Genomic DNA, 57,671 nt, shown 5'->3' on the forward strand with positions numbered 1-57,671 from the left:
ACCGGCGCCGTAGGCGGAGTCGGGCGGGTCGAACGTCGCGACGACCTCGGGGTCGGGAGCCAGTGGCCACACCCCCACCGGGTCGGGCCCCTCGAGGGCCGAGGCGAGGGGCGCGATCACCACCAGGGCGACCGCGAGGGCGAGGAACGCAGCGAGTGCCGCGCGGGCTCGTGGTCCGGCAGGGGTGGCCGTGGAGGGCGTCATGAGCCGATGATCAGGCGCGTCGGGCAGCCGGCGCGTCCGCAGGAGTGCGACCTGGGGACGACGACGTCCGCGCGGGCCCTTGTGGATGCGGGGTGGGCAGCTCGGGTGGATTGGCGGCCGGTGGCCACGCTCGACTAGTCTGAGCCCATCAGAGCCAGGTCTCGACCCGGTTCTGAAATTCGCACGCTTGCCGACCACGACGAGGCTCCTGAGTCTCGACCACCCGTGGGCGACGGCCCTCAGTCCCGCGAGATCTCACGGTCGAGCAGGTGGGGTCGCGCGCGAGCGTCAGGCGCGGCCGACATCCGTCAGTCGTGACGAACTGAAAACGACCGGAGCCAGCCCCGGTGCGTCCTGTGTCAAGGACGGACATCACGGTGCTGCCTCCTTACAGGAGAACCATCACCATGGCAGTTGTGACCATGCGCCAGCTCCTCGAGAGCGGCGTCCACTTCGGGCACCAGACCCGTCGCTGGAACCCCAAGATGAAGCGCTTCATCATGACCGAGCGCAACGGCATCTACATCATCGACCTGCAGCAGTCGCTGGCCTACATCGACCGCTCCTACGCCTTCGTCAAGGAGACCGTCGCCCGAGGCGGCACGGTCATGTTCGTCGGCACCAAGAAGCAGGCGCAGGAGGCCATCGCCGAGCAGGCGACGCGCGTCGGCATGCCCTACGTCAACCAGCGTTGGCTCGGCGGCATGCTCACCAACTTCCAGACCGTGCACCAGCGGATCAACCGCCTCAAGGAGCTCGACGAGGTCGACTTCGACGACGTCGCCGGCAGCAGCCGCACGAAGAAGGAGCTGCTGCAGATGCGTCGCGAGCGCGACAAGCTGAACAAGTCGCTCGGCGGCATCCGCGAGATGACCCGCACGCCCAACGCGGTGTGGATCGTCGACACCAACAAGGAGCACCTCGCCGTCGAGGAGGCCCGCAAGCTGAAGATCCCGATCATCGGCATCCTGGACTCCAACTGCGACCCCGACCTCGTCGACTTCCCGATCCCGGGCAACGACGACGCCATCCGCGCGGTCGGCCTGCTGACCCGCGTGGTCGCCGACGCCGTGGCCGAGGGCCTCATCGCCCGCTCCGGCGCCAAGACCGGCACCGCCACCCCGGGTGCCGAGGAGCCGCTGGCCGAGTGGGAGCGCGAGCTCTTGGGCGGCGACGCCGAGAAGGTCGCCGTCGAGGCGACCGGTGGCGACGCCGAGGCCCCCGCGTCCGAGGCCACGGGCGCCTCGACCGAGGCCGCTGCGTCCGCCGACGCTGCTGAGGCCGCGACCGAGGCACCCGCCGAGGCCGCGACCGAGGCACCCGCCGAGGCCGCGACCGAGGCACCCGCCGAGGCCGCGACCGAGGCACCCGCCGAGGCCGCGACCACCGACGAAGCCCCTGTAGCCGAGGCCCCCGCGGCTGAGGCCACCGACGAGGCCAAGGCCTGATCGTCGCCGACTGCGGTGGCGCCCACGACGTGCGCGCCACCGCACCGGGACGACCTCTCGACCCACCAGACCCTGAGGGAGACACACACCCATGGCGAACATCACCGCCGCTGACGTCAAGAAGCTCCGCGAGAGCTCGGGCGCCGGAATGATGGACTGCAAGAAGGCGCTCACCGAGGCCGACGGCGACTTCGACAAGGCCGTCGAGATCCTGCGGATCAAGGGCGGCAAGAAGATGGCCGAGCGCGCCGCCGAGCGCGAGGCCTCCGCCGGCCTGGTCGCCACCTCCGGTGGTGCCCTGGTCGAGCTCAACTGCGAGACCGACTTCGTCGCCAAGGGCAACCAGTTCGTCACGGCGGCCCAGCAGATCGCCGACGCGGCCGACGCCGCCCAGGCAGCCGACGCCGAGGCCCTCAAGGCGGTCGAGCTCGGTGGCAAGACCGTCGGCGAGGTCGTCGAGGACCTCGCCGTCTCTATCGGCGAGAAGATCGAGCTCGGTCGCGTCGCCTACTTCGGGGGCTCCACGGTCGTCTACATGCACAAGCGTGCCGCCGACCTGCCGCCCGCCGTGGGCGTGCTCGTCGAGTACGACGGTGACGCCGACGCCGCGCGCTCTGCCGCGATGCAGGTCGCCGCGATGCGTCCGCAGTTCCTCACCCGCGACGAGGTCCCCGCCGACGTCGTCGCCAAGGAGCGTGAGATCGCCGAGGCGACCTCGCGTGAGGAGGGCAAGCCCGAGCAGGCGATCGCCAAGATCACGGAGGGTCGGCTCAACGGCTTCTTCAAGGATGTCGTCCTGCTCGAGCAGCCGTCGGTCACCGAGAACAAGAAGTCGGTGAAGGCGGTCCTCGACGAGGCCGGCACCACCCTGAAGCGGTTCGTCCGCTTCGAGGTCGGCGCCTGATCCAGACTGCTCCGGGCCCACGCCCGAGCGAGTCGGAGGGATAGGGTGCCGACCAGCACGACCACCCGAGAACGAACGAGGAGGCCGGTTCGATGAGTGAGAGTCAGCTCATCGGACCGGCTTCACTCATGCGAAGGGATACCCCGTGACCGGCTACAAGCGCGTCCTCCTCAAGCTGTCCGGCGAGGTGTTCGGCGGCGGCAAGGTCGGGATCGACCCGGACGTCGTCCAGGCCATCGCCCGCGAGATCGCCTCGGTGTCCCGAGCCGGGGTCCAGATCGCGGTGGTCACCGGCGGTGGCAACTTCTTCCGGGGTGCCGAGCTGCAGCAGCGTGGCATCGACCGGGTCCGGGCCGACTACATGGGCATGCTCGGCATCGTCATGAACTGCCTGGCCCTCCAGGACTTCCTCGAGAAGCTCGGCGTCGACACCCGGGTCCAGACCGCCATCACGATGGGCCAGGTCGCCGAGCCCTACATCCCGCGTCGGGCGATCCGGCACATGGAGAAGGGCCGGGTCGTCATCTTCGGTGCCGGCATGGGCATGCCGTTCTTCTCGACCGACACCGTCGCTGCCCAGCGGGCCCTCGAGACCAAGTGCGAGGTCGTGCTGATGGGCAAGAACGGCGTCGACGGTGTCTACACCGCTGACCCCAAGCTCGATCCGACGGCCACCAAGCTCGAGCACATCACGTTCAACGACGCACTCCAGCAGGGCCTCAAGGTCGCCGACGCCACCGCGTTCGCTCTCTGCATGGAGAACAAGATGCCGATGATCGTCTTCGGCATGGAGCCCGAGGGCAACATCCTCCGCGCCGTGCAGGGTGACAGAATCGGCACGCTGGTCAGCGCGGACTGATCCGCCCCGGCACAGCACACCGGCACCAGACCAAGGCAAAGGAAGCACCGTGATCAACGAGATCCTCAAGGAAGCCGACACCAAGATGGACAAGTCGGTGGAGTCGACGCGCGAGGAGTTCGCCGCGATCCGGGCCGGCCGCGCCGCCCCCAGCATGTTCAGCAAGATCGTGGTCGACTACTACGGCTCGCCGACCCCGCTCCAACAGCTGGCGTCCTTCACCGCCCAGGAGGCCCGCGTCATCCTGATCGCGCCCTACGACCAGGGTGCGATGGGCAACGTCGAGCGCGCCATCCGCGACTCCGACCTGGGTGTCAACCCCTCCAACGACGGCAAGGTGCTGCGCTGCGTCTTCCCCGAGCTGACCGAGGAGCGCCGCAAGGAGTACATCAAGGTCGCCAAGTCCAAGGCCGAGGACGGCCGCGTGGCGGTCCGCAACCTGCGCCGTACGGCGAAGCAGAACCTCGAGAAGCTCGAGAAGGACGGCGAGGTCGGCAAGGACGACGTCACCGGCGCCGAGAAGAAGCTCGACATCGTGACGAAGACCCACACCGACGCCATCGACGAGATGCTCAAGAACAAGGAAGCCGAGCTGATCGAGGTCTGAGGACCCCGACAGCTCACACCCCCATGACGGACACCTCGCCGACGGCGCCGCCGACCAAGGACCACGGCCGCGCCGGACGTGACCTCCCGGCGGCCTTGGCGTCCGCGGCCGCGCTGCTCGGCGCGATCGCGGCGTCGCTGTTCTTCTGGAAGACCGCGTTCATGCTGATCGTGGTCGTCGCCGTCGTCGTGGCGATCTGGGAGCTCCGCAAGGGGATGATCGCCAAGGACATCGACCTGCCCGAACAGCCGCTCATGCTGGGCGGCGTCGCCATGGTCGTCGTCGCCTACTACTGGGGGGCCCCGGCGCTGGTGACGGCCACGGCGGTCGCCGCCCTCGTCACGATGTTGTGGCTCCTGCGCCGCGGCATCGACGGCTACGTCCAGAACGCGACCGCCTCGGTGTTCACGCTCGTCTACGTGCCGTTCCTCGGCTCGTTCGTGGCCCTGCTGCTCGCCGAGGGCGGCACCGGAAACTCCGCAGGCCTGGACGACGACGGCGTCAAGGCGATCATCGTCTTCATCCTGGTCACGATCGCCTCCGACACCGGCGGCTACATCGGTGGCGTCCTCTTCGGCAGGCACCCGATGGCGCCGGTGATCTCGCCGAAGAAGTCCTGGGAGGGCTTCGTCGGTTCGGTCCTGGCCACGATCGCCTCCGGCATCGTGCTCGTGGTCTACCTGCTCGAGGCCGACTGGTGGATCGGCGTCTGCCTAGGCCTCATCGCCGCCGTCATGGCCACCCTCGGCGACCTGTGCGAGTCGGTGATCAAGCGCGACCTCGGCATCAAGGACATGAGCCAGGTCATCCCCGGTCACGGCGGCCTGATGGACCGGCTCGACTCGCTGCTCGCCACGGCCGCCCCGATCTGGTTGCTCCTGCACTACCTCGTCTTCACATGACGCTCTTCCTCGTCCGCCACGGACGCTCGCTGCCCGACCGCGAGCACATCCCGGCCGCCTGGGAGCTCGACCCGGCCGGCTTCGACGACATCTGGGCGTTGCGCGAGTCGGGTCGGCTCCCGCAGGACGCTGCCTGGTTCTGCTCCCCGGAGCCCAAGGCGATCAGCACCGCCCAGCTGCTCACCGAGGGCGAGGTCGGCATCGTCGAGGACCTCGGCGAGCACCGACGCGGGACGACCGACTGGATCGACGACTTCGCAGGTGTCGTACGGCTGGCCTTCGAGCACCCCGACACCCCGGCGTACGACGGGTGGGAGCCGTTGAGCGCCTGTCGTGACCGCGTGGTCCCCGCCGTCCGCCGCATCCTGGACGTCCGCGCGGGCGAGGACGTCGTGCTCGTCGGTCACGGCACTGCGTGGACCGTCACCATCGCCGAGCTGACGGGGTCGGAGCCCGACCTGGGGCGCTGGGCGGCCCTGGCGATGCCGGACGTCCTCGTGGTGGCCCCTGACATGCTGGCCCCATGACCTCCTGGAGCACGCTACGCACCCGCCGAGGCCTGCGCATACTGTCGGCCACCGGCCTCGGGGGCTTCGCCAGCGCCGGGATCGGCGCGGCCGCGACGACGCCGGACACCGACTGGTACCGCCGGCTCGAGAAGCCGCCGTGGGACCCACCAACGATTGCCTACCCGCTGGTGTGGACCCCGCTCTACGCCGACATCGCCCTCACCAGCGCCGCTGCACTGACCCTCCTCGAGCAGGAGGGTCGCCGCGACCAGGCCTCCGCGCTGCGACGCGCTCTCGCGACCAACCTGGTGCTCAACACCGGCTGGAGCGTCCTCTTCTGGCGAGTGCGTCGACCCTGGCTGTCCGCCGCCTGGTGCGCCGTCCTCGCGGTGCAATCGGCCGCGCTGGTCAAGCGGGTGGGAGACGTCGACCCGTCGCTGGGCACCGCGCTGGCGCCGTACCCGCTCTGGTGCGGCTTCGCCGCGGCCCTCAACACCTCGATCGCGCGCCGCAACTCCTGATCCGGTGACATATTGAGGCCATGAGCGACCAGGGGCCTCCGGGCAAGCCGCTGCGGGCGCTGCCGATCATCGGCGGCCTCGTCCTCGGCGCCGGATCGTGCTGGTCTACCTCGCCGCGCTGGTCGCCGCCGGCGTGACGAGGATCGCGCTGGGCTGGTGGGTGTGGTGATCGCCCCATCCCGGCTCCGCGCGTTCTACCCTCTGCTGGTGACGACGAGGCGCGGGAGGTGGTGGCGGTGACCGAGCCTCCGACCCCACCAGGGGGTGAGCGCCTGGCCGACCACGGCCCACCCGGAGGTTTCGGGCCGGGCTACGGGCCGGGTTACGGGCCGGGTTACGGGCAGCCCTACCCGCCACCGCCCTCGCCCTACCACGAGCAGCCGGGGATGCCTGGCTGGTCGAAGGTGCTCATCGGTGCGGTGATCGGCATGGCCGGCGGCGTCGTCGTGCTGGTCGCGGTGCTGCTCGTCATCGGCTCGACGTTCAGCAGCGACTCCAGCATCACCGGCGAGGTGGTCTTCGCGCTCTGCGTGCTCGTCCCGACGCTGCTGCCGGCCCCGATGCTCTTCTTCCGAGCGACGCGGATGTGGGCGGTCGGGCTGATGATCGGCGCCGGACTGAGCTCGATCGTGCTGGCCGGAGCCTGCGACTACATCATCCAAGGACTGACGGAAGGCTCCGCATGAGCACCGAACAGCAGGACGAGCGCACCGAGCAGGACGAGCGCCCACCCGACTGGTGGCACCGCGACCATCCGACGTTCACCGCCCTGACCGGGTTCTTCACCGGTCTGGCGTTCGTGATCCTGGTGCCCGGTGTCTTCGCGGCGGTCCTCAGCGCGCTGTTCGACTACGGCCGCGCGGAGGAGCTGTTCCCCTTCGTGCTGCTGACCCTCGGTGTGCCGATCGGCCTGGTGGCCGCGCCGCGCACCCGACGCTTTGGCCGCTACATGCTGATCGGGATGTCCACCACGCTGCTGGTCGTGGTGGGGGTGGCTGCGCTGGTCGTGTGGTTCCTCGTCGAGGTCGAGGGCTGACGTTTTCGTGCCCCTCGGCGACGGTGGGAGACTGAGGACCTGATGTCAGAGCCGATCAAGACCCTTCCTCTCGTGTTCGACGAGCCGCGCGGCCGCAAGAAGCCCCCGCGGCACCTCGCCGACCTCACCTCGCCCGAGCGCAAGGCGCTGCTCGAGGAGCAGGGCCTGCCCGGCTTCCGGGCCAAGCAGCTCTCGATGCACTACTTCGGTCGCCTCGTCGACGACCCCGAGCAGATGACCGACCTCCCGGCCGCCCAGCGCGCCGAGCTGGTCGAGGCGCTCCTGCCGACCCTGATGACGCCGTTGCGCACGATGGAGGCCGACAAGGGCACGACGCGCAAGACACTGTGGAAGCTCTTCGACGGCGCGCTCGTCGAGTCGGTCCTCATGCGCTACCCCGACCGAGCCACGGTCTGCGTCTCCAGCCAGGCCGGCTGCGGGATGGCGTGTCCCTTCTGCGCCACCGGCCAGGGTGGCCTCCAGCGCAACATGTCGACCGCCGAGATCGTCGAGCAGGTCGTCGCCGGCGCCCGGTCGATGACGCGCGGCGAGGTCCCCGGTGGTCCCGGTCGCGTCTCCAACGTCGTCTTCATGGGGATGGGCGAGCCACTGGCCAACTACAAGGCCGTCATCGGCGCCGTACGACGCCTGGTCGACCCCTCGCCCGACGGCCTCGGCATGTCCGCGCGGGGCATCACCGTCTCGACCGTGGGCCTCGTCAACCGCATCGACCAGCTGACCGAGGAGGGCATCCCGGTCACGCTCGCGCTGAGCCTGCACGCGCCCGACGACGAGCTGCGCAACGAGCTCGTGCCGATCAACACCCGCTGGTCGGTGGCCGAGACGGTCGAGGCCGCGTGGAACTACGCGCGGGTGACCAAGCGTCGTGTCTCCATCGAGTACGCCATGATGCGCGGCATCAACGACCAGGCCCACCGCGCCGACCTGCTCGGTGACCTCCTGCGCTCCTACGGCGACTGGGGCTGGGTCCACGTCAACCTGATCCCGCTCAACGAGGTCCCCGGGTCACAGTTCACGCGGTCCAGCGACGAGGACACCGACGAGTTCGTCCGGCGTCTCGAGGCCAAGGGCGTCCCGACGACGATCCGAGACACGCGCGGCAGTGAGATCGACGCTGCCTGTGGGCAGCTGGCCGCGACCGAGGCCTGAGGGCGGCCGGTCGTGCAACCGTGAGGCGTGGATCTTCGCCTGCATACCTTGATGAAGCGGCGCGTGCCCACCCCGCTCACCAACCCCGCATGACCCCCGAGGACGTCGCTGCGGCCTGCGCCGCCTGGACCTGGGTGCCTGAGTCCGCGACCACGGTGGAGACCGACGAGCTGCTGCTGGTGCGCTACCCGGTGTGGTTCTCCCGGCCGCTGGAGCTCCTGCGCCTCGAGCCGCGCCGCCAGCTCGACGCGGTCGTGGCCGAGGTGATGGAGCGTGCCCGCACCTTCGACGACGTCGACGAGCTTCTCTGGTGGGTCAGGCTCGGCTCACCTGCTGGGCTCGAGTCCGCGGTCGTCGCGCTCGGGGGCGTGGTCGAGGAGACTCTCGACGTGCTCGCCCTGGACCTCTCCGAGCCGGCCGTCGACCTCGACGTCAAGGCTGAGGTGGAGCTCCGGTGGAACACCGACGTCACGACCGAGCGTGACGCCCAGCTCGTGCAGTCGATCGTCTTCGAGGACGAGATGCCGCCGGACGAGGAGCTGGAGTCAGCGGCCCGCACCGCAGCCGCGACCGTGCTCGCGGGACACGGTGGGTGCCTGGTCGCCTACCTCGACGGCCGTCCGGTCGGCGCGGCCGGCCTTGCCGTGGGGGAGCACGTCGCCCGCCTGTGGGGCGGCTCGGTCCTCGAGGAGGTGCGCGGCCGAGGCATCTACCGGGCGCTGCTGTCCGCGCGGCTCACCTACGCGCGCGAGCACGGCCTGACGATGGGCCTGGTCAAGGGGCGCGTCCAGACCTCCGGGCCGATCCTGCGCCGGGCCGGCTTCTCGGTCTTCGGCCAGGAGCGCTCCTACGTCGTGCCGCTGCGTTGACTCGCCGCGGACCGAAGGTCGGCAGTTCACCGCCGGACGTGCCGCCCCCACGCTCAGCTGCGCCGATCGGTTGCTGAACTGCCCGGCAGGATTGGCGGACAAGCGCCAACATCCCCGGTTGGCCGGGGACTCATGCACCGCGAGGACTCCCGGGGGGTAGGGCGCTGGTCCGCACCCCTCCCGCTGCGGTCGCCATCAACCCGTCGGGGGGAGTTCACGCGGCGTCCAGACGGATCTCCTCGCCCGTTGCGGACCGACTCCTAGCCTCCTGGCCATGGCCGACCTGTTCGAGCTCCCCAGCCCGTCCTCCGCAGCCTCCTCGACCTGCACGCCGCCCGACCGCCTCCGCGTCCTCGTCGTCGCCGAGTCGTTCCTCCCGCAGGTCAACGGCGTCACCAACTCCGTGCGCCGGGTGCTCGAGCACCTTGCCGCCACCGGGCACGACGCCGCGCTGGTCGCCCCGACCGGCCCCTCGTCGTACGCCGGGTTCCCGGTGCTGCACGCCCGTGGCGCCAATCTGCCGCTCTACCCCGACTTCCGCATCGGTCTCGAGACGAGGCGTCGGCTGCGCTCGATCATGGAGCGCTTCGCGCCCGACGTCGTCCACATCGCATCGCCCGCCACGCTGGGCTACCAGGCGGCGAAGGCCGCCCAGAGCCTGGGGATCCCGACCATCGCGATCTATCAGACCGACCTCGTGGGCTTTGCCGAGCGCTACGACGTGCCCGGTGGCGGTCGGGCCATGGCGTCGCTGACGCGCCGCATCCACACCAAGGTCGACCGCACCCTGGCGCCGTCCTCGGCCAGCCTCGCGCAGCTGCGCGACCTCGCGATCCCCAGCACCGCGCTGTGGCCCCGCGGTGTCGACCTCCAGGCGTTCCACCCGGTCTGGCGCTCCGCGGACCTGCGTCGCGAGCTCGCCCCCGACGGCCGGCTCCTGGTCGGCTACGTCGGTCGCCTGGCCCCCGAGAAGGAGCTCCACCTGCTGAGCCACCTGGCGGACGACCCCCGCTACGCGCTGGTGGTCGTCGGAGGCGGCCCGGAGGAGCAGCGGCTGCGCAGCCTGCTCCCCGGTGCCACCTTCCTCGGGGTCCTGCACGGCGGCGACCTCAGCCGGGCCTACGCCTCGCTCGACGTCTTCGTGCACACCGGTCGCCACGAGACCTACTGCCAGTCCGCGCAGGAGGCTCTCGCCGCCGGCGTCCCGGTGGTCGCACCGCGCTCCGGCGGTCCGATCGACGTGGTGTCCGACGGCGTCGCGGGGCACCTCTACGAGCCAGGTGACGGCGCCGACCTCGCGTCGTACGTCGACCGCCTGGTCGGCCACAAGCTCACCCGCCGCATGATGGGGCTGGCGGCCCGGCGCAGCGTTCGTGACCGGTCGTGGACGTCGGTCAACGAGGCCCTCGTCGATCACTACCGCGACGTGATCGCCGTCCGGGCCACCCCTGCCCGTCTGGCCGGCTGACCCAGCGGCGCGTCAGGCGCCATCGACCAACGCGACGGCCTCCTCGACGGTGTCGACGAGGTGGACGCGGGGCTCCATGGCCCGACCGCGGGCGAGCGCCTGCAGCAGCGGCCACGCGGGCACCGTGATGGTCCAGTGCTCGCGACCGACCAGCACCATCGGCGCCACGGAAGACTCATCGGCGTAGAAGTTCTCGCAGGCGTCCTGGAACACCTCCTGCACGGTGCCCGCCGCGCCGGGCAGGAAGACGATGCCGGCGCCGCAGACCTCCAGCAGGATGGCCTCGCGGGTGGAGTTGCGGAAGTATTTCGCGATCGCGCTCGCGAACAGGTTGGCCGGCTCGTGGCCGTAGTGCCACGTCGGGATGCTCAGGCTCTCGCGCGCGTCGGGGAAGAGCTCGAGCACCGCTCGCGCCGAGTCGACCCACGCCTCCACCGAGGGGTGGTAGGACGGCACGGCAGCCAGCAGCGCCAGCGCGGCGTCGAGGTCCCCAGCGTCGCGCCCCGCGAGGCGGGCGCCCAGGTTGGCCGCCTCCATCGCCCCCGGGCCGCCGCCGCTCGCCACGACATGATGGACGCCGAGGCCGGCGCCGAGTCGCGCGGCGTCGGTGTAGCCGGGCTGGTCCCGGGTCAGCGCGTGCCCGCCCATGACGCCGACCAGGCGACGAGCGTGGGTCCACGTCTCCAGTGCCCGGTCGATGGCGTGGTCGTGCAGTGCCCGGGCGAGCGTGTCGTCCTCTCCGTCGCCGTGCTGCGACCACGCGTAGGCCCGCGCGTCGAGCGACGCGGCGTAGGACGCCGTGTCGTAGAGCTCGTCCGCCGCATAGAGCCGCGAGCGGTAGACGTCGACCGGCACGTCGCCGATGGTCGGCAGCACCAGCCCGCCCGCGGCCTCGACCCGTGCGAGGTCACCGTCGGCGAAGGTGCAGCCGAGGAAGGTCGCCCCCGACAGCCGGCACGAGGCCAGCTCCGTGGACCGGTCGCTCAGGTCGACGCCGTAGAGCCGCCAGCCCGACAGACGATGCGCGCCCCGGGCGATGCGTCGGTCGAAGTCCTCGAGCGTTTCGATGCGGACGCCACGGCCCCGGGTGCGGTTCACGGAGCCGAATCTAGTCGGCCCCGTGAACGACTCAGAACGCCCGCGCCATCAGCTCCCCGAACAGCTCCTGCTCGTCGACCTCGAGCCCTCGCGAGCGGAACCACGTGGCAACGTTGGTGCAGTCGCGCAGCAGGAAGTCCATCCCCGCCGGGTTGGCGACCAGGTCGACGACCTGGGGCAGGTCGATGACCACGAGCCGCTCACCCGCCGCCAGGATGTTGTACGCCGAGAGGTCGCCGTGGACGATCCCGTGCCGCACCAGGGTGGTCAGGGTGTCGACCAGCTGTGAGTAGTAGGACTCCAGCAGCTCCCGGTCGGGTCGCGTCTGGGCCAGTCGCGGGGCGGTCTCCCGTCGACCTGGACCCACTCCATGAGGATCTCGGTCCCGTCGATCTGGACGGGGTAGGGCACCGGGACGCCGATCGCATGGAGACGCACGAGCGCCTGCCACTCGGCCCAGGCCCACTGGCCCGCGGCGACCGCGCGACCGTGCGCGCTCTTCTTGGCCAGCGCCCGGGCGTCGCGCGTGTTCCGCATCGCGCGCCCCTCGGTGTAGGAGCTGGAGCGGTGGAAGGAGCGGTGCTCCTCGTCGCGGTAGCGCTTGGCTGCCATGACGACCGACCGCTCCGGCTCGAGGGGGTCGGCCCGCTCCAGGAGGAAGACGTCGCCTTCCTTGCCCGTCTTGAGGATGCCGAGGTCAGTGTCGATGGCGCCCTGGGACGTCACCAGCCAGTCGGGCCGTGGCTCGGGGCCGCGGCACAGGGGCTCGACGGAGAGCCAGGTCGACCAGCGACGGCCGGGGTCGTCGAGGTCGTCGTAGGCGGTGAAGTCGAAGACGAAGGTCGGGTCAGGTGCGGCGTCGTGGTGCTGGTCGTGCTGGTCGTGCTGGGAGGTCACAGGTGCTCCAGTGCTGGGAGAGAGATCGGTCCGGGGTCAGGCCGGGGACAGTCGTCGACATGTCACGCCCCTCTCGTCAGGCACCGGCGGTCGCCGATGAATCGCCCCCAGGGTGGCGCCTGCCGCGGGTGTGGTGCAACCGGTTTCTTCGAGCGCGCTCCACTAGGTTGGGCCTCATGACGTGGGCAGCGGGCTTCGCTGCGCTGGCCCTCGTCGCCGGTCTCGGACCGGCGTCCGCCATGGAGCCGCTCGGTCCCGCAGCCGCGCCGCCCGTGGCGCCCGTGGCGCGAGCCGGGGCGTCCGGCATCGGCGACGACTACTTCCCCCTCGACGGCAACGGCGGCATCGACGTCCAGCGCTACGAGATCCACGACACCTACCGCTTCCGGTCGCGCCGGCTCAGCGGGTGGACGCGTCTCACGATCACGGCGACCGAGCCGTTGACGAGCTTCAACCTCGACCTGCTCCTGCCCGTCATGGGCGTCACCGTCGACGGCGACACGGCCGCGCACGAGCGCCCGGACCCGCACGAGCTGACGATCACGCCGGTGCAGCCGCTCGCGACCGGACGCACCGTCGAGGTGGTGGTGCGCTATGTCGGTCGCCCCGGGGACATCGCCTGGGAGGGCGAGTCCAACTGGGTCGCCAGCAGCACCGAGGTGATCGCCGTCAACCAGCCCCACATGGCGACCTGGTGGTTCCCGGCCAACGACCACCCCCGTGACAAGGCCCTGATGGACATCTCGATCAGCGTGCCCCGTGGCAAGGTGGTCGTCGCGGGTGGCCAGCGGGTCGGTCGGGAGGTGACCGGTGCGTTCGCGACGACGAGGTGGCTCTCGGCCGAGCCGATGGCGCCGTACCTCGCCTTCTTCGCCGCCGGACCCTTCGAGGTCGAACATGGCACCCACCGCGGCCTGCCCTGGGTCACCGCGGTCTCCCGCGCAGTCCCGGACCGCGACTTCCGCCGCTCGCAGCGGCTGATGCGGCACTCCGCCCGGCTCACGTCGTGGCTGGAGACCCAGCTCGGCCCCTACCCGTTCGGGTCCACCGGGGGAGTGACCACCAGCCTCACCACCCCCTTCGCCCTGGAGAACCAGACCCGACCGGTCTACCCGGTCCTCGCTCCCGGCTCCGGTCCGGTCGTGGTCCACGAGCTCGCCCACCAGTGGTTCGGCGACTCGGTCTCCGTCGAGAGCTGGCACGACATCTGGCTCAACGAGGGCGCAGCCACCTTCATGGAGGTCCGCTACGGCGAGACCCGCGGCCGGATCGACGGGACCCGCTGGCTCCAGCAGCAGTACGACGAGCACCACGGCGACGCCGACTTCTGGCAGGTCCGTCTCGACGACCCCGGAGCCGAGCGACTCTTCGACCACGCGGTCTACGCGCGCGGTGCGATGCTCTTCCAGGCCCTTCGTCAGATCATGGGGGAAGCCGGCTTCTGGCGGCTGCTGCGCCGGTGGGTCGACGAGCACGCCGGCAGCAACGCCTCGACCGAGGACTTCGAGGCCATGGCCGAGCAGGTCAGCGGTCGCGACCTCGACGACTTCTTCGCCGCGTGGTTGCGCGGCACCACCCGGCCCGCCCGCACGAGCGCCAACGGCCTGGTCTGATGGCGATCACCCACCGGTCAGGCTCTCTCCTCGGCGATCGAGTTCCCGCCGTCGGTGACCACCAGCTGCCCGGTGGTGTAGGCGGCGCCGGGAAGGCACAGGGTGGTGATCGTCGTGGCGACCTCCTCGGCTGTCCCGCCACGGCCGACGGGTGTGCTCAGGGCCTGAGCAGTCTCGTCGTCGGTCTGGCTGTCGGTGGCGATCCAGCCCGGTGCCACGGCGTTGCAGGTGATGCCGTCGCCGGCGTGGTCGAGGGCGACCGCGCGCATCAGGCCGACCATGGCCGCCTTGGACGTGGCATAGGCGGCTTCGGCCCGCATCGCCATCACCGGCCCTGTCACCGAGGCCACCATGACCACGCGACCCCATCGAGCGGAGATCATGTCGGGCAGGACCGCGCGGGTGGTGAGGTAGGCCGTGTCCAGGTTCCTCCCGAGGCTCCGGCGCCAGGCTTCGGGTGGGATGTCGAGGATCGTGCCGGACTCGGCGCTCGGGGTGTCGGAGCCCAGGACCGGCTGGGCCTGGCTGGTCATGCCTGCGTTGTTCACCAGGATCGCGACGGGGCCGAGCGTCGTTCGCGCCTCGTGGAGAGCTGATCGCACGGCGGACTCGTCGGTCAGGTCGACCACCAGACCCAGGGCGTCGATCCCCAGCCGGGACAGCTCCGAGGCCCGCTCGTGCACCCGCTCGGTGGTCGCGGTGACGGCCACGCGTGCACCCAGGGCGCCGAGCAGGCGGGCGGTGGCGAAACCTATGCCACCGGGGGACCCTGCGCCGGTCACGAGGGCCGTGCGACCTCGGAGATCGAGCGCGGCGGGCACTGTCGACAAAGGACCGGTCACCGCCACATCCTAGTCAGCGCTGGGCTCCTGGTGCCCAGGCCCGGCGAGCGTCCGGAGCCGCCGCTCGGTCGCCGGACGAGTCAGGGTGAGCAGGTCGAATCGGGCCAGCCCGACCATGACCTCCGCCTCGTCGACGCCGAGCAGCGCCGCGATGCTGCCTGGTGATGATCCTCGTCGCCACGTCCTCACCATCGGCCGTGGGGGCGGTCACGCGTTGCCCGCACGCCCGGGAAGACGGGTGGGCTTCACCCCAGGAAGGGGGCGACGACTCGCGCCGCGAGGCTGCGACGTCGGGTCAACGACTCCTCGGCGTCGGCGAGGGTCATGGCGCGCAGGCCGGCGTTGATCCCCAGCCAGCGCAGGGGTTCCGGCTCCCAGGGCCGCGACCGGTGGCCGACCCACGGGAGCCTCGTCAGCTCGGTGTCGCGACGCAGGACCAGGTCGCGCAGCGTACGACCGGCGAGGTTGGTCGTGGCCACACCATCGCCGACGTAGCCGCCGGCCCAGCCCAGACCGCTCGCCGGGTCGAGACCGACCGAGGCGCACCAGTCGCGCGGGATGCCCAGTGGTCCGCCCCAGGCGTGCGTGACCCGCGTGCCGGCCAGGACCGGGAAGAGGTCCAGCAGCGTCGACCACAGCCCGGCGTGCACGCGGGCGTCGCGGTCGAAGTCGGGTCGCACCTTCGAGCCCCAGTGGTAGGGCGCGCCGCGCCCGCCGAATGCCAGCCGCCCGTCGGCCGTGCGCTGGCCGTAGATCACCAGGTGCCGGTGGTCGCTGAAGGTCTCGCGCTCCCGCAGTCCGATCTCGTCCCACACGGCGTCGGGGAGCGGCTCGGTCGCGATCATCAGCGAGTAGACCGGCACGACCGCGCGCCGCACACCCGGCAGCCCGGGCGTGAATCCCTCCGTCGCGCGGATCACGTGTGCTGCCCGCACCACCCCGTGCGTCGTCACCGCGCGACCCGGCACGATCGAGGTCACCCTGGTCTGCTCGACGATGCGCACCCCACGTCGCTCGACGGCGTCGGCCAGCCCGCGCACGAGCCTGGCCGGGTGGATCGCCGCGCAGTCAGCGGTGAAGGTCGCGCCCCGTGTGCGGGTCGCTCGCACGAGCGCAGTCGCCTCCCCCCGCCCGAGCAGTCGTACGTCGGTCCCGTCGCGGCCCCAGGTCCGTGCGGCCGCAACCTCCTGCTGCGCGCGCTGCCACTGCGGTCGCGACCGGGCCAGCGTGATGGTGCCGCCCTTGGCGACGTCTGCCTCGATCCCCTCGGCGGCGGTGACCCGCACGACCTCGTCCACGGTGGCGCGCATCGCCCGGTGCTGGGCCAGCGCGGCGTCGCGGTCCGCCAGCGCGGCCAGGCTCGGCAGGGACGCCGGGAAGAGCGCCGAGCACCAGCCACCGTTGCGCCCCGACGCCCCGAAGCCCGCGGTCTCGCTCTCGATCACCACGATGCGCAACGAGGGGTCCGCCTCGGCCAGGTAGTAGGCGGTCCACAGCCCGGTGAACCCGGCGCCGACCACGGCCACGTCGCAGTCGGTGTCGCCGTCCAGCGCCGAGCGCGGTGACCACGAGCCTCCCGAGGTGGCGTGCCACAGCGACAGCTCGTCGTACGGCGTGGAGGACGCGTGCCGGGCGATCAGCGCACGCCCCACGAGTAGGTCTGCTTGCGCAGCTTGAGGTACATGAACGTCTCGGTGGACACGACGCCCTCGACCTCGCGGATCTTGCCGGAGATCAGCTCCAGCAGGTGGTCGTCGGTCTCGGCGACGACCTCGACGAGCAGGTCGTAACGACCGGCGGTGATCACCACGTAGTCGACCTCCTCGAGGTCGGCCAGGGCGTCGCCCACGCTCTCGAGCGGGCCGTCGACGTTGACCCCGATCATCGCCTGACGGGCGAAGCCGAGCTGGAGGGGGTCGGTGACGGCCACGATCTGCATGACGCCGCTCTCGATGAGTCGCTGCACGCGCTGGCGCACGGCCGCCTCGGAGAGGCCGACGACCTTGCCGATCGCGGCATAGGAGCGCCGTCCGTCGGCCTGGAGCTCCTCGATGATGGCCTTGGAGACCTCGTCGAGGGTGATCCCGGGGCGCTCCTGCTTCCTCGTCATGGCCGTCAAACTAGCCGGTCGTCCCGCTGCAGGCACGTTTCGGGGGCGCTTCGTCCGCAATCGATTTCGTTGCAAACGGGTTTCGGATCGACGGGATCCCTTGTCGAGGCCCGATGGTCATGACACGATCCGACGGATCGGACCCGCAACAGAGGGAAGTCGCATGCCGCCTGACGAACTCGCACGTCGCTCGACCCTCTCCCGTCGGGGAGCGCTCAAGGGCGGAGGTGCGGTCGCGTTCGCCGGCGTCAGCCTCGCCGCCCTCAAGCTGCCGTTCTTCTCCGTCGACGGCGCCGCGCAGAACCCGATGACGTGCCGTGCCGCCGACGTGTCGGCGCGCGAGCGTGAGTTCGTCATCTCCAACTGGACCGGCTACATCGACCCGCGCAAGCAGCCCACGTCGACGATGGCGGAGTTCCAGGCGAAGACCGGCATCACGGTCGACTACAACGTCGACGTCAACGACAACGCCGAGTTCTACGCCAAGGTGAAGAACCAGCTCGGCTCGTGCGACCCGATCGACCGCGACATGATCGTGCTGACCGACTGGATGGCGGCGCGGATGATCGGCCTCGGCTGGATCCAGCCGATGGACAAGGCCGCAGTCCCCAACCTGCATGCCAACATCATCGACTCGCTGCGCGACAAGCAGTGGGACCCCGACCTGGAATACCACGCGCCCTGGCAGAGCGGCCTCACCGGCATCGCCTACAACGCCGCCGAGGTGGGCGAGGTGGGCAGCTTCGAGGAGCTCATCAGCCGCTCCGACCTCAACGGCAAGATCACCCTGCTCTCCGAGATGCGCGACACCATGGGCTTCATGCTCAAGGTCGTGGGCGCCGACCCGACCGACTTCACCGAGGACCAGTGGCAGAACGCGCTCGATCGGCTCAAGAAGGCGATCGCCGACGGCCAGCTGCGCAGCTTCGCCGGCAACAACTACCTCCAGGAGCTCTCCGGCGGCAACGTGCTCGCCTGCGAGGCGTGGTCCGGCGACGTCATCCAGGCCCAGTTCGAGAACCCCGACATCAAGTTCGTCGTGCCGGAGGAGGGGTTGTCGCTGTGGAGCGACAACATGATGATTCCCAACCAGGCCACGCACCAGGCCAACGCGCAGCAGTGGATCGACTACTACTACGACCCCGTGGTCGCGGCCAAGCTCGCCGCCTGGGTCAACTACATCTGCCCCGTCGCCGGCGCCCGCGAGGAGATGGAGAAGCTCGATCCCTCGCTGGTCGACAACCCGCTGATCTTCCCGGACGACGATTTCCTGGCCAACACGTTCGACTTCATGCCGCTCGACGACCGGCAGAACGCGCAGTACGAGAAGGAGTGGGCCGATGTCACAGCTGGCTGAGGACGTCGCGGCGCGGGCCGCGAGCGATCCGACGTACGACGGGCTGCGGCTCTCGGGGCTCACCAAGTCCTTCGGCGGGGGATTCACCGCGGTCGACGCGCTGGACCTCGACGTGCCCAAGGGCTCGTTCTTCGCGCTGCTCGGACCCTCCGGCTGCGGCAAGACCACCACGCTGCGGATGGTCGCGGGCCTCGAGACCCCCACATCGGGCTCGATCGTGCTCGGTGGCAACGACATCACCTATGCCAAGCCCTACCGACGGCCGGTCAACACGGTCTTCCAGAGCTATGCGCTCTTCCCGCACCTCGACATCTTCGAGAACGTCGCGTTCGGCCTGCGGCGCCGCAAGTCCGCGCAGGTGAAGGAGAAGGTCGAGCAGATGCTCGAGCTCGTCGAGCTCACCGAGCAGTCACGCAAGAAGCCGGCCCAGCTCTCGGGCGGCCAGCAGCAACGTGTCGCGCTCGCCCGGGCCCTGATCAACGAGCCCGAGGTGCTGCTGCTCGACGAGCCCCTCGGGGCGCTCGACCTCAAGCTGCGCCGGGCGATGCAGATCGAGATCAAGCGCATCCAGACCGAGGTGCAGCAGACCTTCATCCACGTCACCCACGACCAGGAGGAGGCCATGACCATGGCCGACACGGTCGCGGTGATGAACGCCGGCGTCATCGAGCAGATGGGCGCACCAGCTGAGCTCTACGAGAACCCCCGCTCGACGTTCGTGGCTAACTTCCTCGGCCAGTCCAACCTGATCTCGGGGACCGTCGTGTCCCGCGCCGCTGACGTCGTCACCGTCGAGATGCATGGCATCCAGGTGTCGGTGCCGACCGGTCGCACCCACGTCGACGGAGATCAGGGCTGGGTCGGCATCCGACCCGAGAAGGTCCTGCTCGGAGAGCCGGGAGAGCAGCTCGACGCCCCCGGCAACACGATCCCGGGCGGCGTCATCACCGACGTGAGCTTCGTCGGCGTCAGCACCCAGTACCTCGTGCGCATGCCCTGGGGCCAGGAGCTCCAGATCTTCGAGCAGAACACCGGCCGCCGTCGGATGTTCGCCTCGGGGGAGAAGGTCGAGCTGTCCTGGCGACCCGAGTACGCGTTCCTCCTCGACCAGTCCCAGGACGCCACCGCGGGCGCGCAACGAGACGGCCAGTGAGCGAGACGGTCCGGCGCAAGGGCAAGGTCGGCTACCTGCTGCTCGCGCCGGCTGCCCTGTGGCTGGTGCTGTTCTTCGTCATCCCGTTCTACTCGCTGGTCGCGACGAGCCTCTTCGACCAGGGTGGCTCGGACTTCCGCGGCTACCAGATGACCTACGCGTTCGGCAACTACGTCGACGTCGTCCAGGAGTACGCCGGTCCCTTCGGTCGCTCGCTGCTCTACGGCGCGATCGCCACGGCGTTCTGCCTGGTGCTGGGCTACGTGCTGGCCTACGCCATCGCGTTCAAGGCCGGCCGCTGGAAGAACCTGATGCTGGTGCTCGTCATCGCGCCGTTCTTCACCAGCTTCCTGGTCCGGACGCTCTCGTGGAAGCTGATCCTCGCCGACGACGGCTTCATCGTGAACACCCTGCAGACGCTGCAGGTCCTCGGTGACGACGGCCGGCTCCTCGCCACACCGATCGCGGTCGTGGCCGGCCTGACCTACAACTTCCTGCCGTTCATGGTGCTCCCGCTCTACGCGAGCATCGACAAGATCGACCACCGGCTCATCGAGGCCTCCAGCGATCTCTACGCCAACCCGTTCGTCGGGTTCTTCAAGGTCACCTGGCCGCTCTCGCTGCCGGGCGTGGTGTCCGGCACGCTGCTGACGTTCATCCCCGCGGTCGGCGACTACATCAACGCCCAGTTCCTCGGCAGCACCAACGAGCGGGTCATCGGCAACGTGATCCAGGCGCAGTTCACCGACGCCAACAACTATCCGGTCGCCTCGGCCCTGTCGGTGCTGCTGATGGTGCTGATCCTCGCGATGGTGCTCGTCTACGTCCGCCGGGCCGGGACGGAGGACCTGCTGTGAGCGGGCTGTCGCGGTGGGTGCGCGAGCACCTCGTCCTGATGCTGGGCCTGCTCGTCCTCGTCTACACCTTCGTCCCGATCTTCGTCGTCGTCGGCATGAGCTTCAACGACCCCGGGGGTCGCAACGTCTACCAGTTCGGCAGCTTCACCCTGGACAACTGGCGCGACCCGTGCGGCCCCGACGACCTGTGCAGCTCGCTGCTGACCAGCATCCAGATCGGGCTGCTCGCGACCCTCGTGGCCACCGTGCTCGGCACGCTCGCGGCGTTCGCACTGGTGCGCCACGACTTCGCCGGCCGCTCGGCGTCCAACCTGCTGATCTTCCTGCCGATGGCCGCGCCCGAGATCGTCCTGGGCTCCTCGCTCCTGGCGCTCTTCGTGGCCTCGGGCTTCGCCGGCCAGCTGGGCTTCTGGACGATCCTGATCGCCCACGTGATGTTCTGCCTGTCCTTCGTCGTGGTCACCGTGCGTGCGCGCCTGGCGGGCATGGACGACGACCTCGAGCAGGCCGCCATGGACCTCTACGCCACCCCCGGCCAGACGTTCTGGCGCGTCACGTTCCCCCTGGTGCTGCCGGGCATCCTCGGCGCCGCCCTGCTCAGCTTCTCGCTGTCCTTCGACGACTTCATCATCACCAACCTCAACTCCGGCAACACCACGACCTTCCCGATGTACGTCTACGGCCAGGAACGCGTCGGGGTCCCCATGCAGGTCAACGTCGTCGGCACGCTGATGTTCGTCGTCTCGATCCTGCTGGTCCTCGGCTCGGAGGTGCGCAACCGGCGTCGGGCTCCGGCCTGACTGATCGCCGAGTCGGCGCGATGTCGCAGCTCAGGTGAACGTGCGACGCCGGTCGAGCATTGCTCGAGCCGCGGCCGCGCAGCGGTGCAGCCGCTGCTCCGCGTCCTGATGGTGCCCGAAGGTGTGCTCCTTCCGGAACACCTCGATCTGCCAGGCCCGCTCGGTCTCCAGCCACGTGCGCCGCGAATCGTCGTGCTCGGCGTGCTCCTCGCCGTGCCACTCCTCGCCGTCGTACTCCGCCGCGAGGAGCCAGTCCTCGATCCCCATGTCGAGGAAGAACCGGACGACGCCATCGACCTCGATCGGGATCTGGGTCTGCGGGCGCGGCAGTCCCGCATCGCACCACCGGTTCCGAAGGGCGGACTCGGCGAACGACGCTGCCCCGCCGTCAGCTCGCAGCGCGAGCACTCGGAGCACGACGACGCCGCGCTGCTTGTCGAATCGCGACACCTCGGCGAGGAGCTCGTCGTGACTGAAGAGGCCGAGGCGCAGCATCGCGTCCAGGCCCGCCAACCGCAGGTCGACGGTGCGCTGCAGGCGTCCGAGGTCGAGCGCGGTGCGCAACGGTGTCGTGACGCGCAGCCCGTGCAGCTCCATGACGTCCGACGGGCGGATCCGTCGCTCGCCACTGTCGGTGATCGGGTTCCGCACCCGCCCCGCATCGCTGGCCCGGAACATCGAGACCAGTGGCACGCCCTGGTGCTCCCCAGGCGCGAGCGCTCCGGTGGCCCCGTGCAACCAGGCCGCCGTCCGATCGCAGATGAACACATCGGCCGGCACCACCAGCCTCAGCGCCTCGCATCGCAGCCCGACCGAGTCTGCGACGTACGACGGCACGTAGACGCCGTTGAGCATCCGTCGGAGCTCCCCGTCGATCGTCAGGCGCGACAACTGCGAGCGCTCCACCCCAGCGTCCTGCGCGTCAGCGAGCGTGAACGGACGGGTGGGCAGGGTGCTGACGATGTGATGAGGTGCCATGTCGGGCGACCTGCCCGACCCCTGCCGAGCTCAACCCGGGTGTCGTCCCGCCTGTGGATGACAGCCTTCGGCGTGTGCGACATCGCGCCGACTCGGCGTACGGCCGTGCGACATCGCGCCGACTCGGCGTGCTCAGAGCAGCGTGGACGCCTTGTCGAGGACGACGCGCAGGATGTGCTCGATCTCGTCGAACTCCTCCTGGCCGCAGATCAGCGGCGGGGAGAGCTGGATGACGGGGTCACCGCGGTCGTCGGCGCGGCAGTAGAGGCCTTCGTCGTAGAGCGCCTTGGAGAGGAAGCCGCGCAGGAGCTTCTCGGACTCCTCCTCGTTGAAGGTCTCGCGGGTGTCCTTGTCCTTGACGAGCTCGATGCCGTAGAAGTAGCCGTCGCCGCGGACGTCGCCGACGATGGGCAGGTCCTTGAGGCGCTCCAGCGTCGAGCGGAACGCGCCCTCGTTGGACCGCACGTGCTCGAGGATGCCTTCGCGCTCGAAGATGTCGAGGTTGGCCAGCGCGACCGCGGTGGAGACCGGGTGGCCGCCGAAGGTGTAGCCGTGGGCGAAGGACTCGTGGCCGTGGAGGAACGGCTCCATGAGCCGGTCGGAGGTGATCATCGCGCCCAGCGGCGCGTAGCCCGAGGTGATGCCCTTGGCGCAGGTGATGATGTCGGGCTGGTAGCCGTAGCGTTCGGCGCCGAACATGTGCCCGAGGCGGCCGAAGGCGCAGATGACCTCGTCGGAGACCAGGAGCACGTCGTGGCGGTCGCAGATCTCGCGCACCCGCTGGAAGTAGCCCGGCGGGGGCGGGAAGCAGCCGCCGGCGTTCTGCACCGGCTCGAGGAACACCGCGGCGACCGTCTCGGGTCCTTCGTTGATGATCGCGACCTCGATCTGGTCGGCTGCCCAGCGGCCGAAGGCCTCGGGGTCGGAGTGCCCGTCGAGGAATCCGCCGGTGATCTCGTGGGCCCGGTAGGAGTTGGTGTTGGGCGCGCGGAAGGTCGAGGGGACCAGCGGCTCGAACTGTGCCTTCAGCCCCGGAAGCCCCGTGATCGACAGCGCGCCCGCGGTGGTGCCGTGGTATGCGATCGCGCGGCTGACGACCTTGTGCTTCATCGGCTTGCCGGTGAGCTTGAAGTAGTTCTTCGCCAGCTTCCACGCCGACTCCACGGCCTCGCCACCGCCGGAGGTGAAGAACACCCGGTTCAGGTCCCCGGGCGCATAGCCGGCGACCCGCTCGGCGAGCTCGATCGCGGTCGGGTGGGCGTAGGACCACAGCGGGTGGAAGGCCAGCTGCGAGGCCTGCTTGGCGCCGGCCTCGGCGAGCTCGGTGCGGCCGTGCCCGAGCTGGGAGACGAAGAGACCGGCGAGACCGTCGAGGTACTTCTTGCCCTGGGCGTCCCAGATGTAGGCGCCCTCGCCCTTGACGATGATGGGGACGTCGGAGTGGTCATAGGTGGAGTGGCGCGTGAAGTGCATCCACAGGTGGTCCTTGGCGGCGCGCTGCAGGTGGTCGTAGTCCAACGTCATGCGACCATCCTCCCTGTCCAGGCCGACAAGAGCAAGTGAATCCGTTGTGAAGCATCATGAGGGCGACGGAATTCGTTGTGCCGCAGTGTCGTCCTGCCTGGTAGACATGCGTCCATGACGACCACGGTCTTCCGCAACGGCACCCTCTTCGACGGTCATCGGTACGTCGGTCCGGGTGCGGTCGTCGTCGTGGACGGCCGCATCGCCGACGTCCTGGTGGGCGACCCCGGCGGCTTCACGCTCCCGACAGGTCGGGTCGTGGACCTGGCCGGCGGCCTGCTGGCGCCCGGCTTCGTCGACGCCCACGTCCACGCGGTCCAGGGTGGGCTCGAGCGGATCCGCTGCGACCTCTCGGAGCTGGAGGGGCGCGACGCCTACCTTGAGCACATCGCCGCCTACGCGGCCGCCCACCCCGACCTGCCCTGGATCCTCGGCGGCGGCTGGGCGATGTCGGCGTTCCCGGGCGGCACGCCCACGGCAGCCGACCTCGACCGCGTGGTGCCGGACCGGCCAGTCTTCCTGCCCAACCGCGACCACCACGGCGCCTGGGTCAACTCGCGGGCGCTGGAGATCGCCGGCATCGACGCCACCACTCCCGACCCGCCCCACGGCCACGTCGAGCGGGACCCGACCGGCCGGCCCACGGGCACGCTCCACGAGGGCGCCATGCACGCCGTTGCCCGCCACACCCCGACCACGAGCGTCGAGGAGAACTACCAGGCCCTGCTGGCCGGCCAGGCCTACCTCCACTCCCTCGGCGTCACTGGCTGGCAGGACGCGATCGTCGGCGCCTACGCGGGGATGGACGACCCCGGACCGACGTACCTCCGAGCCGCGCAGCGCGGCGACCTGACCGCCGACGTGGTCGGTGCCCTGTGGTGGGACCGTGACCGAGGTGAGGAACAGGTCGCCGACCTGCTCGCCCGACGTGACGTCTACACCCACGGGCGCTTCCGCGCCACGAGCGTCAAGGTCATGCAGGACGGGGTCGCGGAGAACGGCACGGCCGCGCTCACGACGCCCTACCTCGACCGCTGCGGCCACGCGACGACCAACACCGGTCACTCCTTCGTCGACCCCGCGGCGCTGCGTCGCCACGTCGCCCGCCTCGACGCCGAAGGCTTCCAGGTCCACGTCCATGGCATCGGTGACCGCGGCGTGCGCGAGGCGCTGGACGCGTTCGAGGGCCTGGACCCCGGCCACGACCGGCGCCACCAGATCGCCCACCTGCAGGTGGTGCACCCCGACGACGTCGCGCGCTTCGCCGCTCTCGGGGTCGCCGCCGATGTGCAGATGCTGTGGGCCTGCCTCGACGAGCAGATGGTCGACCTGACGCTGCCGTTCCTGGGGGCGGAGCGGGCCCGCTGGCAGTACCCGTTCGGCGACCTGCACCGCGCCGGCGCCCACCTCGTCGCCGGCAGCGACTGGCCGGTCAGCACGCCCGACCCGCTCCAGGCCATCCACGTCGCGGTCAACCGCACGGCCCACGGGGAGTCCGGTCCGGCCGGGGAGGAGCCCTTCCTCCCCGAGCAGGCCCTCGCGCTCGAGACGGCGTTCGCGGCCTACACCTCCGGCAGCGCCTGGGTGAACCACCGCGACGACGCCGGCGTGCTGCGAGCCGGTGCGGTCGCCGACCTGGTGGTGCTCGACCGGGACCCGTTCGCGGGGATCCCCGCTGAGATCGGCGCCACCACGGTCACCGGCACCTGGATCGACGGTCGCCCCATCAATTGACGCAAGCGATGCCGGTCTGCGAAGTATTGCGGGAGCATGACGACGGATTCCGCGTCAGATCGCCCGCAGGGCTATAGATTTCGTCGCAGCCTGACTAGGCTCCCCACATGGCCCACCAGACATTCAAGAACATCGTCAACGGAGAGCTCGTCGACGCGTCCGCGGGGGAGACCTACAACGTCATCGACCCGAGCACGGGCGAGGTCTACGCGCAGGCGCCGATGTCGCGGGCCGAGGACGTCGACCGGGCCTACGCCGCCGCCGACGCGGCGTTCGACGCCTGGGGTGAGACCACGCCCCAGGAGCGGGCCCGTGCCCTGCTCCACATCGCCGACGCCATCGACGCCCGGGCCGACGAGATCGTGCGCGTGGAGTCCCGTGACACCGGCAAGCCCCTGGGCCTCACCGCCTCCGAGGAGCTACCGCCCAGCTCCGACCACTTCCGCTTCTTCGCCGGCGCCGCCCGCGTGCTGGAGGGCAAGTCGGCCGGGGAGTACCTCGCCGACCACACCTCCTTCGTCCGACGCGAGCCGATCGGCGTCGTCGGCCAGGTGACGCCGTGGAACTACCCGTTGATGATGATGATCTGGAAGATCGCGCCCGCGCTCGCAGCCGGCAACACGATCGTCCTCAAGCCCAGCGACACCACGCCCGCCAGCTCCACGCTGCTCGCGGAGCTGTGCCAGGAGTTCCTGCCGCCCGGGGTGCTCAACGTCGTCTGCGGCGACCGCGACACCGGCCGTGCGCTGGTGGAGCACAAGACCCCGCAGATGGTGTCGATCACCGGCTCGGTCCGCGCGGGCATGGAGGTCGCCGGAGCAGCCGCCGCCGACGTCAAACGGGTCCACCTCGAGCTGGGTGGCAAGGCTCCGGTCATCGTCTTCGACGACGCCGACGTCGAGAAGGCCGCGGCCGCAATCGCCGAGGCCGGCTACTTCAACGCCGGTCAGGACTGCACCGCCGCCACCCGTGTACTCGCCGGCCCCGGCGTCTACGACGACTTCGTGGCGGCGCTCGCCGAGCAGGCCAAGGCCACCCGCACCGGCATGCCCGACGACGAGGACGTCCTCTACGGCGCGCTCAACAACGAGCACCAGCTCGCTCGCGTCGCCGGCATGGTCGATCGGCTGCCCGACCACGCCACCCTCGAGGCCGGCGGCTCGCGCCAGGGCGACCGCGGCTACTTCTACACCCCGACCGTGCTCTCCGGCCTGAAGCAGGACGACGAGCAGGTCCAGGACGAGATCTTCGGCCCCGTCATCACGGTGCAGAAGTTCGCCGACGAGGCCGAGGCCCTGCGCTGGGCCAACGGCGTGAAGTACGGCCTGTCCTCCAGCGTGTGGACCAAGGACCACGCCCGCGCCATGCGGATGTCCAAGCGCCTCGACTTCGGTGTGGTGTGGATCAACACCCACATCCCCTTCGTCTCCGAGATGCCCCACGGTGGCTTCAAGCAGTCCGGCTACGGCAAGGACCTCTCGATGTACGGCCTCGAGGACTACACCCGCATCAAGCACGTCATGTCCTACATCGGCGAGTGAGCGCCGCGATATCGGCACGCTGCCGGCGTTGTCGGCGCTCGACGGCCCGCTTCGCTCCAAGACCGCCTTCGCGCCTCCGCCTTGGCAGCGCACCGATCTCACGACGCCCACATGTGACTTCATAGAATGGAAGAGCAGATGAGGATCCTCCTGGTCGGCGCCGGCGGCGTCGGATCGGCCTTCGCGGCGATCGCGGCACGCCGCGACTTCTTCGAGGCGATCGTCGTGGCCGACTACGACGAGGCGAAGGCGGCGGCGGCCGCAGCCATCGATGAGCGCTACGTCGAGGCCCGCGTCGACGCCTCCGACGCGGCGTCCGTCACGGCGCTCTGCCGCGAGCACCGGATCACCCACGTGATGAACGCGGTCGACCCGGTGTTCGACATGTCGATCTTCGAGGGCGCGTTCGCCGCGGGCGCCGACTACCTCGACATGGCGATGAGCCTCTCCAGGCCGCACCCGGAGTCGCCGTACGAGCAGTGCGGGGTGAAGCTCGGCGACGAGCAGTTTGCCGTGGCAGGGGAGTGGGAGCAAGCAGGTCGCCTCGCGCTGGTCGGGATCGGCGTCGAGCCGGGGCTCTCCGACGTCTTCGCGCGCTACGCCAGCGACCACCTCTTCAGCGAGATCGACGAGCTCGGCACCCGCGACGGCGCCAACCTGGTCGTCACCGACGAGGACGGCAACGAGGTCTTCGCACCGTCGTTCTCGATGTGGACCACGATCGAGGAGTGCCTCAACCCGCCGGTCATCTGGGCCGGCGACGGGACCGGGAAGGGCGAGTGGCACACGACCGCGCCGTTCAGCGAGCCCGAGGTCTTCGACTTCCCCGAAGGCATCGGCCCGGTCGAGTGCGTCAACGTCGAGCACGAGGAGGTGCTCCTGATGCCGCGCTGGATCAACTGCAAGCGCGCGACGTTCAAGTACGGCCTCGGCGATGAGTTCATCACCATCCTCAAGGTCCTGCACACCCTCGGCCTCGACAGCACCGAGAAGATCCGTGTCAAGGCCGCTTCTGGTGGGCACTGCGAGGTCAGCCCCCGCGACGTGGTCGCCGCCGTGCTGCCCGACCCTGCGACCGTGGGCCCGCGGATGAAGGGCAAGACCTGCGCCGGCCTGTGGGTGACCGGCACGGGCAAGGACGCTCACGGGAGTCCGACAGGCCCGCGGTCGACCTACCTCTATCACGTGGTCGATAACGAGTGGACGATGGCGGAGTACGGCCACCAGTGCGTCGTGTGGCAGACCGCGATCAACCCGGTCGTGGCCCTCGAGCTGCTCGCCACCGGCGTGTGGAGCGGCGCCGGCGTGCTCGGCCCCGAGGCCTTCGACGCCGTGCCGTTCCTCGACCTGCTGACCGCCTACGGCAGCCCGTGGGGGATCAAGGAGCTGTAGCCACAGCAGCCTCGGGACGCTCGGTCACCGGCGCTGTCGCCAACGCCGGACCCGGCTCACCGGCGCGCAGGAACTGCCCCGTCCGCTCCCGCAGGAGTACGTCGGTCCCCTCGCCGTCGCGCCACACCACGCGCCCGGACACCATCACGAGGGGGACGGTCGCGTCGTTGCGGTTGACCATGCGCGAGAGACCGTCGTACTGCTCGACGGGAGCCTCGGCGTAGTCGGTCAAGGTCTCGTCGAGGTGTGCCGGGTCGAGCAGGAACAGGTCGGCGCGGTCGCCGACGCGGAGGTGGCCGGCGTCGATGCCGTACCAGTCGGCGAGCTCGCCGGTCAGCCGGTGCACCGCGTGCTCGACGGTGATGAACGGCGAGCCTGCCTGGTCGGCGTCGTGCACGTGCTTGAGCAGCCGGAGCCCGAAGTTGTAGAAGCTCATGTTGCGCAGGTGGGCGCCGGCGTCGGAGAAGCCCATCTGGATGCCGGGGCTGGCAGCCATCTTCTTGAGGATGTGGGGGCGGTGCCCCGAGATCGTCGTGCGCCAACGGATCGACGTGCCGTGCTCGAGCACCAGGTCGAGGAAGGCGTCGACGGGGTGCTTCCCGCCACGCTCGACACCGACCTGCCCGAAGGACTTGCCGATGACGGAGGCGTCGGGGCACTCCATGATCTCGGCGTCGAAGAAATCACGGTGCCAGACCCGGGGGCCGTACTTGCTCTCGTAGTCCTTGCGGAAGGCCGCGCGGTAGGCCGGGTCGGCCAGCAGGTCGTCGCGGGCGATCTTCTCCGACAGGTGCAGGGCGGCGGCGCCGGAGCCGAACTCCTCGAAGATGACCAGGTCGATGCCGTCGGCGTAGACCTCGAAGGGGACCGGGAGGTGCTGCCAGCGGAAGTCGCCTCCGAGGCGGTTGGAGACGGCTGCGAGCACGCGCATCAGGTGGATGATCCCGGGGATGGCCTTGATGTCGGCCGCCGAGAGCAGGCTCGTCTTGAGGGGCTTGCGGCCGCCGAGGCCGATGGAGCCGAAGGCCTGCGTGACGATCGTGTGGGGGTGGCTGGCGTCGGGGCCTGCCTGGAGCGCACGCTCGCGCTCGCGAAGGATCCGGCGCAGGCCGCGCATCTCGCGCCACTTCGCGTAGGTCGAGGGCAGGGTGCGCGAGCGGCAGACCTCGCCGTCGAGCTTGTCGAAGAGCAGCTGCTGGGCCGACATGCCGACGAACCCGGCGTCGAGCGCCTCGGTGAGCATGTCCTCCATGCGCTGCTGCTCGCGACGCGACGGCTTGACGCCCTTGCGCGTGGCCTGGTCCAGGCCCATCGTCGCGGTGCGCATGTCGGAGTGGCCGATGAAGGCGGCGAGGTTGGGGCCGAGGGGGAGCGACTCGAGCGCGTCGACGTACTCGCCGGCCGAGCTCCAGGTCTTGGCCTCCTCGACGGCAGAGATGACGTGCTGGCGGGGGATCGCCTCGACCCGGCCGAACAGGTCGCCGGCGTCGACGCCGCCGACATGGATGGTCGAGAGCGAGCAGGAGCCGAGCAGGATCGTGGTGACGCCGTGGCGCAGCGACTCGGGCAGGTGCGGGTCGCGCAGCACCTCGACGTCGTAGTGGGTGTGGATGTCGACCATGCCGGGCAGGACCCACTGCCCGCGGGCGTCGACCACCTCGGGGCAGCCGGTCGCCTCCAGCGGGGTCGCGGAGATCTCGACGACCACGCCGTCCTTAATGCCGAGGTCGCGGACCGCCGAGGCAGCCCCCGTACCGTCGAACCAGCGGCCGTTGCGGATGATGGCGTCGTAGGTCACAGGGCGATACAACCGGAGGTTTTGACACGCGTCAAGAGTCGGGTCTGAGGGCTGGAAGAAGCAGCCGGCTGACGTATCCGGTGTCACAAGGCGGTAACAACCGCGCGAATCGTTGCCCAAAGCCGTCAAGACGATGAAAATCGGATGCTGGCTTCGCTAGGTTCCCTCCATGCCGAACGCGATTTCCGTGAGGGGACTGAGCAAGCACTTCGACGATGTGCGCGCCGTCGACGACCTCGACCTCGACATCGCCGACGGTGAGTTCTTCTCCATGCTCGGCCCCTCCGGCTCCGGGAAGACCACGGTCCTGCGGCTGATCGCCGGCTTCGAGAAGCCCACCTCCGGCCGGATCCAGCTCGGCCAGGAGGACGTCACCGACCGGGCGCCGTACGCCCGCGACGTCAACACCGTCTTCCAGGACTACGCGATCTTCCCTCACATGAGCGTGCGGCAGAATGTCGAGTACGGCCTGCGCGTCAAGAAGGTGCCCCGCGGTGAGCGCCGCGAGCGTGCCGAGCAGGCGCTGGCGACCGTGCGCCTCGACGGGTACGGCGAGCGCAAGCCGCACCAGCTCTCCGGAGGTCAGCGCCAGCGCGTCGCCCTGGCGCGGGCGCTCGTCAACCGGCCCAAGGTGCTGCTGCTCGACGAGCCCCTGGGCGCGCTCGACCTCAAGCTGCGCCGCGAGATGCAGATCGAGCTCAAGGAGATCCAGCGTGAGGTAGGCATCACCTTCGTGTTCGTGACCCACGACCAGGAGGAGGCTCTCACGATGAGCGACCGCATCGCGGTCTTCAACGAGGGACGCATCGAGCAGCTCGCGTCACCGGTGGAGCTCTACGAGAAGCCCGCGAGCACGTTCGTGGCAGGCTTCGTCGGCACCTCGAACCTGATCGAGGGCGAGGTCGCCCGGGCGATCCTGGGGGAGGCCGGGCGCTTCGTCATCCGCCCCGAGAAGGTCCAGCTCGTGGGACCGTCCGAGGCGCCGAGCGCGGACGCGCGCGTGTGCGTGGCCCCCGGAGTGGTCCGTGAGGTCGTCTACCTCGGCTCCACCACCCACTCCGTCGTCGAACTCGATGCGGGCACCACCGTGACGGTGGCCCACCACAACTTCGACCGGTCGATCGACGCCGCCCTTGAGCGTCGCGACCAGCGCGTCGTCGTCACCTGGCGACGCGACCACCTGGTGTCCCTGGGCGGGTCCGATCCCGACCCGGTGGCGTCCCCTGAGGAGGAGACAGCATGAAACGAAGCACGAAGAGGCGAACATTGGCGGTGACCAGCGCCTTCCTGCTGGCCCTCGCCGCCGGGTGCGGCACCGAATCGGGTGGGTCGGACGCGGATGACGACACGGGCTCGGCCGCCGGGTTCACACCGCCTGACCTCCCGATGAAGGAGGAGATGGGCGACATGGAGGGTGAGGTGAACATCCTTGCCTGGCCGGGCTACGCCGAGGACGGCAGCACCGACGCCGCCGTCGACTGGGTCACCCCGTTCGAGGAGGAGACCGGCTGCCAGGCCAACGTAAAGTACTTCGGCACGTCCGACGAGGCGGTCAGTCTCATGAAGACCGGCGAGTACGACGTGGTGTCTGCCTCAGGCGACGCGTCGCTGCGCATGATTGCGGCGGGGGACGTGGCCCCGGTCAACGTCGACCTGGTCGAGAACTACGTCGATGTCTACGACTACCTCAAGGACCGTGACTGGAACTCGGTGGACGGCCAGATGTACGGAGTCCCGCACGGCTACGGCGCCAACCTGCTCATGTGGCGTACTGACCTGGTCGAGTCGGCTCCGACCAGTTGGAGCGTCGTGTTCGAGGGCGGCTCGGAGTACGCAGGCAAGGTGACGGCCTACGACTCGCCCATCTACATCGCCGACGCCGCGATGTACCTCATGGAGACCCAGCCCGACCTCGGCATCGAGCACCCGTACTCCCTGGACGAGGACCAGCTCGCCGCCGCCGTCGACCTGCTCAAGAAGCAGAAGGAGAACGTGGGCGAGTACTGGTCGGACTACCTCAAGGAGGTCCAGGCCTTCACCACCGGTGACAGCGTCGTGGGCACGACGTGGCAGGTCATCGCCAACGTCGCCCAGGGGGAGGGCGTGCCCGTCGACGTGGTCCTGCCCGAGGAGGGCGCGACCGGATGGTCGGACACGTGGATGGTGGGTGCCGATTCGCCCAACACCAACTGTGCCTACGCCTGGATGAATCACATCATCAGCCCGGAGGCCAACGCGGCCGTGGCGGAGTACTTCGGCGAGGCGCCGTCGAACGCCAAGGCGTGTGACATCGCCTCCGAAGGCCACTGCGAGACCTTCCACGCAGGGGACGAGGAGTACGCCTCCAAGCTCTGGTACTGGACCACGCCGATCGAGCAGTGCCTGGACGGTCGCACGGACGTGAAGTGCACCGACTACGGCGACTGGACTCAGGCCTGGACCGAGGTCAAGGGCTGATTTCATGGCTTCATCGCAACGACCGGGACGCGGGATCCTGGTGATCCCGCGTCCTGGTCGTCGCTCCCGTGACCGCTCGGTGCTGCTGCTCATCCCGCCGATGCTCTGGCTGGGAGTCGCCTATCTCGGTGCGCTCGGGGCGCTGTTCATCACCTCGCTGTGGGGTCAGAACGATTTCACGGGGGCCATCGAGAGGATCTGGACCCTCGACAACTTCCGCGACCTGTTCACCATCGAGGTCTATCGGACGATCACGGTCCGGACGATCACGATCGCGGCCGTGGTCACGATCGTCGACGCGGTGCTCGCCTTCCCCATCGCGCTCTACATGGCGAAGGTCGCCTCGCCTCGGCTCCAGCGGCTGCTGGTGATCGCGGTGCTGATGCCACTGTGGGCTTCCTACCTCGTCAAGGCCTACGCGTGGCGCAGCATGCTCTCCGAGGGGGGACTCATCTCCTCGATCGCGGCGCCGTTCGGGCTGGAGTCCCCGGGCTACGGGCTGGTGGCGACCACGATCACGCTGGCCTACCTGTGGCTGCCGTTCATGATCCTGCCGATCTACGCCGGGCTTGAGCGACTGCCCGACTCGCTCTTCGAGGCATCCTCCGACCTGGGCGCGAGGTCCGCCATGACGCTGCGCCGGGTGGTGCTGCCCATGGCCTTCCCGGCGATCGTGGCCGGGTCGATCTTCACGTTCTCGCTGACGATGGGTGACTACATCGCGGTGCGCATCGTCGGCGGGACCAGCCAGCTGCTCGGCAACGTCGTCTACGACAACCAGGGCGCGGCCAACAACCTGCCCTTCGCAGCCGCCGTGGCGACCATCCCCGTGGTGGTCATGCTGGTCTACCTCGCTGCCGCTCGTCGTACCGGCGCTTTGGACAACCTGTGATCCTGTCGGGCGGACTTCGAGTCGCGCTCCGGATCTTCACCGTCGTGGTGCTGGTGGTCATCTACGTCCCGTTGATGCTGGTGGTGCTGAATTCTTTCAACGCAGACCGGACCTTCGGCTGGCCGCCGGAGGAGCTCACGCTTGCGTGGTGGGAGCTCGCGGCCCGCAGCGAAGGCGCGCGGGCCGCCCTGTGGACCAGCGTCCAGGTCGCGGCACTCGCCACCCTGGTCGCGCTCGTGCTGGGGACTCTGGCCGCCATGGGCCTGCGCCGCACGAAGTTCTTCGGCCGCAACACCGTCTCGCTACTCATCATCCTGCCGATCGCGCTGCCGGGCATCGTGACGGGCATCGCCCTGCAGAACGCGTTCAAGACCATGCTCGGCATCGACCTGAGCCTGTTCACCGTGGTGGTGGCGCACGCGACGTTCTGCATCGTGACGGTCTTCAACAACGTTCAGGCGCGCTTCCAGCGGCTCGGAGGCAACCTGGAGTCCGCTTCGATGGATCTCGGCGCCGGGCCCTTCACGACCTTCCGACTGGTGACGCTGCCGATGATCCGCTCGGCGCTCTTGGCCGGCGCGCTGTTGGCCTTCGGGCTCTCCTTCGACGAGATCGTCGTGACCACGTTCACCGCGGGCAGCCAGGACGAGACGCTGCCGATCTGGATCTTCCAGAACCTCTTCCGTCCCAACCAGGCCCCCGTGGTCAACGTGGTGGCCGCCGTCCTGATCGTGGCCTCCGCGATCCCGATCTACCTTGCCCAGAAGCTCTCCGGCGGCAACGCCGAGGCAATGACCGGGGCGCGCTGAGCCTCCCTCGTTGGGTGAACAGCGAAGGCCGTCGCCGCCGCGCTCGCCGCGGGCGGCCTGGAGGTGGAGCGGGCCAGGGCGAGGCCATGCACGTCGGCCCACAGCAGGTCGGCCTGCCGAGTCGGCATGGTGAACCGGCCGTAGGTCTTGCCGTGCCAGTCGTCTGTCATCCTCAGTCGGGCGCTGAGCCACCGCGTGCTCCGCTGCCAAGGCACTGCCGGCGCACTGTCATGCCGAGGTCCAGGCGGTGAGCCAGCCACCGTTGCACCACCGACGCCGGGTTGGCAGCTCACCGCCGACCCGGCGTCCGGTTCTGCTGCGTGGCGTTCGCTCGAAAACGCACGCTTCTGGCGCGTAGACGGCTACGACTCGCACGCCACGGCAACCCAGCCGCATCAACGAGAGCTGAGCCCGCTCACGCGGTGGCCGCGAACGCCTCCGCGACGACGTCGAAGCCCTCGGCGAGCAGCTCGTCGGAGATCGACAGCGGCGGCAGGAAGCGGAAGACGTTGCCCCAGGTGCCGCAGGTGAGGACGACGACGCCGTGGGCGTGGCAGTGGGCTGCTACGGCTGCGGCGCGGGCGGCGTCCGGCTCGGTGGTGCCGGGGGTGCACAGCTCGATCGCCATCATCGCGCCGCGACCTCGGACGTCGCCGACGACCGCGTAGGTCTCCTGGAGGTCCGCGAGCCGGCCGGCCATCGTCGCGCCGATCTCGCGGGCCCGGGCGCCGAGGTCGTGCTCGCGCATCTCCTCGATCGCGCCCATCGCGGCCGCGCAGGCGACCGGGTTGCCGCCGTAGGTGCCGCCGAGACCGCCCGCGTGCACGGCGTCCATCAGCTCCGCGCGGCCGGTGACCCCGGCCAGCGGCAGGCCGCCCGCGATGCCCTTGGCGGTGGTGACCAGGTCGGGCACGACGCCCTCGTGGTCGCTGGCGAACCAGTCGCCGGTGCGGCAGAAGCCCGACTGGATCTCGTCGGCGATGTAGACGACGTCGTTGGCCGTGCACCACGCGGCGATCGCCGGCAGGAAGCCGGGCGCCGGCACGATGAAACCGCCCTCACCCTGGATCGGTTCGATCGCCACGCAGGCCAGGTTGGTCGCACCCACCTGCTTCTCGATCACGTCGATCGCCCGCGCGGCAGCCTCCTGGCCGGAGAGTCCGTCGCGGAACGGGTAGGACATCGGTGCGCGGTATACCTCGCCGGCGAACGGCCCGAAGCCGTGCTTGTAGGGCATGTTCTTGGCGGTCATCGCCATCGTCAGGTTGGTGCGCCCGTGGTAGGCGTGGTCGAAGACCACGACCGCGTCCTTGCCGGTCGCCACGCGGGCGATCTTGACCGCGTTCTCCACGGCCTCGGCGCCGGAGTTGAAGAGGGCGGACTTCTTGGCGTGGTCGCCCGGTGTGAGCTCGGCGAGGGCCTCGCAGACGTCGACGTACCCGTCGTACGGCGTGACCATGAAGCAGGTGTGCGTGAAGGCGGCGACCTGCTCGGTCACCCGTCGTACGACCGCGTCGGCGGCATTGCCGACCGAGGTCACCGCGATCCCCGAGCCGAGGTCGATGAGCGAGTTGCCGTCGACGTCGCGGAGCACCCCACCGCCGGCCGCGACGATGAACACGGGCAGCGTCGTGCCCACGCCATCGGCAACGTGCTCCTTCTTGCGCTCCAGCCGCCGCCGTGACTCCGGGCCGGGGATCGCCGTGACGAGCCGGCGTTCCTGGGGCAGGGACGGTCCTCCGACAACAGATTCAGTCATGTGCTGAGCATAATGCGACGGTTTCCGTATGTGGAGGCCCCTGTTGCGACGAATTCGTGGTCGTCGGCCCAGGTGCGGGAGACTTCTCCCCGTGACCCGTCGTGATGTCGTCGTCCTCGGCTCCACCGGCTCCATCGGCACCCAGGCCCTGGAGCTGGTCCGCGCCAACCCAGACCGCTTCCGCGTCGTCGGCCTGACCGCGGGCGGGTCCAACCCCGACCTCTTCGAGCAGCAGGTCGAGGAGTTCGCCCCGGCGTACTCCGGCCTGGGCGAGGAGGCCTCCACCGAGGCCGCCGCCCAGCCTTGCGACGTCGTGCTCAACGGCATCACCGGCGCGGTCGGCCTGCGCCCGACGCTGGCGGCGCTCGACGCCGGCACCACGCTCGCGCTGGCCAACAAGGAGTCGCTCATCATGGGTGGCCCGTTGGTCCTCGAGCGTGCGCAGCCGGACCAGATCGTGCCCGTCGACTCCGAGCACAGCGCGATCGCGCAGTGCCTCAGGGGCGCCCGCCCCGAGGAGGTACGACGACTCGTGCTGACCGCCAGCGGCGGACCGTTCCGCGGCCGCTCGCGCGCGGAGCTCGCCGACGTGACCCCGGATCAGGCGGCGGCCCACCCGACCTGGGACATGGGGCCGGTCATCACGATCAACTCCGCGACCCTGGTCAACAAGGGCCTCGAGGTCATCGAGGCGCACCTGCTCTTCGGCATCCCCTTCGACCGGATCGAGGTGGTCGTGCACCCCACGAGCGTCGTGCACTCGATGGTCGAGTTCGTCGACGGCTCGACCCTGGTGCAGGCCAGCCCGCCCACCATGATGATCCCGATCGCGCTGGGGCTCTCCTGGCCCGACCGGGTCCCCGACGCGGCCCCTCCGGTGGACTGGACCCGCCCCGAGACCTGGGAGTTCTTCCCGCTCGACCACGAGGCGTTCCCCGCGGTCTCGCTGGCCCGCGAGGCGGGGGAGAAGGGCAGCACCGCACCGGCGGTCTACAACGCGGCCAACGAGGTCTGTGTCGAGGCGTTCCGTGCCGGCCGGCTCCGCTTCGACGAGATCGTCAGCAGTGTTGCCACCGTCCTTGCGCGCCACGACGTACCCTCGATCGAGGGACTCACCGTCGACGACATCCTCGCCGCCGACGCCTGGGCCCGCACCGAGACCAGCAGCCTGATCGGGAGACCCGCGTGACCGCGTTCTACTACCTTCTCGGCGTCGTCATCTTCGTCGTCGCCATCCTCGCCTCGATCGGCCTGCACGAGCTCGGCCACATGATCCCGGCGAAGAAGTTCGGCGGGAAGGTGACGCAGTACTTCATCGGCTTCGGCCCCACGGTGTGGAGCAAGCAGGTCGGCGAGACCGAGTACGGAGTCAAGGCGATCCCGCTCGGTGGCTACGTCAAGATCGTCGGGATGCTGCCGCCGGGTGCGCACGAGCTGGCCGACGAGGTCGTCGTCGACGCCGCAGGCAACACCGTCACGCGCGTGCGCAAGTCCAACACCGGCATGTTCACCCAGCTGATCTCCGACGCCCGCGCGGCGGAGTGGGAGCTCGTCGGTCCCGAGGACAACGACCGGCTCTTCTACAAGCTGGCGTCCTGGAAGAAGATCGTCGTGATGGCCGGTGGCCCGACGGTCAACCTGCTGATCGCCTTCTTCATCTTCTGGGGCGTCTTCGCGACCTACGGCCAGCAAACCGCCGAGGTCGCCACGGGGGCCCCGGTCATCAGCACGGTCTCGGAGTGCGTCATCCCCTTCACCGAGGAGGGTCGCAAGTGCACGGCTGACGACCCGCCGAGCCCGGCCTTCGAGGCCGGCCTGCGCCCGGGTGACCAGGTCACCACGTTCAACGGCGTCGCGGTCACCGGCTGGGACCAGCTGCGCGACCTGATCCGCGACAACGCCGCCGGCGACGCGACCATCGCCTACGTCCGCGACGGTCAGCAGCTCAACGGAACGACGTCGACGACGGTGGAGGCTCGTCCCACCTCGGAGACCGACGAGACCCTGCGCGAGGTCGGCTTCCTCGGCGTCACGCCCGAGCTCGAGATCATCACCACCACGGGCGGCCCCCTCTATACCCTGGACCAGATGGGCGACATGACCGTCGAGACCGTCAAGGCGCTCGCCACCTTGCCCGTGAAGGTCTTCGACGTCGCCCAGGCCATCGTCGGCCTCGAGGAGCGCGACCCCCTCGGCCCGGTCAGCATCGTCGGTGGTGGCCGCCTCGCGGGCGAGACCGTCTCCAGCGACCAGTTCCCGGTCGCCGAGAAGGCCGTCTTCCTCCTCATGCTCATCGCCGGCTTCAACTTCTTCATCGGCATGTTCAACTTCCTGCCGTTGCTCCCGCTCGACGGTGGCCACATCGCCAGCGCCGCCTGGGAGTGGGTCCGTCGTGGCATCGCCCGGCTGCGTCGTCGTCCCGACCCGGGCTACGTCGACGCCGCCAAGCTGCTGCCGATCGCCTACGTCGTCGCCTCGGCGATGCTGGTCATGGGCGTGGTGCTGATCATCGGCGACCTCGTCGTGCCGCTCAGCCTGGAGGGTTGAGGCTGCTGCGCAACGTCATACGTCCCGAGGAGTCGCCTCCACGCTCCGTATGACGTCCGGCGCCCCGCTGCCGATCCGAAGGACCACCCACCGTCCACACCGGGCCGGGCAGCCAGCTTCTTCACAGGGCACCCACGTGCCGGTCACCGATCCGGTGCGGGAGGCGCAGCCTCGGCCACATGTCGGAGTCCACGCCGTACGACGCACCCGTCCTCGTCGCCGTCCGTGCCCTGGGTGCCCAGCAGGGCCAGGTGGTGTCCCGGCCCCAGCTCTACGCGCTGGGTGTCACCCGGTGGCAGGTCAGCGGCGAGGCGCGGGCGCGTCGGTGGCAGCTGGTGGGCGACCAGTCGGTCTGCCTCCACCACGGGCCGGTCGAGGAGGTCGGGCACCAGTGGGCCGCGGTCTTCCAAGGTGGACCGCGCGCCTGCCTAGACGGGGCGTCGGCCCTGCTCGCCGGCGGCCTGCAGCGGTTCACGGTTGAACGGGTCCGGGTCTCGGTGCCCCGGGGTGCCCGGGTGCGGCGGACGAAGGGCTACGACATCCGGCAGACCCGCCGGTGGTCGGCCGGCGACCTGGCGCCCAGCGGCATCCCCCGCACCACACCTGCTGTCGCGGCCCTGAGAGGCGCGCTCTGGGCTGCCACCGACCGCCAGGCGACCTACCTGCTGACCATCGCGGTGCAGCAGGGCCTGGCCTCACCCGAGCAGATCGGTCATGAGCTCCTTCGCATCCGGCGTGACCGGCGGAGGTCACTGCTGCATACGGTCGTGAACGACCTGCTGGACGGTGCGCGTGCGCTCGGAGAGCTCGACGTGGTGCGTGAGCTGCGACGCCGGGGGTTGCCTGCGCCGTCGCGACAGGTGCTGCGCCGGGACGCGAAGAACCGCTACTACCTCGACCTCTACTGGCCCGACCACCGGTTGGTGGTCGAGGTCGACGGGATCCACCACGCCTGGGCCGAGAACGTCGTCGGTGATGCGCTCCGACAGAACTCCTTCGTCCTCGCCGGCGACGTGGTCCTCCGGTTGCCCCTGCTCGGGATGCGGCTCGAGCCGGACGACTTCTTCGCGCAGGTCGAGGAGGGCCTCCGGCTGGGTGGCTGGCAGCGAGCCGCTGCTTGAGGCCGCCAGGACGTCATACGCAACGTGGACGCGACTCCACGGTTCGCATGACGTCCGCGAGCTCGCGCCGGCGCCCCGGTCAGTACGCTGGAGGCATGACCGCCATCAACCTCGGAATGCCGGAGGCGCCGCCTCCCGTGCTCGCGCCCCGCCGCAAGACCCGTCAGATCCAGGTCGGCAAGGTCGGGGTCGGCAGCGAGTCGCCGGTGTCGGTGCAGTCGATGACCACGACGCTCACCTCTGACGTCAACGCCACGCTCCAGCAGATCGCCGAGCTGACCGCCACCGGCTGCGACATCGTGCGCGTCGCGTGCCCCAGCCAGGACGACGCCGAGGCGCTCGCGGAGATCGCCCAGCACTCGCAGATCCCGGTCATCGCCGACATCCACTTCCAGCCGAAGTACGTCTACGCCGCGATCGACGCCGGCTGCGCCGCGGTCCGGGTCAACCCCGGCAACATCCGCAAGTTCGACGACCAGGTCAAGCAGATTGCCCAGGCCGCCAAGGACCGCGGCACCTCGATCCGCATCGGCGTCAACGCCGGGTCGCTCGACCCGCGCCTGTTGGAGAAGTACGGCAAGGCCACCCCCGAGGCGCTCGTCGAGTCAGCCGTCTGGGAGGCGGGGCTCTTCGAGGAGCACGACTTCCACGACTTCAAGATCTCGGTCAAGCACAACGATCCCGTCGTCATGGTCCGCGCCTACGAGCTGCTCGCCGCGGCCGGCGACTGGCCGCTCCACCTCGGCGTGACCGAGGCCGGCCCTGCCTTCCAGGGCACGATCAAGTCGGCCACCGCGTTCGGCGCCCTGCTCAGCAAGGGCATCGGCGACACCATCCGCGTCTCCCTCTCGGCCCCGCCGGTCGAGGAGGTCAAGGTCGGCATCCAGATCCTCCAGTCGCTCAACCTGCGCCCGCGCAAGCTCGAGATCGTCTCCTGCCCGAGCTGTGGTCGCGCCCAGGTCGACGTCTACACGCTCGCCGAGCAGGTCACCGCCGGCCTCGAGGGGCTCGACGTCCCACTGCGGGTGGCCGTCATGGGCTGCGTCGTCAACGGTCCCGGGGAGGCCCGCGAGGCCGACCTCGGGGTCGCCTCCGGCAACGGCAAGGGCCAGATCTTCGTCAGGGGCGAGGTCATCAAGACCGTGCCCGAGTCGCAGATCGTCGAGACCCTGATCGAGGAGGCCATGCGCATCGCCGAGGGCATGGAGGCCGTCGAGGGCAGCGGCGCCCAGGTCAGCGTCAGCTGAGCCCGGCTCGTCGCGCTTCGGTTCCTCCCGGTGCGCCCTCGTCGGTCGAGCCCGAGAGGCGTAGAGGCGTCGAGGCGTGGCCGCTCAGGGACTGTGGTTGATCCGAGCGACGGTCAGCATCGGATCCGCCACACTGCGCCAGACGGAGGAGCCCGGGCATGCCTTCGACCCCGCCGGCGGCGGCGGCGGCGGGACGACGGGCGGGTTGGCAGGTCTCACTGGGTGGTGCGGACGGTCGCCCGGTCGCCCGGTCGCCTCGGCTTGCACGTCGTGCTGTGGCCGGACGTGCCGGTGACCCCGCCGGCCTCTCGTGCCAGTGTGGTGGGCGGCCGCCCTGGCGCTCGCGGTCTGGTCGGTGGCCTCCACGGTGATCGTCATCAACTCCGTGTCCTACCGCCGGGTCGGGATGCCCGAGCCGCTGCTGGGGAGGGTCGACACCGCCGGCCGGATGCTGTCGTGGGGGCTCGGGTGGACCGTCGTCGTGGCCCGGACCTCGCCGCTGCGGCACGCCGGCCTCGCCTCCACCGGAGAGCAAGCACCCACCGCCACCCGCGACCCGTAGAGTCGCCGCGTGCAGACCACACGCCAGGGCGTCAGGGCCCTGGGGACCTCCGACCTCGACGCCTTCTTGGCGCTCGCACAGCAGGACCCGGTGGTCAACGTGTTCGCCCTCTACCGGGCACGCACCACGAGCCTGGAGCCACGCTGGCTCGGCGGCGAGGTGTGGGGGCGCTTCCTGGACGGGGAGCTGGTGGCGGCCTGCCACGTCGGCGCGAACCTGGTGCCGATCCAGGCCACCGCCGACGACGCGCGCGCCTTCGCCGAGCGGGCGATGACGCGCAGCCGCAGCGTCTCGACGATCGTCGGCCCGCACGATGCCGTGCAGGTCCTGTGGAACTCCGTGTCGCAGAGCTGGGGCAGGCCGCGGGAGATCCGCTGGCTGCAGCCACACCTGGTGATCGACGGCCCACCGCTGGTGATGTCGGACCCCCTGGTGCGTCGTACGACCCGGCAGGACATGCCTGCGCTCTACCCCGCGTGTGTCGCGATGTACACCGAGGAGGTCGGTGTCTCGCCCGAGCTCGGCGGCAGCTCCGATCTCTACCGCGCCCGCGTCACCCAGCTCACGAGCAGGGGCTGGTCCTTCGCCCGCTTCGAGGGCGGCCGCGTGATCTTCAAGGCCGAGGTGGCCTGCGCGACGAGCTACGCGGCCCAGATCCAGGGCGTGTGGGTTCCGCCGGACCGTCGCGGCGAGGGTCTGGCGATCGCCGGCATGGCCGCGGTCGTGGAGCACGTGCAGGCCGAGATCGCTCCCCATGTCTCGCTCTACGTCAACGAGTGGAACCAGGCGGCCCGGCGCGTCTACAAGGCGGTCGGCTTCCGCGAGACCACTCGCTTCTCGACCGTCATGTTCTGACGACGTCCTCCTTGGGGCGCTCTAGGATCGCCGGCGTGAGCCTCTCCCGAAGCACCAAGGTCCTGGCCGGCATCTTTGCCGTCAGCGGCACCATCCACCTCGCCAAGCCCGACGCCTACGAGCAGATCATGCCGAGCTGGGTCCCGCGTCACCGCGAGGTCATCCTCGGCAGCGGCGTTGCCGAGCTCGGCCTTGCCGCCGGGCTGGTCGCGCCGCAGACGCGCAAGCTGGCCGGCTGGGCCAGCATCGCGCTGCTGCTCGGCGTCTACCCCGCCAACGTCAAGATGGCCGTCGACTCGACGAAGACCCGCAACACCGGCTTCAAGGCCGTCGCCATCGGCCGGCTTCCGCTGCAGTGGCCGATGCTGAAGGCGGCGTACGGCGCCACCCGCGGCGAGTGAGCGGAGGCCGGGCGGCAACTGGTTCGCGGCGGGGGACGACCCGCCAGTAGCCTGACCCGCATGATGATGCGGATGTCGAGCCTGTTCGTGCGGACCCTGCGAGACGACCCCGCGGACGCCGAGGTCCCGAGCCACCGGCTGCTCGTGCGCGCGGGCTACATCCGCCGCGCGGCTCCCGGCATCTACTCGTGGCTCCCGCTCGGTCTGCGCGTGCTGCGCCGGGTCGAGGGGATCATCCGCGAGGAGATGAACGGGATCGGCGCCCAGGAGCTGTCGTTCCCCGCACTCTTGCCCCGCGAACCCTACGAGGCCAGCAACCGCTGGACGACGTACGGCAACGGCATCTTCCGGCTCCAGGACCGCAAGGGCGGCGACTACCTGTTGGGTCCTACCCACGAGGAGATGTTCACCCTCGCGGTCAAGGACATGTATGCCTCCTACAAGGACCTCCCGGTCTGGCTCTACCAGATCCAGACGAAGTACCGCGACGAGGCGCGTCCCCGCGCCGGGGTGCTGCGCGGCCGCGAGTTCATCATGAAGGACTCCTACTCCTTCGACACCACCGACGAGGGCCTCGACCGCTCGTACGCCGCCCACCGCGCGGCCTACATCAGGGTCTTCGACCGGCTCGGCTTCGACTACGTGATCGTCAAGGCGACGTCCGGGGCGATGGGCGGCTCGAAGTCCGAGGAGTTCCTCGCCAAGGCCGACGTCGGCGAGGACACCTACGTCCGCTGCACGGCCTGTGACTACGCCGCCAACGTCGAGGCCGTGCAGGTGCGCACGCCCGCTCCCTCGGCGTACGACGACGTGCCCGCCGCACACGCGGAGCAGACGCCGGACACCCCCACGATCCAAACGCTCGTGGACCACCTCAACGAGAAGTACCCTCGCGACGACCGCCCCTGGGCCGCCGGCGACACCCTCAAGAACGTCCTTGTCGTGCTCAAGCACCCCGACGGCACCCGCGAGCCCGTCGCGATCGGCGTCCCCGGTGACCGTGAGGTCGACCAGAAGCGGCTCGAGGGCCAGCTCGAGCCCACCGAGGTCGAGCCGTTCGGCGAGACCGAGTTCGCCATGCACCCGTCACTGGTGAAGGGCTACATCGGCCCCGGCGCGCTCGGTGAGAAGAGTGAGTCCGGGATCCGCTACCTCGTCGACCCCCGCGTGGTCGAGGGCACCCGCTGGGTCACCGGCGCGAACATCGATGGCAGCCACGTCGTCGACCTGGTCGTGGGCCGCGACTTCGTGCCCGACGGCACCATCGAGGCCGCGGACGTGCGCGACGGCGACGCCTGCCCGAACTGTGAGGAGGGCGCCCTGGAGTCCGCCCGCGGCATCGAGATGGGACACATCTTCCAGCTCGGTCGTTGGTTCGCCGAGGCGCTCGAGCTGAAGGTGCTCGACGAGAACGGCAAGCTGGTCACGGTCACGATGGGCTCCTACGGCATCGGCGTCACTCGTGCGGTGGCCGCGATCGCCGAGGGCACGCTCGACGAGCTGGGCCTGGCCTGGCCGCGCGAGGTCGCGCCGGCCGACGTGCACATCATCGCCGCCGGCAAGGCGCCCGAGATCTTCGCAGCCGCCGAGAAGATCGCCTCCGACCTCGACGCCGCCGGCGTCCAGGTGCTCTACGACGACCGGGCCGGCAAGGTCAGCCCCGGCGTGAAGTTCAAGGACGCCGAGCTGATCGGTGTCCCGACGATCGTCGTCGTGGGTCGCGACCTCGCCGAGTCCGGCACCGTCGAGCTCAAGGACCGCCGCAGCGGCGAGAAGGAGAACGTCGCCGCCGACCAGGTCGTCGACCACCTGGTCTCGCTGGTCCGCAGCTGACGGCTTCGGGCTGACGGCCCGGCTCAGGGCCGTCTCGGGTCGACCAGGCGGTGCAGCGGGGTGGGTCCCCGCCGCCCGGCCGGCTCGATGAGCTCCATCAGCCGCAGGCAGTAGGCGACCCGCTGTGCCAGGACGACCGGCGCCCCGACGAGGGCACCGAGCTCCGCGGTCGAGAACGGCTCGGTCGGCAGGTCCGCCCCCAGCAGCCCGAGGGCGTCGGCGGGCTGGCGCAGCTCGTGGCGCCCCACGACCTCGGCGAGGTGGCGCACCCCGGGGTCACGGGTGCGCCGACCCGAGCGGCTGCGGGTCGGCGCGGGCGCGCGCACGTGGTCCTCGCGGCACAGCAGCACCTCCACCACCAGGTGCGGATGGCCGATCAGTGACGGGAACGAGACGAGCTTGTCGAACACCTCCAGCACACCGGCCTTCTTGGGGGAGCGGCGCTCGGAGAGGATCACACCGTCCGCGTCGACGCGCACGATGCGCCTCACGGCGGGGACCGGGTGCACGATCCGCATCCGGTGCTGGTCGAGGAGGCCATCGAGCTTGGGCCCGAGCGGTCCGAAGCCGCCGGTCTGGATCTCGACCAGCTCTCCGTCGGCGCGCACCAGGTCGACCACCCACCGCCCGATCGGCACCTCGAACGCATCGCCCGGCCGGGAGAGCCACTGCTTCACCGCTGCGTGGAGCGGCCCCTCCGCGAGCTCCCCGATCCCTGGCACGCCGCTGAGCCTAGAGAGATCTAGGGTGGCGCGATGGAGACCCCGCCACGCGAGACCCTGCCCTTCGGTGCCTGGCCCTCGCCCCTCTCGGCCCGTCGGGTCCACACCAGCTCCACCCGGCGCACCGGTCCGCGGGTCGACGGCGACACGCTGCTCTGGCTCGAGGCCCGTCCCGCCGACGACGGCCGCACCACCCTGGTCCGCCTGCAGGGCGGCGTGACCGTGGACGTGTCGCTGCCCGGACAGGACGTCCGCACCCGCTTCCACGAGTACGGCGGCGGCGAGGTCGGTGCCGTGGACGACCTGGTCGTCTACACGGTGTTCGGCGACCAACGGGTGTGGCGCGTCGTGCCGGGCGAGGCGCCGCGCCCGATCACGCCCGACGTGGGCGGCGCGCTGCGCTTCTCCTGCTTCCGCGTGGATCCCGTGCGGCGGGTGGTGTTCTGCCTGCGCGAGGACCAGCGCGACCCCGACGTCGAGCCCGTCACGTCCCTGGTGCGGCTGGACCTCGACGGCTCCGACGACCCAGGGGTCGAGCTGGTGGCCGGCCGGGTCCGACCCACCGACACGCCCGAGGAGCTCGGCGCCGACGTCGGCTCGCCACCCGACTTCGTGGCCGACCACGTGCTCTCGCCCGACGGGCGACGGCTCGCATGGCTGACGTGGAACCACCCGCGGATGGCGTGGGACGGGACCTGGCTGTGGGTCGGCGACCTCGACGACGCCGGCGACCTGCACGACGTCCGGCTCGTCGCGGGCAACGAGGAGGAGTCGCTCGAGCAGCCGCGGTGGCTCGACGACCAACGGCTGACCTACCTCAGCGACGCCACCGGGTGGTCGTTGCACCGGGTGGTGGGCGTGGCCGGCCCGGCGGTGTCTCACGCGCTGCACGACGTCGAGCTCGACCACGGCCAGCCGCGCTGGCGGCCCGACCAGTCGTCGTACGACGTGCTGGCCGACGGGCGCCTCGTCACCACCGTCACCTCGGCTGGGCGCCACCACCTCGCCGTCCTCGACCCGGCGACGGGGGAGTCACGCACGGTGGCGAGCCCGCTGACGTTCGTCCTCGACGTCCGGGCCACCGGCCCGGACCAGGTGGTCTGCCAGGCCTGCTTCGCCGACCGACCCGCCGAGCTCGTCACCGTGGACCTGCGCGACGGCACCACGACCGCGGTCGGCGGAGTCGAGTGGGCGGCCCCTGAGCCCGGGCTGGTGAGCCTGCCGGAGGCCGTCGACTGGACCGGCGACGACGGTGCCACGGCGCACGGCTTCCTCTACCCACCGGCCAACGACGCGGTGTCGGCGCCGGAGGGTGCCCTGCCGCCGTTGGTCGTGACCCTGCACGGGGGACCGACGTCGGCGGCGATCCCGGCCCACGCGGCCGACCGTGCCTTCTGGACCTCCCGCGGCTTCGCCGTGCTCGACGTCAACTACGCCGGGTCCACCGGCTACGGACGCGCCTACCGGCGGCGTCTCGACGGCGCCTGGGGCGTCGCGGACGTCGCCGACGCGGCCACCGGGGCGCGCCACCTCGTCGACACCGGCCGGGTCGACGGCGCCCGCGTCGCGATCACCGGTGGCAGTGCCGGCGGATTCACGGTCCTGCGGGCCCTGACGACCACGGACGTCTTCACCGCGGGTGCCAGCCACTTCGGGATCAGTGACCTCACCGCTCTGGTGCTCGACACGCACAAGTTCGAGTCACGCTATCCGTGGGGGCTCGTCGCGCCGTGGCCCTCGGGGCGTGAGGTCTACGAGGCGCGCTCGCCGCTGCGCGACGTCGCCCGGCTCACGGCCCCCTTGATCTTGCTCCAGGGCACCGACGACCGGGTGGTCCCGCCCGTGCAGGCCGAGGCGATGGCCGCCGCCGTGCGGGAGCGGGGGCTGCCGGTCGCGCTGGTGATGTTCGAGGGGGAGGGCCACGGCTTCCGCCAGGTCGCCAACCGGGTGCGGGCGCTGGAGTCGGAGCTGTCCTTCTACGGCCAGGTCTGGGGCTTCGACCCGGCCGGGGACATCCCGCCTGTCGACGTGGAGAACCTGCCGCCTGCTGCCGGCTCGGCTGCCGGCACGCCGGTCGGCAGCTCTGGCTAGGGTTTCGCGCATGGCGATCGACGCGGTGATCTTCGACTGGGGCGGCACGCTGACCCGCTGGCACGACATCGACTTCCACGCGGAGTCGCTGGCGCTGGCCCAGGCCGTCGTCGACCACTCCGACACCGAGGCAGCCCGGTCGCGGCTGCATGCCGCCGGCGACGTCATCTGGGGCCGCTCGCGCGACCACCAGCAAAGCTCCACGGTGGCCGACCTCTTCACCGAGGCGGGGCTCGCCCACGACCCGGAGCTGCTGCGGCACTACTACGAGTTCTGGGAGCCCCACACCTCCACCGACCCGGCCGTCGGCCCGCTCTGGGAGGCGCTTCGGGCAGACGGGCTCAAGGTCGGCGTGCTGTCCAACACGATCTGGCCCCGGGCCTTCCACGAGCAGGTCTTCGAGCGCGACGGGGTGCGCCACCTGATCGACGGCGACGTCTACTCCAGCGAGATCCCCTGGACCAAGCCGTCACCGCTGGCGTTCCAGGCCGCGATGGACGCCGTGGGGGTCACCGACCCGAGCCGCTGCGTCTATGTCGGGGACCGGCTCTTCGACGACATCTGGGGCGCCCACAACGCCGGGCTCCGGGCGATCCACATCCCGCACAGTGCGATCCCGACCTCGCAGGTGGGACACACCGAGGGCGAGCCGGACGCCGTGGCCCACGACCTCGCGGAGGTCCACAGGATCGTCTCCGGCTGGTGAGGTGCATTTCTGCAGGTTCGTGCAGCGCAGGTTCTCGCAACGCAAAGATCTAGCGCTCCGGGGTCCCCAGGCGCGAGGGTCAGCGGCGAGCCGCTGGCGCTCGGCCGGCCGCACGAACGAAACGGACGACCCCCCATGCGCACACTCGGACTGCGTCTCCTGGCCCTGAGCACCCTCAGCGCCGCGACCCTCTCCCTCACCACCGTCGGGGCCTCGGCCCTGACCCCCTCACCCGACCGGGGCACGACCTGCGTGGAGCCGGGTGAGTCCGCTGCCGCACGCGGCGGCCGCGAGACCGACCACCGCGACATCTCCGCCGCCGAGCAGGAGCGGATCGCCGCCCGCACCCAGCGGCTTCTCGCGCGCCAGGACACCCCGCTGCCCGCCGCGGTCGCAGCCGCGGGGGCGATCGTGCCGGTCTACGTCCACGTCATGGCCGCCAAGAACGGTGCCGGCGATGTCACCGACACCCAGATCGCCCAGCAGGTCCAGGTCCTCAACACGACCTTCGCCGGTGGTGAGTCCGCTGCCGCTGCCGACACCGGCTTCACCTTCACCCTGGCCGGCACCGACCGCTTCTTCAACGACACCTGGCACCGGGACGGCTCCAGCACCAAGTACCGCAAGGCCACCCGCCAGGGCGGTGCCGACGCACTCAACATCTGGCTGGTGGACTTCAGCTATCTCGGGGTCGCCACCTTCCCGTGGGACTACGCCCGCAACCCGGGCATCGACGGCATCCGCGTGCAGTACTCCTCGCTGCCCGGTGGCACGGCCGCCAACTACGACCTCGGCGAGACCGCCACCCACGAGGCGGGCCACTGGTTCGGGCTCTACCACACGTTCCAGGGTGGCTGCACGGCCACCAACGACGAGGTCAGCGACACTGCGGCGCAGGGCAGCCCGACCAATGGCTGCCCCGAGGGTCGCGACTCCTGCACGCTGCCGGGCCTCGACCCGATCCACAACTACATGGACTACTCCTACGACACCTGCTACGACCAGTTCTCCGCCGGACAGAGCACCCGCACGGCGCAGATGTGGGCGGCCTACCGGGCCTGACGCGGGACAACCCCGGCGGCCGATTTCTGCAGGTTCTTGCAATGCAGGAATGTGTCCTGCGCAGGAGGTGCCACGGGGGTCAAAGCTGTTGCATGCTTCTCGTGGAGAGACACCCACGCCTATCCCACCCAGGCGGTCCCTCCACCGGGCCTCTGTCCCAGGCCTCAACGGTCCGCTTGCTCGTCTTTTCCGGGGAACATCTCGGGCGTCCCCCGGAAGACGAGCTCGCGGACCGCTGTCATTTGCAGCGCCCGCACTGCCCACGCCCGCAGCTCGTCGGTGGTGCTCCCCACGAGGAACGCATATGTCGACGCGCAGGAGCGCTCCAGCGCCAGCGCCTGGCGGGTCACGGCGCCGGGCGTGCCCACGTCGGAGGGCACGTCGTACGCCGGCTCGCTCGGCACGGGGGTGGCCCCCAGGTCGGTGAGGACGCGGGTCAGGTGGTCACGGCGGCCCCGGTGGGTCGCGTAGGTCTCGCTGAGCGACGTGAAGAGAGCGGGGTTCGCCGACTGCGACGTCTGCCCGCCGAGCACGCCGAGGACGTAGACGACCGCGTGCTCCGCGGCCAGGGTGGTCTGCAGGGCCTGGACCTCGCTCACGCTGCCCCCTCGCGAGACATCGGCGCCATGAGCGCCAGCCGCTGGGCGACGGCAGCCGACATCTGGGCCAGCAGGACGGCCAGGGAGCCGCTGCGCGCCTCGAGCGCCGCTGCCTCGAGTCGCTGCTGGTGGGCGCGCTCGAGCTTCGACATCTCCAGCACCGCCTCCCGGCGGGGCAGCCGGTTCACGCCCGCCGCGAAGCGGTGGCCGTCCTCACCGGTCAGGGCTGCGCGGTGGGCGGCGTGCATGTCGCGCAGGTCGGCGACCTGGGCGTCGAGCCCGCGGCCCTGGGGCACCGCCTCGATGGTGGCCTCGACGTCGCGCACCACGCGATCGACGAGGTCGGCGTCGGCGTCGGCCGGTGGCAGCGTGGGGGCGGCTTCGGTGGTGGCGGATGAGGGGTCGCCGCGCGGTGAGAGATCGCTCACCGCGTCGCACCCGGCGACGGCGACCAGACTGCCCAGCGCCATGCCCAACGCCGTGCGGCGGGTGGTCGCGGCAGCCCGGTCAGTCACGCCCAGACCCTATCTCCGGGTGCTGGCGGAGCAGCCGGGAGCCGCTATCGTTGGGGAGGCACCACAGCGCTGGGCACACAGCACTGGCAGGGCAGCACCCACAACAGCACAGGGAGGTCGCGCATCATGAGCGCCAAGGAGACCGAGACGCAGGTCCGCATCGAGGCAGAGATCGCCGACCCCCTGGGTGTGCACGGTCTCGACGTCGAAGCCGTCGAGATCACCCCCGCCGGCAAGCGCCGCGTGCTGCGCATCGCGGTCGACAAGGACGGTGGCGTCACGATGGACGATGTCGCCGAGGCTGCCCGCACCATCGATGGGGTGCTGGAGGCCTCCGACGTGATGGGTGAGATGCCCTACACGCTCGAGGTGACCTCGCGTGGCGTCGACAGGCCCCTCACGCTGCCGCGCCACTGGCGCCGCAACGTCGCCCGCCTGGTCAAGGTGACCGCTATCGACGGGTCGTCGTGGACGGGGCGGATCGTGGCCTCGACCGACGACGGCGCGACCGTCGACGTCGCAGGTGTGCAGCGTCCCGTGCTCTACGCCGAGGTCGCCAAGGCCCTCGTGCAGATCGAGTTCAACCGCAAGCCCGTCGCCGTCGATGACGCCGGCGACACCGACGAGGAGGACGACGCCTGATGGACATCGACATGAGCATCCTGAGGATGCTGGAGCGAGAGAAGGAGATCTCCTTCTCCGTGCTGGTCGATGCGATCGAGCAGGCCCTCCACACCGCCTACCTCCGCACGCCCGGCTCCCACGAGAAGGCGCGGGTCACCCTGGACCGCAAGACCGGTCACGTGACCGTGCTGGCTGCCGAGCTCGACGACGACGGCAACGTCGTGGGCGAGTTCGAGGACACCCCCGACGGCTTCGGCCGGATCGCCGCGACGACTGCCAAGCAGATCATGCTGCAGCGGCTGCGCGACGCCGAGGACGACGTGCGTTTCGGAGAGTTTGCCGGCAAGGAGGGCGACATCATCTCCGGCGTCATCCAGCAGGGTCGCAACAAGGACGACGTGATGGTCGACCTCGGCAAGCTCGAGGCGCTGCTGCCCGTCGGCGAGCGCGTGCCCGGTGAGGACTACACCCACGGCACCCGCATCAAGTGCCTGGTGCTCTCTGTGCGCAAGGGCATGCGCGGCCCGCAGATCACGCTCTCGCGCTCCCACCCCAACCTGGTCAAGAAGCTCTTCGCGCTCGAGGTCCCTGAGGTCGCCAGCGGTGTCGTGGAGATCATGGCCATCGCCCGCGAGGCCGGCCACCGCACGAAGATCGCGGTCAAGACCGACGCCAGTGGGGTCAATCCCAAGGGTGCTTGCATCGGCCCGATGGGTCAGCGCGTGCGCAACGTGATGTCGGAGCTGCACGGGGAGAAGATCGACATCGTGGACTGGTCAGACGACCCTGCGCGGATGGTGGCCAACGCCCTGTCACCGGCCCGGGTCAACTCGGTCGAGATCGTCGACCTGGCCGCCCGCTCGGCGCGCGTCGTCGTCCCCGACTTCCAGCTCTCGCTGGCGATCGGAAAGGAAGGCCAGAACGCACGCCTCGCCGCCCGGCTCACCGGGTGGCGCATCGACATCCACGGCGACGACGAGGCGCCGACAGCGGCGCCGTCCGAGGGCTGAGTGGCTGCGGGGGCCTCGGTGACCTTCCCTGGGACCAACCCCGGTGCTGGAGCCGGGTCGCCCCGGTTCGGTGAAGTGGCCGGAGTTGGATAGAGTTCGCGGTGGTGGTCAACCCAAGTGCTCCTCTCACGTCGACGGATCCCGTCCGCACGTGCGTGGGGTGCCGCAAGCGGGCCGCCAAGCGCGAGTTGTTGCGCGTGACAGCAGGTTCGGACAGGCATGGCCTCGCGGCCGTCGTGCCCGACCCCGGTGGCACCGCACCCGGTCGGGGAGCGCACCTGCACCCCGTCGCCGAGTGTTACGACCTCGCCGTACGGCGAAGAGCCTTCACCCGTGCCCTCCGGCACGAGGGAGGGTTGTCCACCGTGCCGGTGGCGGACTACCTCGGCTCACGCACAGACCCACAGTGACGAAACCGACCAGAAACTGGAGCAGCAGCTCATGAGCACTCGATGAGTAACTCCCGATGAGTTTGCAACACCACCACTAACGGTCCGACACACCACCGCAGGACGCGGGTCGGGCCAGAAGGAGAATTGTGGCTAAGACCCGAGTCCACGAACTTGCGAAAGAGTTCGGCGTCGAGAGCAAGTTCGTTCTCGAGAAGTTCAAGGAGATGGGGGAGTTCGTCAAGTCGGCGAGCTCTACTGTCGAGCTCCCTGCGGAGATGCGTTTCCGCAAGGAGGTAGGCGCGTCGCTCAAGGCCGACACCCCTGCTGCCGCGGCACCCGTCGAGGACAAGCCCGCTGCCCCCCCCAAGCCGGCCCCGCGCAAGCCCGGCCCGGTCAAGAAGGCAGCCGCCCCCGACGAGGTGGCCCCCGAGCCGACTCCGGAGCCCGCCGTCCCGGCCGCGACCGTCGTCGAGGAGGTCCCCGCGACCGACCCCGTCGCCCCCGCCGCCCCCGTCGTCGAGACCGCTACCCCCGCCGCACCGCCGGTCGCCCCCGAGGCGCCGGCTGCTGCCAGCGCCGGTGCGAGCGCCCGCCCCAAGGCCCCCACTCCGGCGCCCCGTCCGGTCGGTCGCCCCGGTGCCCCGCGCCCCGGCAACAACCCCTTCTCGTCGAGCCAGGGCATGGGCCGCAAGCCCGCCGCCCCGCCGCGCGAGGCTCCTGCTGACGACGCCCCTGCTGCTGCGGCCGGCGACAACCGTCCGCCCCGTCCGGCTGCTGCCCGTGAGGGCAGCGGCGCTCCGGGTCGTCCCGGCATGCCTCGCCCCAACCCGGCGATGATGCCCAAGTCCCCTTCCGCCTTCGGTCCCGGCCCCGCCGGTCGTGGCGGCCCCGGTGGTGCGCCCGGTCGCGGCGCCCCCGCTGGCGCAGGTGCGCCCGGTGGTCGTCCCGGTGGCTTCGGCCCGAGCGGTGGCGGTCGTCCCGGTGGCGGCAACCGTCCCGGGCAGCGCGGTCAGACCCAGGGTGCCTTCGGTCGCCCCGGCGGACCGTCGCGCCGTGGACGCAAGTCGAAGCGTGCGCGTCGCCAGGAGTTCGAGGCCATGGAGGCTCCGACCCTGGGCGGCATGCGTGTCCGCAAGGGCAACGGCGAGACCGTGCGTCTCGCCCGTGGCGCCTCGCTGACGGACTTCGCCGACAAGGTCGGCGTCGACGCGGCCCAGCTCGTGCAGATGCTCTTCCACCTCGGTGAGATGGTCACCGCGACCGAGTCGGTCAACGACGGCACGCTCCAGCTGCTCGGTGAGGAGCTCAACTACACCGTCGAGGTCGTCTCGCCCGAGGACGAGGACCGCGAGCTGCTCGAGTCCTTCGACCTCGAGTTCGGCACCGACGAGGGCGACGAGAGCGATCTCGTCATCCGTCCGCCGGTCGTCACGGTCATGGGTCACGTCGACCACGGAAAGACCAAGCTCCTCGACGCACTGCGCAACGCCAACGTGGCCGGCAAGGAGGCCGGTGGCATCACGCAGCACATCGGTGCCTACCAGGTCTCCACCGAGGTCGACGGCAACGAGCGTCGGATCACCCTGATCGACACCCCCGGTCACGAGGCGTTCACCGCCATGCGTGCCCGTGGTGCCCAGGCGACCGACATCGCGATCCTCGTGGTGGCGGCCGACGACGGCGTCATGCCGCAGACGGTGGAGGCGCTCAACCACGCCCGTGCCGCCGGTGTGCCGATCGTGGTGGCGGTCAACAAGATCGACAAGCCCGACGCCGACCCGACCAAGGTCCGCGGCCAGCTGACCGAATACGGCCTGATCCCCGAGGAGTACGGCGGCGACGCGATGTTCGTCGACGTCTCGGCCAAGTCCGAGCTCAACCTCGACAAGCTGCTCGAGGCGGTCGTCCTCACCGCTGACGCGTCCCTGGACCTGCGGGCCAACCCCCACCAGGACGCCCAGGGTCTGGTCGTCGAGGCACACCTCGACCGTGGCCGCGGCCCGGTCGCGACGGTCCTCGTCCAGCGCGGCACGCTGCGCGTCGGCGACTCGATCGTGGCGGGCGCCGGCTACGGCCGCGTGCGCGCCATGCTCGACGAGCACGGCGACAACATCGAGGTGGCCGACCCGTCGCGTCCCGCGATGGTCCTCGGTCTCACCGCGGTGCCTGGCGCAGGCCAGAACTTCATCGTGGTCGAGGACGACCGCATGGCCCGCCAGATCGCCGAGAAGCGTGAGGCGCGCGAGCGTGCCGCCATGCAGGCCAAGCGTCGGGTCCGTCGTACGCTCGAGGACTTCATGGCCTCCATGGAGAAGGGCGAGAGCCAGGAGCTCAACCTCATCCTCAAGGGCGACGTGTCCGGCTCGGTCGAGGCTCTCGAGGACGCCCTCGCGCAGATCGACGTCGGCGACGAGGTCAGCCTCCGGGTCATCGACCGCGGTGTCGGTGCGATCACCGAGACCAACGTCGACCTCGCTGCCGCCTCCGACGCCATCATCATCGGCTTCAACGTCCGGCCTCAGGGCAAGGCGGGCCAGATGGCGGACAAGGAAGGCGTCGAGATCCGCTACTACTCGGTCATCTACAACGCGATCGAGGAGATCGAGGCGGCCCTCAAGGGCATGCTCAAGCCGGTCTACGAGGAGTCGACCCTGGGTCAGGCGGAGATCCGTGCGATCTTCCGCTCCTCCAAGCTCGGCAACATCGCGGGCTGCATGGTCACCTCGGGTGTCATCCGCCGCAACGCCAAGGTCCGCATCCTGCGCGACAGCAAGGTCGTGGCCGACAACCTCGACCTCGGCTCGCTCAAGCGGGAGAAGGACGACGCCTCCGAGGTCCGCGAGGGCTTCGAGTGCGGTCTGGTCGTCAAGAACTTCCAGGACATCAAGGAAGGCGATGTCGTGGAGGCCTTCGAGATGCGCGAGATCGCTCGCTCCTGATCGACCCCGTTCGAGTCGGCGCAATGTGACGGCCCCTGCTGTCACCTTGCGCCGACTCGGCATTTGAGAGAGTAGGAAGCATGACCAGCCCACGCGTGCGCAAGATCGCCGACCGGATCCAGGTGGTGGTCGCCGAGATGCTCGAGCGACGGATCAAGGATCCCCGTCTGGGGTTCGTGACCCTGACCGACGTCCGGCTCACCGGCGACGGCCAGCAGGCCACGATCTTCTACACCGTGCTGGGCGGCGACGAGGAGATGGCGAGCACGGCCGTGGCTCTCGAGTCGGCCAAGGGCATCCTGCGCTCCGAGGTCGCCAAGCAGCTCGGCACCCGCACGGCACCCACGCTGACCTTCGTGCACGACGCTCTGCCCGAGGAGGCGCGCGCGCTCGACGAGGTGCTCGCCCGGGCGAGGGCACAGGACGAGGCCGTCGCCGCGGTGCGCGCGGGCGCCGCCTTCGCCGGTGAGGACGATCCCTACAAGAAGCCTCGCGAGGACGGCGACGCCGCGGTCGAGGACGGCGACGCCGCGGTCGGCGACGGCGACGACGGCGGCGACACGGACCGGTGACCACGCAGGCCGGGATCGTCGTCGTCGACAAGCCCGCAGGCATGACCTCGCACGCGGTGGTGGCCAAGACCCGCAAGATCCTGGGCACGCGCAAGATCGGTCACGCCGGGACGCTCGACCCGATGGCCACCGGCGTCCTGGTGCTCGGCGTCAACCGCGCCACCCGGCTGCTGGGGCACCTGATGCTCACCGACAAGGGCTACGACGCCACGATGCGCCTGGGCGTCTCGACGACCACTGACGACGCCGAGGGCGAGGTCACGGCCACCGCGCCGACGGCCGGGCTCGACGAGGCGACGGTGCGCGCGGCACTGGCGCAGTTCGTCGGCGACATCGAGCAGGTGCCCACGCAGGTGTCGGCCATCAAGGTGGACGGCAAGCGGGCCTACGAGCGCGTGCGGAACGGCGAGGAGGTCGAGCTCAAGGCGCGACCGGTCACCATCCACGAGATCGTCGTGCACGACGTGCGCCTGGGTGATGAGCACCTCGACCTCGACGTGTCGATGCGCTGCACCAGCGGCACCTACGTCCGGGCCGTGGCTCGCGACCTGGGGCGGGTTCTCGGTGTCGGTGGGCACCTGACCGCGCTTCGTCGTACGGCGGTCGGGTCGTTCGACCTCGCCTCTGCCAGCACCCTCGAGGAGCTGGCCGAGCACCCCGCGCTGCTGCCCATCGCCGAGGCCGCGCGCGAGACGTTCACCAGCGTCGACCTGGATGAGGCGCAGGCCGCCGACGTGCGGGTCGGACGGGCCATGGACCTCGAGCTGGACGGCCTGACGGCGGTCTTCGACCCGGCGGGGGAGTTCCTCGCGCTCTACGAGCCGCGCGACGGCCAGGCCCGCGCCACGGCGGTCTTCGTCTGACCGCGGCCGGTCGCGGGTCCGGTCGCCAGTAGGGTCTGCACGTGCAGATCTGGCGCTCCCTCGACGACATCCCCGGCGGTCTCGGCCGCACTGCGGTCGTGATCGGCAACTTCGACGGCGTCCACCTCGGACACCGGCGGGTGCTGTCCCGCGCCCGTGAGCTGGCGGACGACCGCGGGCTCCAGCTCGTGGCGGTGACGTTCGACCCGCACCCGATGGCTGTGCTGCGGCCCGAGCACGCGCCCACCATGCTGACCACCATCGAGCGCCGCGCCGAGCTGCTCGGCGACACCGGGGTCGACGCCGTTCTGGCCCTCCCGTTCGACACCTCGGTCGCCGCCTGGTCGCCCACCGAGTTCGTGACCCGCGTCCTCGTCGACGCGCTTCACGCGTCGACCGTCGTGGTCGGAGCCAACTTCCGCTTCGGCCGCCGCGCCGCCGGAGACATGCAGACGCTGGTCGAGCAGGGTCGCGAGCATGACTTCGTCGCCGAGGGCATCGCCCTGGACGGTGGCCCGATGGTCTGGTCGTCCACCTACGTGCGCACCTGTCTGGCGGCCGGCGACGTCGCGGGCGCCGCCGAGGCGCTCGGGCACCCCTATGCCGTGCGCGGCACCGTCGTGAAGGGCGACCAGCGCGGGCGCGAGCTCGGCTACCCGACGGCCAACGTCCCCACCGACGGGCTGACGGCTGCCCCGGCTGACGGCGTCTACGCAGGTCGTCTGCGTCGGCTCGACACCGGCGAGGATCTCCCGGCGGCGATCAGCGTCGGCACCAACCCGACCTTCGACGGCCAGCGCTACCGCCGCATCGAGAGCTATGTCCTCGACCGCACCGACCTCGAGCTCTACGGCGTGGAGGTCGAGGTGTCCTTCGTGGACCGGCTGCGTGGCATGACGGCC

The 57,671-nt window shown here is 70.3% G+C and carries 54 protein-coding genes and 1 pseudogene (2 of these 55 only partly in view); 42 read left to right on the forward strand and 13 right to left on the reverse strand.

The window, feature by feature from the left end; all coding sequences use genetic code 11:
• Positions 1-204 carry the start of a M23 family metallopeptidase gene (locus BM204_RS03470; RefSeq protein ID WP_091110415.1) on the reverse strand. The gene continues 450 nt to the left of window position 1, outside the view, so the window shows 204 of its 654 coding nt (coding positions 1-204); the start codon lies at positions 202-204; the stop codon falls past the left edge of the window.
• A 407-nt stretch (positions 205-611) separates the two neighbouring features.
• Between BM204_RS03470 and rpsB the strand changes: the two genes are divergently transcribed.
• From rpsB to BM204_RS03530, 12 genes are all read left to right on the forward strand, one after another.
• The gene (gene rpsB, locus BM204_RS03475) at positions 612-1,652 is read left to right on the forward strand and encodes a 30S ribosomal protein S2 (RefSeq protein WP_091110416.1); all 1,041 of its coding nucleotides are present in this window, start codon (positions 612-614) and stop codon (positions 1,650-1,652) included.
• Positions 1,653-1,743: 91 nt separating this feature from the next.
• A complete protein-coding gene (gene tsf, locus BM204_RS03480; protein WP_091110417.1) occupies positions 1,744-2,556 on the forward strand; it encodes a translation elongation factor Ts in 813 nt (270 codons plus the stop codon).
• Positions 2,557-2,701: 145 nt separating this feature from the next.
• Positions 2,702-3,415: a UMP kinase gene (pyrH, locus tag BM204_RS03485; protein WP_091110418.1), complete on the forward strand. Its 714-nt coding sequence runs from the start codon at positions 2,702-2,704 to the stop codon at positions 3,413-3,415.
• Positions 3,416-3,467: 52 nt separating this feature from the next.
• A complete protein-coding gene (gene frr, locus BM204_RS03490) occupies positions 3,468-4,022 on the forward strand; it encodes a ribosome recycling factor (protein WP_218031139.1) in 555 nt (184 codons plus the stop codon).
• A gap of 23 nt (positions 4,023-4,045) precedes the next feature.
• On the forward strand, positions 4,046-4,924 hold the full coding sequence (locus BM204_RS03495) for a phosphatidate cytidylyltransferase (protein WP_091110421.1): 879 nt from the start codon (positions 4,046-4,048) through the stop codon (positions 4,922-4,924).
• The gene (locus BM204_RS03500; RefSeq protein ID WP_091110423.1) at positions 4,921-5,451 is read left to right on the forward strand and encodes a histidine phosphatase family protein; all 531 of its coding nucleotides are present in this window, start codon (positions 4,921-4,923) and stop codon (positions 5,449-5,451) included. The genes BM204_RS03495 and BM204_RS03500 overlap by 4 nt, the downstream gene beginning before the upstream one ends.
• A complete protein-coding gene (locus tag BM204_RS03505; RefSeq protein WP_091110424.1) occupies positions 5,448-5,954 on the forward strand; it encodes a TspO/MBR family protein in 507 nt (168 codons plus the stop codon). The genes BM204_RS03500 and BM204_RS03505 overlap by 4 nt, the downstream gene beginning before the upstream one ends.
• A 236-nt stretch (positions 5,955-6,190) precedes the next feature.
• Positions 6,191-6,640, forward strand: coding sequence for a hypothetical protein (locus BM204_RS03510; protein WP_143099645.1), 450 nt, complete (start codon positions 6,191-6,193; stop codon positions 6,638-6,640).
• The gene (locus tag BM204_RS03515) at positions 6,637-6,990 is read left to right on the forward strand and encodes a hypothetical protein (protein WP_091110428.1); all 354 of its coding nucleotides are present in this window, start codon (positions 6,637-6,639) and stop codon (positions 6,988-6,990) included. Before BM204_RS03510 ends, BM204_RS03515 begins: the two co-directional genes overlap by 4 nt.
• Positions 6,991-7,032: 42 nt before the next feature.
• Positions 7,033-8,160, forward strand: a complete 1,128-nt coding sequence (gene rlmN / locus BM204_RS03520) for a dual-specificity RNA methyltransferase RlmN (RefSeq protein ID WP_091110429.1) — start codon at positions 7,033-7,035, stop codon at positions 8,158-8,160.
• A gap of 89 nt (positions 8,161-8,249) precedes the next feature.
• Positions 8,250-9,029, forward strand: coding sequence for a GNAT family N-acetyltransferase (locus BM204_RS03525; protein ID WP_091110431.1), 780 nt, complete (start codon positions 8,250-8,252; stop codon positions 9,027-9,029).
• Between the two features lie 274 nt (positions 9,030-9,303).
• On the forward strand, positions 9,304-10,497 hold the full coding sequence (locus BM204_RS03530) for a glycosyltransferase family 4 protein (protein WP_091110433.1): 1,194 nt from the start codon (positions 9,304-9,306) through the stop codon (positions 10,495-10,497).
• 12 nt (positions 10,498-10,509) lie between these two features.
• Here BM204_RS03530 and BM204_RS03535 read toward each other — a convergent pair whose 3' ends face one another.
• Positions 10,510-11,595, reverse strand: coding sequence for an LOG family protein (locus BM204_RS03535; RefSeq protein ID WP_091110434.1), 1,086 nt, complete (start codon positions 11,593-11,595; stop codon positions 10,510-10,512).
• Positions 11,596-11,626: 31 nt separating this feature from the next.
• Positions 11,627-12,207: pseudogene (locus BM204_RS23485) on the reverse strand (serine protein kinase RIO).
• Positions 12,208-12,668: 461 nt separating this feature from the next.
• Between BM204_RS23485 and BM204_RS03545 the strand changes: the two are divergent.
• Positions 12,669-14,105: a M1 family metallopeptidase gene (locus BM204_RS03545; protein WP_170259069.1), complete on the forward strand. Its 1,437-nt coding sequence runs from the start codon at positions 12,669-12,671 to the stop codon at positions 14,103-14,105.
• 17 nt (positions 14,106-14,122) lie between these two features.
• Here the strand turns inward: BM204_RS03545 and BM204_RS03550 are convergent, their stop codons facing one another.
• The 3 genes from BM204_RS03550 to BM204_RS03560 form a co-directional block, all read right to left on the reverse strand.
• Positions 14,123-14,947 carry an SDR family NAD(P)-dependent oxidoreductase gene (locus tag BM204_RS03550; protein WP_218031133.1) on the reverse strand — a complete coding sequence of 275 codons (825 nt, stop codon included), beginning with the start codon at positions 14,945-14,947 and terminating at the stop codon, positions 14,123-14,125.
• A 245-nt stretch (positions 14,948-15,192) separates the two neighbouring features.
• On the reverse strand, positions 15,193-16,599 hold the full coding sequence (locus BM204_RS03555) for an NAD(P)/FAD-dependent oxidoreductase (protein WP_246165859.1): 1,407 nt from the start codon (positions 16,597-16,599) through the stop codon (positions 15,193-15,195).
• Positions 16,584-17,057 (reverse strand): Lrp/AsnC family transcriptional regulator, encoded by a 474-nt coding sequence (locus tag BM204_RS03560; protein WP_091110718.1) that lies wholly within the window; start codon positions 17,055-17,057, stop codon positions 16,584-16,586. Before BM204_RS03560 ends, BM204_RS03555 begins: the two co-directional genes overlap by 16 nt.
• Before the next feature lie 163 nt (positions 17,058-17,220).
• Between BM204_RS03560 and BM204_RS03565 the strand changes: the two genes are divergently transcribed.
• The 4 genes from BM204_RS03565 to BM204_RS03580 are packed head-to-tail and all read left to right on the forward strand — an operon-like array spanning position 17,221 to position 21,224.
• A complete protein-coding gene (locus BM204_RS03565) occupies positions 17,221-18,414 on the forward strand; it encodes a polyamine ABC transporter substrate-binding protein (RefSeq protein ID WP_170259070.1) in 1,194 nt (397 codons plus the stop codon).
• The gene (locus BM204_RS03570) at positions 18,398-19,567 is read left to right on the forward strand and encodes an ABC transporter ATP-binding protein (RefSeq protein WP_091110439.1); all 1,170 of its coding nucleotides are present in this window, start codon (positions 18,398-18,400) and stop codon (positions 19,565-19,567) included. Before BM204_RS03565 ends, BM204_RS03570 begins: the two co-directional genes overlap by 17 nt.
• Positions 19,564-20,424, forward strand: a complete 861-nt coding sequence (locus BM204_RS03575; RefSeq protein WP_174812976.1) for an ABC transporter permease — start codon at positions 19,564-19,566, stop codon at positions 20,422-20,424. Before BM204_RS03570 ends, BM204_RS03575 begins: the two co-directional genes overlap by 4 nt.
• Positions 20,421-21,224, forward strand: coding sequence for an ABC transporter permease (locus BM204_RS03580; RefSeq protein WP_218031134.1), 804 nt, complete (start codon positions 20,421-20,423; stop codon positions 21,222-21,224). The genes BM204_RS03575 and BM204_RS03580 overlap by 4 nt, the downstream gene beginning before the upstream one ends.
• 30 nt (positions 21,225-21,254) lie before the next feature.
• Here BM204_RS03580 and BM204_RS03585 read toward each other — a convergent pair whose 3' ends face one another.
• Together BM204_RS03585 and BM204_RS03590 are read right to left on the reverse strand one after the other, a co-directional pair.
• A complete protein-coding gene (locus BM204_RS03585; RefSeq protein WP_091110442.1) occupies positions 21,255-22,202 on the reverse strand; it encodes a type IV toxin-antitoxin system AbiEi family antitoxin domain-containing protein in 948 nt (315 codons plus the stop codon).
• Positions 22,203-22,334: 132 nt separating this feature from the next.
• Positions 22,335-23,726: an aspartate aminotransferase family protein gene (locus BM204_RS03590; protein ID WP_091110444.1), complete on the reverse strand. Its 1,392-nt coding sequence runs from the start codon at positions 23,724-23,726 to the stop codon at positions 22,335-22,337.
• 114 nt (positions 23,727-23,840) lie between these two features.
• Here BM204_RS03590 and BM204_RS03595 point away from each other — a divergent pair, with 114 nt between their 5' ends.
• The 3 genes from BM204_RS03595 to BM204_RS03605 all read left to right on the forward strand — a co-directional run bounded on the left by BM204_RS03595 (position 23,841) and on the right by BM204_RS03605 (position 28,393).
• Complete coding sequence (locus tag BM204_RS03595; protein ID WP_091110446.1) at positions 23,841-25,460, forward strand: amidohydrolase; 1,620 nt, start codon at positions 23,841-23,843, stop codon at positions 25,458-25,460.
• Positions 25,461-25,567: 107 nt separating this feature from the next.
• A complete protein-coding gene (locus BM204_RS03600) occupies positions 25,568-27,001 on the forward strand; it encodes a gamma-aminobutyraldehyde dehydrogenase (protein ID WP_091110447.1) in 1,434 nt (477 codons plus the stop codon).
• Positions 27,002-27,139: 138 nt separating this feature from the next.
• The gene (locus BM204_RS03605) at positions 27,140-28,393 is read left to right on the forward strand and encodes a saccharopine dehydrogenase family protein (protein ID WP_091110449.1); all 1,254 of its coding nucleotides are present in this window, start codon (positions 27,140-27,142) and stop codon (positions 28,391-28,393) included.
• On the opposite strand, the gene BM204_RS03610 is transcribed toward BM204_RS03605, so the two are convergent.
• Positions 28,380-30,191, reverse strand: coding sequence for an N-acyl-D-amino-acid deacylase family protein (locus tag BM204_RS03610; protein ID WP_091110451.1), 1,812 nt, complete (start codon positions 30,189-30,191; stop codon positions 28,380-28,382). The genes BM204_RS03605 and BM204_RS03610 overlap by 14 nt on opposite strands.
• A 169-nt stretch (positions 30,192-30,360) precedes the next feature.
• Between BM204_RS03610 and BM204_RS03615 the strand changes: the two genes are divergently transcribed.
• Genes BM204_RS03615 through BM204_RS03630 form a run of 4 tightly spaced genes read left to right on the forward strand, consistent with a single transcriptional unit; the run spans position 30,361 to position 34,349 of the window.
• Positions 30,361-31,434, forward strand: a complete 1,074-nt coding sequence (locus tag BM204_RS03615; RefSeq protein ID WP_091110453.1) for an ABC transporter ATP-binding protein — start codon at positions 30,361-30,363, stop codon at positions 31,432-31,434.
• Positions 31,431-32,648, forward strand: coding sequence for an ABC transporter substrate-binding protein (locus tag BM204_RS03620; RefSeq protein WP_091110454.1), 1,218 nt, complete (start codon positions 31,431-31,433; stop codon positions 32,646-32,648). The genes BM204_RS03615 and BM204_RS03620 overlap by 4 nt, the downstream gene beginning before the upstream one ends.
• A gap of 4 nt (positions 32,649-32,652) precedes the next feature.
• On the forward strand, positions 32,653-33,540 hold the full coding sequence (locus tag BM204_RS03625; RefSeq protein WP_091110456.1) for an ABC transporter permease: 888 nt from the start codon (positions 32,653-32,655) through the stop codon (positions 33,538-33,540).
• The gene (locus tag BM204_RS03630; RefSeq protein WP_246165863.1) at positions 33,537-34,349 is read left to right on the forward strand and encodes an ABC transporter permease; all 813 of its coding nucleotides are present in this window, start codon (positions 33,537-33,539) and stop codon (positions 34,347-34,349) included. Before BM204_RS03625 ends, BM204_RS03630 begins: the two co-directional genes overlap by 4 nt.
• Before the next feature lie 415 nt (positions 34,350-34,764).
• Here the strand turns inward: BM204_RS03630 and gabT are convergent, their stop codons facing one another.
• The gene (gene gabT, locus BM204_RS03635) at positions 34,765-36,108 is read right to left on the reverse strand and encodes a 4-aminobutyrate--2-oxoglutarate transaminase (protein WP_091110457.1); all 1,344 of its coding nucleotides are present in this window, start codon (positions 36,106-36,108) and stop codon (positions 34,765-34,767) included.
• A 91-nt stretch (positions 36,109-36,199) separates the two neighbouring features.
• On the opposite strand from gabT, the gene BM204_RS03640 reads away from it, so the two are divergent.
• From BM204_RS03640 to BM204_RS03675, 8 genes are all read left to right on the forward strand, one after another.
• Positions 36,200-37,297, forward strand: coding sequence for a 1-deoxy-D-xylulose-5-phosphate reductoisomerase (locus tag BM204_RS03640; protein WP_246165867.1), 1,098 nt, complete (start codon positions 36,200-36,202; stop codon positions 37,295-37,297).
• Complete coding sequence (locus tag BM204_RS03645; RefSeq protein WP_091110461.1) at positions 37,294-38,655, forward strand: M50 family metallopeptidase; 1,362 nt, start codon at positions 37,294-37,296, stop codon at positions 38,653-38,655. The genes BM204_RS03640 and BM204_RS03645 overlap by 4 nt, the downstream gene beginning before the upstream one ends.
• 179 nt (positions 38,656-38,834) lie before the next feature.
• Complete coding sequence (locus BM204_RS03650) at positions 38,835-39,776, forward strand: DUF559 domain-containing protein (protein WP_091110463.1); 942 nt, start codon at positions 38,835-38,837, stop codon at positions 39,774-39,776.
• Positions 39,777-39,871: 95 nt separating this feature from the next.
• Entirely contained in the window at positions 39,872-41,023 is a 1,152-nt protein-coding gene (ispG, locus tag BM204_RS03655; protein WP_091110464.1) for a flavodoxin-dependent (E)-4-hydroxy-3-methylbut-2-enyl-diphosphate synthase, read from the forward strand.
• Positions 41,024-41,333: 310 nt separating this feature from the next.
• Positions 41,334-41,585 (forward strand): hypothetical protein, encoded by a 252-nt coding sequence (locus BM204_RS03660; RefSeq protein ID WP_143099646.1) that lies wholly within the window; start codon positions 41,334-41,336, stop codon positions 41,583-41,585.
• Between the two features lie 9 nt (positions 41,586-41,594).
• Positions 41,595-42,440, forward strand: coding sequence for a GNAT family N-acetyltransferase (locus BM204_RS03665; protein ID WP_091110468.1), 846 nt, complete (start codon positions 41,595-41,597; stop codon positions 42,438-42,440).
• Positions 42,441-42,475: 35 nt separating this feature from the next.
• The gene (locus BM204_RS03670) at positions 42,476-42,841 is read left to right on the forward strand and encodes a DoxX family protein (protein WP_218031135.1); all 366 of its coding nucleotides are present in this window, start codon (positions 42,476-42,478) and stop codon (positions 42,839-42,841) included.
• A 60-nt stretch (positions 42,842-42,901) separates the two neighbouring features.
• Complete coding sequence (locus BM204_RS03675; protein ID WP_091110470.1) at positions 42,902-44,674, forward strand: proline--tRNA ligase; 1,773 nt, start codon at positions 42,902-42,904, stop codon at positions 44,672-44,674.
• A gap of 23 nt (positions 44,675-44,697) precedes the next feature.
• On the opposite strand, the gene BM204_RS03680 is transcribed toward BM204_RS03675, so the two are convergent.
• Positions 44,698-45,396, reverse strand: coding sequence for a DUF8091 domain-containing protein (locus tag BM204_RS03680; protein ID WP_143099647.1), 699 nt, complete (start codon positions 45,394-45,396; stop codon positions 44,698-44,700).
• A gap of 33 nt (positions 45,397-45,429) precedes the next feature.
• Between BM204_RS03680 and BM204_RS03685 the strand changes: the two genes are divergently transcribed.
• From BM204_RS03685 to BM204_RS03695, 3 genes are all read left to right on the forward strand, one after another.
• A complete protein-coding gene (locus tag BM204_RS03685; protein ID WP_091110474.1) occupies positions 45,430-47,487 on the forward strand; it encodes a S9 family peptidase in 2,058 nt (685 codons plus the stop codon).
• A 10-nt stretch (positions 47,488-47,497) separates the two neighbouring features.
• A complete protein-coding gene (locus BM204_RS03690) occupies positions 47,498-48,193 on the forward strand; it encodes an HAD family hydrolase (RefSeq protein WP_091110475.1) in 696 nt (231 codons plus the stop codon).
• Positions 48,194-48,328: 135 nt separating this feature from the next.
• Entirely contained in the window at positions 48,329-49,255 is a 927-nt protein-coding gene (locus tag BM204_RS03695; RefSeq protein WP_091110476.1) for a zinc metalloprotease, read from the forward strand.
• A gap of 164 nt (positions 49,256-49,419) precedes the next feature.
• Here the strand turns inward: BM204_RS03695 and BM204_RS03700 are convergent, their stop codons facing one another.
• On the reverse strand, positions 49,420-49,854 hold the full coding sequence (locus BM204_RS03700) for a ferritin-like domain-containing protein (RefSeq protein WP_091110478.1): 435 nt from the start codon (positions 49,852-49,854) through the stop codon (positions 49,420-49,422).
• Complete coding sequence (locus BM204_RS03705) at positions 49,851-50,369, reverse strand: hypothetical protein (protein WP_091110479.1); 519 nt, start codon at positions 50,367-50,369, stop codon at positions 49,851-49,853. The genes BM204_RS03700 and BM204_RS03705 overlap by 4 nt, the downstream gene beginning before the upstream one ends.
• A gap of 126 nt (positions 50,370-50,495) precedes the next feature.
• Between BM204_RS03705 and rimP the strand changes: the two genes are divergently transcribed.
• The 7 genes from rimP to BM204_RS03740 form a co-directional block, all read left to right on the forward strand.
• A complete protein-coding gene (gene rimP, locus BM204_RS03710) occupies positions 50,496-51,011 on the forward strand; it encodes a ribosome maturation factor RimP (protein ID WP_091110481.1) in 516 nt (171 codons plus the stop codon).
• Positions 51,011-52,003: a transcription termination factor NusA gene (nusA, locus tag BM204_RS03715; protein ID WP_091110482.1), complete on the forward strand. Its 993-nt coding sequence runs from the start codon at positions 51,011-51,013 to the stop codon at positions 52,001-52,003. The genes rimP and nusA overlap by 1 nt, the downstream gene beginning before the upstream one ends.
• 155 nt (positions 52,004-52,158) lie before the next feature.
• Positions 52,159-52,413: a YlxR family protein gene (locus tag BM204_RS03720; protein ID WP_091110484.1), complete on the forward strand. Its 255-nt coding sequence runs from the start codon at positions 52,159-52,161 to the stop codon at positions 52,411-52,413.
• 128 nt (positions 52,414-52,541) lie between these two features.
• On the forward strand, positions 52,542-55,334 hold the full coding sequence (gene infB, locus BM204_RS03725) for a translation initiation factor IF-2 (RefSeq protein ID WP_218153741.1): 2,793 nt from the start codon (positions 52,542-52,544) through the stop codon (positions 55,332-55,334).
• An 80-nt stretch (positions 55,335-55,414) separates the two neighbouring features.
• A complete protein-coding gene (rbfA, locus tag BM204_RS03730) occupies positions 55,415-55,906 on the forward strand; it encodes a 30S ribosome-binding factor RbfA (RefSeq protein ID WP_091110487.1) in 492 nt (163 codons plus the stop codon).
• Entirely contained in the window at positions 55,903-56,769 is an 867-nt protein-coding gene (gene truB / locus BM204_RS03735; RefSeq protein ID WP_091110489.1) for a tRNA pseudouridine(55) synthase TruB, read from the forward strand. Before rbfA ends, truB begins: the two co-directional genes overlap by 4 nt.
• A 41-nt stretch (positions 56,770-56,810) precedes the next feature.
• Positions 56,811-57,671, forward strand: partial view of a bifunctional riboflavin kinase/FAD synthetase gene (locus BM204_RS03740; RefSeq protein WP_091110490.1) — the 5' portion only. 75 nt of this gene lie beyond the right edge of the window; 861 of the gene's 936 nt are visible here — the first part of the coding sequence; its start codon is at positions 56,811-56,813; the stop codon falls past the right edge of the window.

It is taken from the genome of Nocardioides psychrotolerans (genome assembly GCF_900113685.1).
GTDB classification, from domain to species: domain Bacteria; phylum Actinomycetota; class Actinomycetes; order Propionibacteriales; family Nocardioidaceae; genus Nocardioides; species Nocardioides psychrotolerans.

Bases quoted from the DNA above. Each gene is read 5' to 3' on its own strand.
- rpsB (WP_091110416.1), top strand. From the start codon at position 612: ATGGCAGTTGTGACCATGCGCCAGCTCCTCGAGAGCGGCGTCCACTTC.
- tsf (WP_091110417.1), top strand. From the start codon at position 1,744: ATGGCGAACATCACCGCCGCTGACGTCAAGAAGCTCCGCGAGAGCTCG.
- BM204_RS03495 (WP_091110421.1), top strand. From the start codon at position 4,046: ATGACGGACACCTCGCCGACGGCGCCGCCGACCAAGGACCACGGCCGC.
- BM204_RS03500 (WP_091110423.1), top strand. From the start codon at position 4,921: ATGACGCTCTTCCTCGTCCGCCACGGACGCTCGCTGCCCGACCGCGAG.
- BM204_RS03505 (WP_091110424.1), top strand. From the start codon at position 5,448: ATGACCTCCTGGAGCACGCTACGCACCCGCCGAGGCCTGCGCATACTG.
- BM204_RS03515 (WP_091110428.1), top strand. From the start codon at position 6,637: ATGAGCACCGAACAGCAGGACGAGCGCACCGAGCAGGACGAGCGCCCA.
- rlmN (WP_091110429.1), top strand. From the start codon at position 7,033: ATGTCAGAGCCGATCAAGACCCTTCCTCTCGTGTTCGACGAGCCGCGC.
- BM204_RS03525 (WP_091110431.1), top strand. From the start codon at position 8,250: ATGACCCCCGAGGACGTCGCTGCGGCCTGCGCCGCCTGGACCTGGGTG.
- BM204_RS03530 (WP_091110433.1), top strand. From the start codon at position 9,304: ATGGCCGACCTGTTCGAGCTCCCCAGCCCGTCCTCCGCAGCCTCCTCG.
- BM204_RS03545 (WP_170259069.1), top strand. From the start codon at position 12,669: ATGACGTGGGCAGCGGGCTTCGCTGCGCTGGCCCTCGTCGCCGGTCTC.
- BM204_RS03560 (WP_091110718.1), bottom strand. From the start codon at position 17,057: ATGACGAGGAAGCAGGAGCGCCCCGGGATCACCCTCGACGAGGTCTCC.
- BM204_RS03565 (WP_170259070.1), top strand. From the start codon at position 17,221: ATGCCGCCTGACGAACTCGCACGTCGCTCGACCCTCTCCCGTCGGGGA.
- BM204_RS03570 (WP_091110439.1), top strand. From the start codon at position 18,398: ATGTCACAGCTGGCTGAGGACGTCGCGGCGCGGGCCGCGAGCGATCCG.
- BM204_RS03585 (WP_091110442.1), bottom strand. From the start codon at position 22,202: ATGGCACCTCATCACATCGTCAGCACCCTGCCCACCCGTCCGTTCACG.
- BM204_RS03590 (WP_091110444.1), bottom strand. From the start codon at position 23,726: ATGACGTTGGACTACGACCACCTGCAGCGCGCCGCCAAGGACCACCTG.
- BM204_RS03595 (WP_091110446.1), top strand. From the start codon at position 23,841: ATGACGACCACGGTCTTCCGCAACGGCACCCTCTTCGACGGTCATCGG.
- BM204_RS03600 (WP_091110447.1), top strand. From the start codon at position 25,568: ATGGCCCACCAGACATTCAAGAACATCGTCAACGGAGAGCTCGTCGAC.
- BM204_RS03605 (WP_091110449.1), top strand. From the start codon at position 27,140: ATGAGGATCCTCCTGGTCGGCGCCGGCGGCGTCGGATCGGCCTTCGCG.
- BM204_RS03615 (WP_091110453.1), top strand. From the start codon at position 30,361: ATGCCGAACGCGATTTCCGTGAGGGGACTGAGCAAGCACTTCGACGAT.
- BM204_RS03620 (WP_091110454.1), top strand. From the start codon at position 31,431: ATGAAACGAAGCACGAAGAGGCGAACATTGGCGGTGACCAGCGCCTTC.
- BM204_RS03625 (WP_091110456.1), top strand. From the start codon at position 32,653: ATGGCTTCATCGCAACGACCGGGACGCGGGATCCTGGTGATCCCGCGT.
- gabT (WP_091110457.1), bottom strand. From the start codon at position 36,108: ATGACTGAATCTGTTGTCGGAGGACCGTCCCTGCCCCAGGAACGCCGG.
- BM204_RS03650 (WP_091110463.1), top strand. From the start codon at position 38,835: ATGTCGGAGTCCACGCCGTACGACGCACCCGTCCTCGTCGCCGTCCGT.
- ispG (WP_091110464.1), top strand. From the start codon at position 39,872: ATGACCGCCATCAACCTCGGAATGCCGGAGGCGCCGCCTCCCGTGCTC.
- BM204_RS03675 (WP_091110470.1), top strand. From the start codon at position 42,902: ATGATGATGCGGATGTCGAGCCTGTTCGTGCGGACCCTGCGAGACGAC.
- BM204_RS03685 (WP_091110474.1), top strand. From the start codon at position 45,430: ATGGAGACCCCGCCACGCGAGACCCTGCCCTTCGGTGCCTGGCCCTCG.
- BM204_RS03690 (WP_091110475.1), top strand. From the start codon at position 47,498: ATGGCGATCGACGCGGTGATCTTCGACTGGGGCGGCACGCTGACCCGC.
- BM204_RS03695 (WP_091110476.1), top strand. From the start codon at position 48,329: ATGCGCACACTCGGACTGCGTCTCCTGGCCCTGAGCACCCTCAGCGCC.
- rimP (WP_091110481.1), top strand. From the start codon at position 50,496: ATGAGCGCCAAGGAGACCGAGACGCAGGTCCGCATCGAGGCAGAGATC.
- nusA (WP_091110482.1), top strand. From the start codon at position 51,011: ATGGACATCGACATGAGCATCCTGAGGATGCTGGAGCGAGAGAAGGAG.
- rbfA (WP_091110487.1), top strand. From the start codon at position 55,415: ATGACCAGCCCACGCGTGCGCAAGATCGCCGACCGGATCCAGGTGGTG.